The 57,671-nt window shown below is 45.9% G+C and carries 56 protein-coding genes, 1 rRNA gene and 1 riboswitch (1 of these 58 running past the window's edge); of the genes, 33 read left to right on the top strand and 24 right to left on the bottom strand.

What is annotated here, in order from left to right:
* Positions 1 to 305, top strand: the 3' portion of a protein-coding gene (locus LRY47_RS10705) for an EamA family transporter (RefSeq protein ID WP_295225191.1). It extends 535 nt beyond the left edge of the window; the window shows 305 of its 840 coding nt (coding positions 536–840); the start codon falls outside the window, past its left edge; the stop codon is at positions 303 to 305.
* A gap of 155 nt (positions 306 to 460) precedes the next feature.
* On the opposite strand, the gene LRY47_RS10700 is transcribed toward LRY47_RS10705, so the two are convergent.
* The 3 genes from LRY47_RS10700 to LRY47_RS10690 all read right to left on the bottom strand — a co-directional run bounded on the left by LRY47_RS10700 (position 461) and on the right by LRY47_RS10690 (position 4,184).
* Positions 461 to 2,536, bottom strand: a complete 2,076-nt coding sequence (locus tag LRY47_RS10700; protein WP_295225188.1) for a hypothetical protein — start codon at positions 2,534 to 2,536, stop codon at positions 461 to 463.
* 12 nt (positions 2,537 to 2,548) lie between these two features.
* The gene (locus LRY47_RS10695; protein WP_295225186.1) at positions 2,549 to 3,412 is read right to left on the bottom strand and encodes a hypothetical protein; all 864 of its coding nucleotides are present in this window, start codon (positions 3,410 to 3,412) and stop codon (positions 2,549 to 2,551) included.
* 220 nt (positions 3,413 to 3,632) lie between these two features.
* Positions 3,633 to 4,184 carry a DUF2939 domain-containing protein gene (locus tag LRY47_RS10690; RefSeq protein ID WP_295225184.1) on the bottom strand — a complete coding sequence of 184 codons (552 nt, stop codon included), beginning with the start codon at positions 4,182 to 4,184 and terminating at the stop codon, positions 3,633 to 3,635.
* Between the two features lie 165 nt (positions 4,185 to 4,349).
* Between LRY47_RS10690 and ablA the strand changes: the two genes are divergently transcribed.
* From ablA to LRY47_RS10670, 4 genes are all read left to right on the top strand, one after another.
* Positions 4,350 to 5,660 (top strand): lysine 2,3-aminomutase, encoded by a 1,311-nt coding sequence (gene ablA / locus LRY47_RS10685; RefSeq protein WP_295225182.1) that lies wholly within the window; start codon positions 4,350 to 4,352, stop codon positions 5,658 to 5,660.
* Positions 5,653 to 6,468: a putative beta-lysine N-acetyltransferase gene (ablB, locus tag LRY47_RS10680; RefSeq protein ID WP_295225180.1), complete on the top strand. Its 816-nt coding sequence runs from the start codon at positions 5,653 to 5,655 to the stop codon at positions 6,466 to 6,468. Before ablA ends, ablB begins: the two co-directional genes overlap by 8 nt.
* The gene (locus LRY47_RS10675) at positions 6,465 to 7,073 is read left to right on the top strand and encodes a MarC family protein (RefSeq protein WP_295225178.1); all 609 of its coding nucleotides are present in this window, start codon (positions 6,465 to 6,467) and stop codon (positions 7,071 to 7,073) included. Before ablB ends, LRY47_RS10675 begins: the two co-directional genes overlap by 4 nt.
* Positions 7,074 to 7,146: 73 nt before the next feature.
* Entirely contained in the window at positions 7,147 to 7,533 is a 387-nt protein-coding gene (locus LRY47_RS10670; RefSeq protein ID WP_295225176.1) for a hemerythrin domain-containing protein, read from the top strand.
* Positions 7,534 to 7,563: 30 nt separating this feature from the next.
* On the opposite strand, the gene LRY47_RS10665 is transcribed toward LRY47_RS10670, so the two are convergent.
* From LRY47_RS10665 to LRY47_RS10635, 7 genes are read right to left on the bottom strand one after another with little or no spacing between them, the layout of a single operon-like run.
* Positions 7,564 to 8,085, bottom strand: coding sequence for a PH domain-containing protein (locus LRY47_RS10665; RefSeq protein ID WP_295225174.1), 522 nt, complete (start codon positions 8,083 to 8,085; stop codon positions 7,564 to 7,566).
* A gap of 2 nt (positions 8,086 to 8,087) precedes the next feature.
* Positions 8,088 to 9,413 carry a sigma-54 dependent transcriptional regulator gene (locus LRY47_RS10660; protein ID WP_295225171.1) on the bottom strand — a complete coding sequence of 442 codons (1,326 nt, stop codon included), beginning with the start codon at positions 9,411 to 9,413 and terminating at the stop codon, positions 8,088 to 8,090.
* Entirely contained in the window at positions 9,410 to 10,477 is a 1,068-nt protein-coding gene (locus LRY47_RS10655) for an ATP-binding protein (protein ID WP_295225168.1), read from the bottom strand. The genes LRY47_RS10660 and LRY47_RS10655 overlap by 4 nt, the downstream gene beginning before the upstream one ends.
* Positions 10,455 to 11,135 carry an ABC transporter ATP-binding protein gene (locus LRY47_RS10650; RefSeq protein WP_295225166.1) on the bottom strand — a complete coding sequence of 227 codons (681 nt, stop codon included), beginning with the start codon at positions 11,133 to 11,135 and terminating at the stop codon, positions 10,455 to 10,457. The genes LRY47_RS10655 and LRY47_RS10650 overlap by 23 nt, the downstream gene beginning before the upstream one ends.
* Positions 11,136 to 11,144: 9 nt before the next feature.
* Positions 11,145 to 11,357 carry an FtsX-like permease family protein gene (locus LRY47_RS10645; RefSeq protein ID WP_295225164.1) on the bottom strand — a complete coding sequence of 71 codons (213 nt, stop codon included), beginning with the start codon at positions 11,355 to 11,357 and terminating at the stop codon, positions 11,145 to 11,147.
* A gap of 32 nt (positions 11,358 to 11,389) precedes the next feature.
* Positions 11,390 to 12,307, bottom strand: a complete 918-nt coding sequence (locus LRY47_RS10640; RefSeq protein WP_295225162.1) for an ABC transporter permease — start codon at positions 12,305 to 12,307, stop codon at positions 11,390 to 11,392.
* Between the two features lie 8 nt (positions 12,308 to 12,315).
* Positions 12,316 to 12,753, bottom strand: coding sequence for a DUF2318 domain-containing protein (locus LRY47_RS10635; protein ID WP_295225160.1), 438 nt, complete (start codon positions 12,751 to 12,753; stop codon positions 12,316 to 12,318).
* 373 nt (positions 12,754 to 13,126) lie between these two features.
* Here LRY47_RS10635 and LRY47_RS10630 point away from each other — a divergent pair, with 373 nt between their 5' ends.
* The 8 genes from LRY47_RS10630 (at position 13,127) to LRY47_RS10595 (ending at position 23,757) form a co-directional block, all read left to right on the top strand.
* The gene (locus LRY47_RS10630) at positions 13,127 to 13,819 is read left to right on the top strand and encodes a molecular chaperone TorD family protein (protein ID WP_295225157.1); all 693 of its coding nucleotides are present in this window, start codon (positions 13,127 to 13,129) and stop codon (positions 13,817 to 13,819) included.
* Positions 13,820 to 13,955: 136 nt separating this feature from the next.
* Positions 13,956 to 15,893 carry a DUF3373 domain-containing protein gene (locus LRY47_RS10625; RefSeq protein ID WP_295225154.1) on the top strand — a complete coding sequence of 646 codons (1,938 nt, stop codon included), beginning with the start codon at positions 13,956 to 13,958 and terminating at the stop codon, positions 15,891 to 15,893.
* A 364-nt stretch (positions 15,894 to 16,257) separates the two neighbouring features.
* Positions 16,258 to 16,719, top strand: coding sequence for a DUF134 domain-containing protein (locus LRY47_RS10620; RefSeq protein ID WP_295225151.1), 462 nt, complete (start codon positions 16,258 to 16,260; stop codon positions 16,717 to 16,719).
* Positions 16,720 to 17,114: 395 nt separating this feature from the next.
* A complete protein-coding gene (locus LRY47_RS10615; protein WP_295225148.1) occupies positions 17,115 to 19,433 on the top strand; it encodes a molybdopterin-dependent oxidoreductase in 2,319 nt (772 codons plus the stop codon).
* Between the two features lie 11 nt (positions 19,434 to 19,444).
* Positions 19,445 to 20,002: a 4Fe-4S dicluster domain-containing protein gene (locus LRY47_RS10610; protein ID WP_295225146.1), complete on the top strand. Its 558-nt coding sequence runs from the start codon at positions 19,445 to 19,447 to the stop codon at positions 20,000 to 20,002.
* A gap of 14 nt (positions 20,003 to 20,016) precedes the next feature.
* Positions 20,017 to 21,240: an NrfD/PsrC family molybdoenzyme membrane anchor subunit gene (nrfD, locus tag LRY47_RS10605; protein WP_295225142.1), complete on the top strand. Its 1,224-nt coding sequence runs from the start codon at positions 20,017 to 20,019 to the stop codon at positions 21,238 to 21,240.
* A gap of 420 nt (positions 21,241 to 21,660) precedes the next feature.
* A complete protein-coding gene (locus LRY47_RS10600; protein ID WP_295225140.1) occupies positions 21,661 to 22,866 on the top strand; it encodes a rhodanese-like domain-containing protein in 1,206 nt (401 codons plus the stop codon).
* A gap of 114 nt (positions 22,867 to 22,980) precedes the next feature.
* Entirely contained in the window at positions 22,981 to 23,757 is a 777-nt protein-coding gene (locus LRY47_RS10595) for an enoyl-CoA hydratase-related protein (RefSeq protein ID WP_295225139.1), read from the top strand.
* A gap of 201 nt (positions 23,758 to 23,958) precedes the next feature.
* Here LRY47_RS10595 and rmuC read toward each other — a convergent pair whose 3' ends face one another.
* From rmuC to LRY47_RS10575, 4 genes are read right to left on the bottom strand one after another with little or no spacing between them, the layout of a single operon-like run.
* The gene (gene rmuC / locus LRY47_RS10590; protein ID WP_295225137.1) at positions 23,959 to 25,065 is read right to left on the bottom strand and encodes a DNA recombination protein RmuC; all 1,107 of its coding nucleotides are present in this window, start codon (positions 25,063 to 25,065) and stop codon (positions 23,959 to 23,961) included.
* Positions 25,062 to 25,679 carry a precorrin-8X methylmutase gene (locus LRY47_RS10585; RefSeq protein WP_295225134.1) on the bottom strand — a complete coding sequence of 206 codons (618 nt, stop codon included), beginning with the start codon at positions 25,677 to 25,679 and terminating at the stop codon, positions 25,062 to 25,064. The genes rmuC and LRY47_RS10585 overlap by 4 nt, the downstream gene beginning before the upstream one ends.
* Complete coding sequence (gene cobI, locus LRY47_RS10580) at positions 25,676 to 26,365, bottom strand: precorrin-2 C(20)-methyltransferase (protein WP_295225132.1); 690 nt, start codon at positions 26,363 to 26,365, stop codon at positions 25,676 to 25,678. The genes LRY47_RS10585 and cobI overlap by 4 nt, the downstream gene beginning before the upstream one ends.
* 1 nt (position 26,366) lies before the next feature.
* Positions 26,367 to 27,686 (bottom strand): cobyrinate a,c-diamide synthase, encoded by a 1,320-nt coding sequence (locus LRY47_RS10575; protein ID WP_295225130.1) that lies wholly within the window; start codon positions 27,684 to 27,686, stop codon positions 26,367 to 26,369.
* A 64-nt stretch (positions 27,687 to 27,750) separates the two neighbouring features.
* Here LRY47_RS10575 and cbiR point away from each other — a divergent pair, with 64 nt between their 5' ends.
* From cbiR to LRY47_RS10530, 9 genes are read left to right on the top strand one after another with little or no spacing between them, the layout of a single operon-like run.
* On the top strand, positions 27,751 to 28,404 hold the full coding sequence (gene cbiR / locus LRY47_RS10570; protein WP_295225128.1) for a cobamide remodeling phosphodiesterase CbiR: 654 nt from the start codon (positions 27,751 to 27,753) through the stop codon (positions 28,402 to 28,404).
* Complete coding sequence (gene cobU, locus LRY47_RS10565; protein ID WP_295225126.1) at positions 28,401 to 28,910, top strand: bifunctional adenosylcobinamide kinase/adenosylcobinamide-phosphate guanylyltransferase; 510 nt, start codon at positions 28,401 to 28,403, stop codon at positions 28,908 to 28,910. Before cbiR ends, cobU begins: the two co-directional genes overlap by 4 nt.
* Positions 28,907 to 29,980, top strand: coding sequence for a nicotinate-nucleotide--dimethylbenzimidazole phosphoribosyltransferase (cobT, locus tag LRY47_RS10560; RefSeq protein WP_295225124.1), 1,074 nt, complete (start codon positions 28,907 to 28,909; stop codon positions 29,978 to 29,980). Before cobU ends, cobT begins: the two co-directional genes overlap by 4 nt.
* Complete coding sequence (cobS, locus tag LRY47_RS10555) at positions 29,946 to 30,695, top strand: adenosylcobinamide-GDP ribazoletransferase (RefSeq protein WP_295225122.1); 750 nt, start codon at positions 29,946 to 29,948, stop codon at positions 30,693 to 30,695. The genes cobT and cobS overlap by 35 nt, the downstream gene beginning before the upstream one ends.
* A complete protein-coding gene (locus LRY47_RS10550; RefSeq protein WP_295225120.1) occupies positions 30,689 to 31,747 on the top strand; it encodes an aminotransferase class I/II-fold pyridoxal phosphate-dependent enzyme in 1,059 nt (352 codons plus the stop codon). The genes cobS and LRY47_RS10550 overlap by 7 nt, the downstream gene beginning before the upstream one ends.
* Entirely contained in the window at positions 31,747 to 33,186 is a 1,440-nt protein-coding gene (locus LRY47_RS10545) for a cobyric acid synthase (RefSeq protein ID WP_295225117.1), read from the top strand. The genes LRY47_RS10550 and LRY47_RS10545 overlap by 1 nt, the downstream gene beginning before the upstream one ends.
* Positions 33,187 to 33,190: 4 nt before the next feature.
* Positions 33,191 to 34,117: an adenosylcobinamide-phosphate synthase CbiB gene (gene cbiB, locus LRY47_RS10540; RefSeq protein ID WP_295225115.1), complete on the top strand. Its 927-nt coding sequence runs from the start codon at positions 33,191 to 33,193 to the stop codon at positions 34,115 to 34,117.
* Complete coding sequence (locus LRY47_RS10535; protein WP_295225113.1) at positions 34,072 to 34,554, top strand: bifunctional precorrin-2 dehydrogenase/sirohydrochlorin ferrochelatase; 483 nt, start codon at positions 34,072 to 34,074, stop codon at positions 34,552 to 34,554. Before cbiB ends, LRY47_RS10535 begins: the two co-directional genes overlap by 46 nt.
* 52 nt (positions 34,555 to 34,606) lie before the next feature.
* Complete coding sequence (locus tag LRY47_RS10530) at positions 34,607 to 35,146, top strand: YqiA/YcfP family alpha/beta fold hydrolase (RefSeq protein WP_295225111.1); 540 nt, start codon at positions 34,607 to 34,609, stop codon at positions 35,144 to 35,146.
* On the opposite strand, the gene LRY47_RS10525 is transcribed toward LRY47_RS10530, so the two are convergent.
* Positions 35,121 to 36,473, bottom strand: a complete 1,353-nt coding sequence (locus tag LRY47_RS10525) for a glycosyltransferase family 39 protein (RefSeq protein ID WP_295225110.1) — start codon at positions 36,471 to 36,473, stop codon at positions 35,121 to 35,123. The two genes, LRY47_RS10530 and LRY47_RS10525, sit on opposite strands and share 26 nt — an antisense overlap.
* 105 nt (positions 36,474 to 36,578) lie before the next feature.
* Between LRY47_RS10525 and LRY47_RS10520 the strand changes: the two genes are divergently transcribed.
* Genes LRY47_RS10520 through LRY47_RS10485 form a run of 8 tightly spaced genes read left to right on the top strand, consistent with a single transcriptional unit; the run spans position 36,579 to position 44,634 of the window.
* Positions 36,579 to 37,484, top strand: a complete 906-nt coding sequence (locus LRY47_RS10520) for an AEC family transporter (protein ID WP_295225108.1) — start codon at positions 36,579 to 36,581, stop codon at positions 37,482 to 37,484.
* 1 nt (position 37,485) lies between these two features.
* Positions 37,486 to 38,169 carry an ATP-binding cassette domain-containing protein gene (locus LRY47_RS10515; protein ID WP_295225106.1) on the top strand — a complete coding sequence of 228 codons (684 nt, stop codon included), beginning with the start codon at positions 37,486 to 37,488 and terminating at the stop codon, positions 38,167 to 38,169.
* On the top strand, positions 38,162 to 39,052 hold the full coding sequence (locus tag LRY47_RS10510; protein ID WP_295225104.1) for a hypothetical protein: 891 nt from the start codon (positions 38,162 to 38,164) through the stop codon (positions 39,050 to 39,052). Before LRY47_RS10515 ends, LRY47_RS10510 begins: the two co-directional genes overlap by 8 nt.
* Positions 39,042 to 40,178 (top strand): peptidoglycan DD-metalloendopeptidase family protein, encoded by a 1,137-nt coding sequence (locus LRY47_RS10505; RefSeq protein WP_295225102.1) that lies wholly within the window; start codon positions 39,042 to 39,044, stop codon positions 40,176 to 40,178. The genes LRY47_RS10510 and LRY47_RS10505 overlap by 11 nt, the downstream gene beginning before the upstream one ends.
* Positions 40,179 to 40,196: 18 nt before the next feature.
* Complete coding sequence (locus LRY47_RS10500) at positions 40,197 to 41,462, top strand: S41 family peptidase (protein WP_295225099.1); 1,266 nt, start codon at positions 40,197 to 40,199, stop codon at positions 41,460 to 41,462.
* Positions 41,446 to 42,675 carry a divergent polysaccharide deacetylase family protein gene (locus LRY47_RS10495; protein ID WP_295225097.1) on the top strand — a complete coding sequence of 410 codons (1,230 nt, stop codon included), beginning with the start codon at positions 41,446 to 41,448 and terminating at the stop codon, positions 42,673 to 42,675. The genes LRY47_RS10500 and LRY47_RS10495 overlap by 17 nt, the downstream gene beginning before the upstream one ends.
* Positions 42,672 to 43,652, top strand: coding sequence for a tRNA (adenosine(37)-N6)-threonylcarbamoyltransferase complex transferase subunit TsaD (gene tsaD, locus LRY47_RS10490; RefSeq protein ID WP_295225095.1), 981 nt, complete (start codon positions 42,672 to 42,674; stop codon positions 43,650 to 43,652). Before LRY47_RS10495 ends, tsaD begins: the two co-directional genes overlap by 4 nt.
* Before the next feature lie 10 nt (positions 43,653 to 43,662).
* Positions 43,663 to 44,634, top strand: coding sequence for a tRNA-dihydrouridine synthase (locus LRY47_RS10485; RefSeq protein WP_295225093.1), 972 nt, complete (start codon positions 43,663 to 43,665; stop codon positions 44,632 to 44,634).
* Here the strand turns inward: LRY47_RS10485 and LRY47_RS10480 are convergent.
* The 5 genes from LRY47_RS10480 to LRY47_RS10460 form a co-directional block, all read right to left on the bottom strand.
* Positions 44,591 to 45,751, bottom strand: a complete 1,161-nt coding sequence (locus LRY47_RS10480; RefSeq protein WP_295225091.1) for an ATP-grasp domain-containing protein — start codon at positions 45,749 to 45,751, stop codon at positions 44,591 to 44,593. The genes LRY47_RS10485 and LRY47_RS10480 overlap by 44 nt on opposite strands.
* On the bottom strand, positions 45,751 to 47,871 hold the full coding sequence (locus tag LRY47_RS10475) for a Tex family protein (protein ID WP_295225089.1): 2,121 nt from the start codon (positions 47,869 to 47,871) through the stop codon (positions 45,751 to 45,753). Before LRY47_RS10475 ends, LRY47_RS10480 begins: the two co-directional genes overlap by 1 nt.
* A 68-nt stretch (positions 47,872 to 47,939) precedes the next feature.
* Positions 47,940 to 49,163, bottom strand: a complete 1,224-nt coding sequence (locus LRY47_RS10470) for a diguanylate cyclase (protein WP_295225086.1) — start codon at positions 49,161 to 49,163, stop codon at positions 47,940 to 47,942.
* A gap of 54 nt (positions 49,164 to 49,217) precedes the next feature.
* Entirely contained in the window at positions 49,218 to 49,727 is a 510-nt protein-coding gene (locus LRY47_RS10465; protein WP_295225084.1) for a MarR family transcriptional regulator, read from the bottom strand.
* A gap of 60 nt (positions 49,728 to 49,787) precedes the next feature.
* On the bottom strand, positions 49,788 to 50,672 hold the full coding sequence (locus LRY47_RS10460; protein ID WP_295225082.1) for a sensor domain-containing diguanylate cyclase: 885 nt from the start codon (positions 50,670 to 50,672) through the stop codon (positions 49,788 to 49,790).
* A gap of 234 nt (positions 50,673 to 50,906) precedes the next feature.
* On the opposite strand from LRY47_RS10460, the gene LRY47_RS10455 reads away from it, so the two are divergent.
* Both LRY47_RS10455 and ribB read left to right on the top strand, forming a co-directional pair.
* Positions 50,907 to 52,412, top strand: a complete 1,506-nt coding sequence (locus LRY47_RS10455) for an EAL domain-containing protein (protein WP_295225080.1) — start codon at positions 50,907 to 50,909, stop codon at positions 52,410 to 52,412.
* A gap of 31 nt (positions 52,413 to 52,443) precedes the next feature.
* Positions 52,444 to 52,585, top strand: a riboswitch (FMN riboswitch).
* Positions 52,586 to 52,658: 73 nt separating this feature from the next.
* Complete coding sequence (gene ribB / locus LRY47_RS10450) at positions 52,659 to 53,288, top strand: 3,4-dihydroxy-2-butanone-4-phosphate synthase (RefSeq protein ID WP_295225078.1); 630 nt, start codon at positions 52,659 to 52,661, stop codon at positions 53,286 to 53,288.
* A 30-nt stretch (positions 53,289 to 53,318) separates the two neighbouring features.
* Here the strand turns inward: ribB and LRY47_RS10445 are convergent, their stop codons facing one another.
* Both LRY47_RS10445 and LRY47_RS10440 read right to left on the bottom strand, forming a co-directional pair.
* Positions 53,319 to 53,954 (bottom strand): cytochrome c3 family protein, encoded by a 636-nt coding sequence (locus LRY47_RS10445; RefSeq protein ID WP_295225075.1) that lies wholly within the window; start codon positions 53,952 to 53,954, stop codon positions 53,319 to 53,321.
* Between the two features lie 52 nt (positions 53,955 to 54,006).
* Complete coding sequence (locus tag LRY47_RS10440; RefSeq protein WP_295225073.1) at positions 54,007 to 55,539, bottom strand: flavocytochrome c; 1,533 nt, start codon at positions 55,537 to 55,539, stop codon at positions 54,007 to 54,009.
* Between the two features lie 348 nt (positions 55,540 to 55,887).
* Between LRY47_RS10440 and LRY47_RS10435 the strand changes: the two genes are divergently transcribed.
* A complete protein-coding gene (locus tag LRY47_RS10435) occupies positions 55,888 to 56,529 on the top strand; it encodes a flavodoxin family protein (RefSeq protein ID WP_295225071.1) in 642 nt (213 codons plus the stop codon).
* 36 nt (positions 56,530 to 56,565) lie between these two features.
* On the opposite strand, the gene LRY47_RS10430 is transcribed toward LRY47_RS10435, so the two are convergent.
* Positions 56,566 to 57,294 carry a hypothetical protein gene (locus LRY47_RS10430; protein WP_295225069.1) on the bottom strand — a complete coding sequence of 243 codons (729 nt, stop codon included), beginning with the start codon at positions 57,292 to 57,294 and terminating at the stop codon, positions 56,566 to 56,568.
* Between the two features lie 257 nt (positions 57,295 to 57,551).
* A 5S ribosomal RNA gene (gene rrf / locus LRY47_RS10425) occupies positions 57,552 to 57,670 on the bottom strand.
* Position 57,671 lies beyond the last annotated feature (1 nt).

Genomic DNA, 57,671 nt, shown 5'->3' with positions numbered 1-57,671 from the left:
CATTGTTTATGACAATGTTCATATTTGGATATTCTATACGCCGTGGCGAAATTACGTTTAATTATATTAAGAAAGACAGATGGTGGGTTCTTTTTGCAGGACTTGTGGTATTTGCGTCATTTATTTCCTACCGCTACGGTCTGAACATGGTAAACCTTTCCTATGCGTCAGCGATAAGACAGATCAGCACGCTGTTCGGAGTCATTATGGGCATCATGTTTTTCAAGGAAAAGTTCACTCTTTACAAGATCTTAGGCACAATCATCATCATGGCTGGAATAGTTCTTATTAAAATTGGCATGTAACTTGATAATACTCTCATCGGTAGCGGAACAACCGCGCCACTGAGACGGAGCTCACTGTGAGTGCCGGCAGGAGGCCGGCCTTCCTTTTATATATCACAAGATGACGCCGAAGGATATCGGCGCCATCTTATGCCGACAAATCTGAATCGTTCAATTTAACTAGCGATAGCCCTTCTTACCTGACTGCAAAAATCTGCGATGTACTGTTTCACAATATTACGCTGGTCACCTGACATAATACCGTATGTAACTGCCTGATCGAGAAGCTGGTTTGTACTGCTGACGGCAAGCTGTTCCAGTCCGGCGCCAAGTCTGTTCTTCTGATCCTGATCCGGCGCTCTGCCCTGATAAATTGAAGCAAACAGGTCTTCCTTATCCGAAGCAAACTTGATCAGCATACTTTCAAGTTCTTTCGCAGCATGAGGGTATTGAGCCAAAAGAGCATCAAGATTGCTTATCCCGAACACGTTTATAAGTATGTAGCGCCATGCCTGCAATTCATAAGGGAATGGGTTTCTGACAGCCGCCAAAGCCATCTCGTATGTGCTTCTGGATTCGTCATAAACCGAGGAACTCTCCACAAACGCCTTGGTCAGCAGGTCAACGAACGCTTTCTTACCGAAGCCGAATTTTCCGTAGATTATCGCCGCGTGCGCATCTCCGGTTGAACTGACGGAATCCGGAGCCTGTCCGGAGGACGCCAGAAGAAGTCTGTTCGCGGCTGAATGGCTGCATCCGTTGAACTTGTTATATACTCCCGCACAGTAATCGGAAGAAACATTCGGTTGCTGAAGCATGTTCAGAAGGGATTTTGAAACCTGAACGGAAGCAAAAGTTTTCGTCATGCCTGATTTATAATCGGGATTGAAACATGACCAGTAGTTTTCTGAAACAGAATCTTTAAGTCCTACACATTTTACATATGGGATGAAATCATCCTTAACATATTCATATCCGAGTATGTTCATCAGTTCAAAAGACTTAAGAACAGCCGTTGTATTAAGGTACAGCACCATGCACTCCATCAGATCCTTTATGCCGTGTCCGTTGTGGGTTGACTTCGGCAAAGTGATAAGACAGCCGAGCTTTCCTCCGAAAGTCGAAACAGGGTCATAAGCGGTCATAAATATCTCTATATTGTTCTTAGCCTGCCCCATCCTGTCGCTTTTAAGATGGATCATAGATATTTCCGAAAGCCCCGCCGGATTATACCCGAAACCGGACATGCGGCTGATGTTTCCCGATGCGTTTGCCGTCAGAGAAAACTGAGTAAGTCCACCGCCAAGGGAATGTCCCGTGATATAAAAGTTTTTACCCGGATTACTGTCCAGAATGATCTTAAGCAAACCTGCCGATTTCAGATAAAGCAGACTGGGTGCGGAAAGCTGTTCTATGTCCGCATACACCATGTCAAGGCTGTCTGTACCGGAAAAGGACACTACAATATTATTATCCTTTTTACCAAGCCATGCCCTGAGCCCTCTGGAACTGGTGATAAGTCCTTTGGTTTCGTCGTATACAGGCTGGAGATATGAAGGCAGTTCCGCTTTCTTCAGGTTTACATAACCGCCGCTTTTTGAAGCATCTATTCCTGAATAGGCGAAATCTGCGAAAGTAAGCATAAGGGATGCCATAGGTTTATCAATATTCGTACGCTTAACCTGATAGAAAAGAGCCGCCTCAAGCTGCGCAGCCGCTATATTAAGAATTTCCGGTTCAAAAACCCTTGTGAAAAAATCCTGAATGGCGGTAAAACAGCCCTGAATCAGGCTTCTGTACTGCGGCAGCAGAACGTCGCCTGCCTGCGCAAGATACCTCCCCGCTATATCATCATCCGAAGATAGCCCGAACCATTCTTTAAGGTCGTCAACAACGTCCCTTATCCTGCTTATCGAATGGAAAAGAAGCCCCAGAACTCCCTTGAGCATCTGCGGACGGCTCACTTCCCTTCTGCAAAGGTCGAGTATAGCCTGTTCCTCCGGCAGAAGTGAAAAGCCGGAACGTATCTTATCCTCAAACATCTCTATGGCGACGGTATAAGTCTGTTTTATGATAACTGTCGCGTCGTTCTGAGAAACACTGGAAGGATTCTTCAAATACTGCTGTTCCAGATCCTTTATCTTTTTGAGCACATCGTCGATTTCTGACGACGCTTTCACATACATGCTGTCACTCAATACAGGCACAGCCTTGAGCAGACCTCGTTTTATAGGCAAATATAACTTTTCCATCAATAAACTCCGTTAAAGCATATTTCCGCTTTCGACATGCAGAGCCATAGCGCGTACACTCTGTATATATCTGTCGAGAAACGCGGAGATACGATTGATATAGGTGTTTTTATCCGACTCGCTGATATAGTGTATAGTGCTGAGCCAGTTCAGATAATCCGAAGTATGCTGAAGTATTGTAGACTTAATTTTAAGCTGCACTCCGTGCTGATCCAGTCTGCCGGCGAGATAATTAGCATATATCGCCTCTCTTGCCGTCACATAAGCCTGCAAACGCTGTCTGGCTATTTCAAGCCCTGCCTGCGGGCTTTTCGCCAGAATACCGTCCACATCTATCCCTGCCTCATCAATAGCAATTTTACGCCATGCCAGAAGCTCGTCATCAATATAATTGTTAAGCCTGTTCATCACCGTGTTGTAAGCGTTCAGATTATCAGCGTAACCCGCGGTGACAGTATTATAAGCATTTACAAGAAGCTGTCTGAGCTGATCAAGCCCCATTCCGTATTTTCCGAAAAAGAAGACCGCATATTCGTCTTTTGCCGCCTGACGCACATCCGCCGATGCATCGGCAACAAGCAGCTCTCTATTTGCCAGAGTGTGACACACACCGTTCACGCAGAAATGTATCCCGCCTTTGGTTCCTTCCGTGCCGGGCGGAACATAGGTCATGAGCCATTCCTTGTAGGTGTTTACAGTGGCAACCAGTGTTTTCGGATCCGAAGTTCCCCAGCCCCTCCCGAAATTCGTCCACTGGATGCTTCTGTCGTTCTTGCCAACGACAAAAGAGTGGGTGGAGTTTGGAACTACATAGGCAGAATCCAGAGAATACGCCTCCACAGGCAATAAGCTGATCCCGGGTTTGTCACTACCCATATTGAGCCTCCTTTCATAATCAGGATATACAATCATACCCACCTGTTTAATTAATTGTCAAATAGAAAACATTGATCATGAGACAGCACAAAAGTTCACTATATGAGTAATAAAGTATTTTGATTTTTAATGATGGAAAAAAGCCGACTAAACTTCTTTTATGAAAAGAGCTTAAGTCGGCTTTCAATGATGATTTAAGTAAAAATGCTGGATAACTGAATTAAATTTCCATTTCCACCAGTTTCCACGAAAACAGTCCGTTTCTTTCAAATATCATGCTTACCGGATCGTCACCGTCCTGTGTGATTGTGAACGCAAATTTATTCAGGCTTCTGTAACCGCTCGAATAATCCGTAGATTTTGCAGAATCTTTTGCAGACGCAGTGTTTTCCGTTCCCTGATCATCATCAGACTGTCCGGCATCCACATTCTCATCTTTTGCCTTTATTCCGTTTTTCATTACCATAGCAAGAGCTTCCGGAGTAACAAGACTGTCAACCAGCTGATCCACAATACTGGATGCAAAAGCAGACCCAAGAGCACCTAAGGCGCCTGCATCTTCATTTTTTGCAAGCTCTTCGGCAACTTTAGCATTAAAAGTTGCTTTAAGATTTTCTCTTAATTTAGGATAATCGACATATCCTGAAAGCTTCTCGGCATTGCCCTCTTCCCCAGCCGACCTTATTGAATATAACGCATAAAAGGGGGACGCAAAGTACACTGCAAAGAAGATTACAACGAAAGCTGCAATAGAAAAAATTCTCTTTTTCATAAATAACCTCGTAATTTTTAAATGACACTACACCACTATGGAAAGGATTTCAACACAATGTAATGTTAATTATAATTCGCACTTAACTTGACAAAACAGAAATTTTCGCATAATATATTTCATGCATAAATTTTATATGTTGAATTTATTAAACACGGAGATACTATGATTTATACGAAACATCAGCAGGAAATTGCTGAGAGTCTTAACCCGGACTCAAACATTAACGACTGGAAAGACTGGAAATGGCAGCTGCGCCACAGTATCCGCACCATAGAGGATTTCGAGAGTATCATGGACATCCGTTTTGAGCGATCGGAACGGGATATGATGCAGAAAACCCTCGAAAAATTTCCTATGGCAATCACCCCCTACTACGCCTCGCTTATCGACAGAAATAACCTTAAAGATGATCCGGTATTCAGACAATCATTCTGCTCCGTTGAAGAGCTTAATATCGACACATGGGACATGGCAGACCCTTTGAGCGAAGACCATGACAGCCCCGTTCACTCCATTACGCACAGATACCCTGACAGAGTGCTGTTTCATGTGAGCAGTATGTGTGCCATGTACTGCCGACACTGCACACGAAAACGTAAAGTGGGAGACAGAGACACCATCCCGTCCAAAGAGCTTCTGGAAGGCGGGCTGCAGTACATCCGGGAACATACAGAGGTCCGCGACGTTCTGATATCCGGCGGCGATCCGCTGATGCTTTCCGACAGCAAACTAAAATGGCTTCTTGACGAGATAACTTCCATCCCTCACGTCGAGGTGGTGCGCATAGGCACTAGGATGCCTGTCGTGCTTCCGTACAGAATAACCGACAGGCTTGCCGATATTCTGTCCAAGTATGACAATCTCTGGATTAACACACATTTCAACCACCCAAGGGAGATAACAGAATCCGCTGTGGCGGCTCTCAGAAAACTTACAAAATCAGGGATACCGCTGGGCAACCAGACTGTCCTTCTTTCAGGTGTCAACGACTGCCCTGTGATAATGAAATCACTGATGCACAAACTTGTGAAACATCGCGTGCGTCCCTATTATATATATCAGTGTGACCTTTCCGAAGGTCTTTCACACTTCAGAACCCCCGTCAGCAAGGGTATCGAAATAATCGAGCTTCTGCGCGGACATACCAGCGGATTTGCAGTGCCGACATACGTCATAGACGCTCCCGGCGGCGGCGGAAAAATCCCTGTATCACCGAACTACATCGTTTCATGGTCAACCAACAAAGTGATATTGCGAAACTACGAAGGCATAATCTGCACTTACAAAGAACCGGACAGCTACACCCCCGTATACTGCGACCGCAACTGTACCGACTGCAACCTGCAGTTCAACACAGAAGGCTCGGAATATCTTCCGCTGGTAGGTATTGAAAAGCTCATGGCGGACTATGACGAACGGATAGCGCTGATTCCCGAAGACAATGAACGCATCAAAAGGAGGAGCAATGACTGACACATTGGAAAACAGATACAACGCCTCCATGCATCACGGAAAATTCAGCGACAGAGTATACCTGACAGAATTAGGCTCTGCTTTCAGCCTGTCTGATCTCTCAAAAACAGAGGCAATGGCTCTGAAAGCGGACTACTCAAAAATAATCGCAAAGGTTAAGAATAAACATACAGGCATTTTCTCTGATAACGGATACACATGCGAAGCATTTTTCCCCCTTAAATCTGGAAACAGAGTATCTTTTATGGTGAAATATCTTAAAGCGGAGCGCATGGCTGTCAAAAACGGCGTGATAATATCCGATGTGCTGAAAGAGGCGGAAAAAACAGGCATAAGATATCACAGCACAGATATGCATATGCGCAAACTGACCGAGCATGACGCCGATGCACTCGCCGAACTTTACAGACTGGTATTTGAAACCTACCCATTCCCAATATATGAATCAGGATACCTGCGCGAAACTATGGCTGGAAATATGCGCTACTACGGTGTTTTTTCAGGTGAAAAGCTCATAGCGGCAGCCAGCGCGGAAACAGACAGCGAAAGAACATATGCGGAAATGAGCGATTTCGCCACTCTTGAGGAATACCGCAGGCTCGGTCTGGCAGCGGCATTGAATGAAGAACTGGAAAAAAGCCTTTCCGTCGATGGGGTTAAATGTTACTATACCATAGCAAGAAGCGTATCTTACGGGATGAACAAAACATTCGCAGGATGCGGCTACACCTTTACCGGAACACTGTTCAACAACACGAACATCGGCGGAGGCATGGAAAGCATGAACGTATGGTATAAACACGAATGAATAACTTTGTACAGGAAATGCTGTTTCTTGTAACTATCATCAACCCGATCGGTATCTTTATGTATCTTGCGCCGGTGCGCGAGAACCTTTCCGAGCGCGATTTTCTGCGCGTCCTTTTCAAAGCGACCATTATCTCCCTGTCGATCAACCTGATATTCACATTCGGCGGGGAGTGGATGTTCAGAACAATGCTCAAAATAGACTTCAACTCATTCCGCATCTTCGGCGGAATAGTTCTTCTGAGCATCTCCCTGATGTCAATCATGCACGGCGGACGCGCGCTGATAAACATACGCGGAAGTCTGGACGATCTGGCATCCGAAATAGCAATGCCTTTTATGACCGGCGTAGGCACTATATCCGTATGTATCCTGCTGGGCAGTAAAATGAGCGCAGTCGGCGCCACCGCGGTCAACCTGACCGCAGCTACAGTTGCATTCATCGTTATAGGCACTCTGGCTGTGATCCGCTACCATCTGAACGACAAAATAACTGTAGCCTTCGATAAATTTCTGGGAATATTTATCCGTATCAACGCTTTCTTCATGGGGGCGTTCGGAGTTGAAATGATTAAAACAGGGATAATCAACATAATCAGGTCATAATTGATCTGAATCAAAGGAAGCCGTTCAAAAAAATACTATTATAGCCTCAGAAAACAGAAATATGGAGGCTATTATGAACACTCTTATCAACGAACTCAAAAAGGATCACGAACAACTGCTTAAGATACTTCAGGAGACACAGGATCTCGGACTTGTCACTGATGCCGGACGCAGAAAACTGCTGGAAGGTAAAAAACTCCTATCCGACCATCTTCAAAAAGAGGATACAAAGCTATATCCTGTTCTTGCTAAAAGCGGTTCAGCGATTACTGCAAACGAATTCGCAGTGGAAATGAAAGGGCTTACAGGCTCTATTCTGAATTTCATAAACAGGCTTGAAACATCAAAAAACGATATGGAATACGCAAAAGAACTGGGCAGAATAGTCTCTACCCTCAAAATGCGTATCCGCAGAGAGGAGATACAGCTTTATCCGCTTTATGAAAAAATGGGAGCATAAGCAATTACGGGCGCTTTCGGGTGCCCTTTTTTACATAGGAAGACCGTTGAGCAGAATCCTGCTGCCCTTATCCGGACTCTCTTCGTAGTCCTGAAAATCCTGTAACTTTGAAACAAGCGCTTCCGGATCGGCAACGCCTTTAACAACAGCCATCAGACCGCCGGAAGCGAACACGGCTATTGTTCCGTAATTCATAAGCCTGCCGAAAATACCTTTACCCGCCACCAGCAGATTGACTTCTGTCGTATCAAGCTGAACAACGTTTCTTCTGAGTATCCCGCGAGTCACTATAAATCTTTTATCTGTAAAGCCAATTTCGGTATTCTTGTAATGCATGAATGTAAAAAAGAAAGGATACAGCCCGGCAAGCAGGATAACTGCATATATTCCTCTAAAGCCAAGCCCCCATGAAGAAACCACTGCAAATCCGCTGAAAGCCACCAGAACAAGAAACGCTCCGAACATCATGGGCAGAACAAGCGGAAAAACTTTTACCCTGTTTATGCAGATGATCTTTTCATCGGGTTTAACGATATTTTCGATATAGCTCATTGTCATTCCATCCCGTATTTTTCCAGTCTGTAAAGAAGCACGTGGCGCGGTATATTCAGGTATTTAGCTGTGCGGCTTTTGTTGCCGCCGAACTTTGCAAGTGCGCGGGTTATGATGGTCTTCTCCATCTCTTCAAGGTCAAGTCCCTCATCCGGCAGATGAACGTTCATACAGGTAACAATATCCGCACTGTCCGCCTTTATATCGTCTGCCGATACTTCGCCCTGCCCTTTAAGGATACAGAGACGATAGACCGTATTTTCAAGCTCGCGTATGTTGCCTTTCCAGCGGGCATTGGCTAGTTTAGTCAGCGCTTCTTTCGAGAAAGTGACCTTTGAACCGTATTTCTTTGAGAACAGTTCAACAAGCTCACCGATATCCTCTCTTCGCTGTTCCAGCGAAGGAACGTCCACAGGGAACACATCCAGTCTGTAATAAAGGTCTTCCCTGAAAGTTCCGTTTCCGATCATCTCTTTAAGGTCTTTATTGGTGGCTGCAACCACCCGCGTATCTATCTTAACGGGCAGCGTCGCCCCAACAGGTTGAATTTCCGATTCCTGCAGAAATCTCAGAAGTTTCACCTGAACTGAAAGGGGCATCTCCCCTATCTCATCCAGAAACAGCGTACCGCCCTCAGCCTCCGCTATTTTGCCCTTATAGTCCCTGTCCGCTCCTGTAAAAGCACCTTTCTTATGTCCGAAAAGTTCGCTTTCAAAAAGCTGTTCGGGAATAGCCGCGCAGTTCACAGCTATAAACTGTTTATCGGAGCGGGCGCTTTTCGCATGGACATATCTGGCGGCAAGCTCCTTGCCCGTTCCGCTCTCGCCAAGCACCAGAACCGGAGCATCCGTCGGAGCTACCGTCTCGGCGAGTTTCAGCATCGCCTTGAACGCAGGACTGCTTCCAGCCATCCTCGGCATGTTTGTTTCTTTCATATATTGCTTAAGTCTGCTGTTCTCTCTGCGGATACTGCTGACTTCAATGGCTTTCTTAATGGCGTTCAGAAGGTCTTCATTCTCGAACGGCTTTGTTATGTAATCATATGCGCCGTTTCTTATAGCGGCAACCGCATCGGGTATGTTTCCGAAGGCAGTCATTATAATCACAGGCATATCAGGATATAACTGTTTCGATTTTTCAAATATCTCCATACCCGAAATTTTAGGCAGACGGATATCCGTGACAAGAACATCATAACTGCTTTCGGCAAGTTTTGCCATCCCTTCAAATCCGTTGTTCACAACCTCGTTCGCCACGCCCTCACCTGTGAGGAACATGGAAACCAGCGTTGCAAGGGAAACGTTGTCTTCAATTATTAAAACGCTCATTTATGTCTGTCCTGTATATACATTGTAAAGACCGTGCCGTCAGCGCCCGAACTGACGGTTATCTCTCCGCCGTGCGCATTTGCTATGCTCCCTGCGATGGGTAGCCCCAGCCCTGTTCCGTCGTCCTTTGTCGTGAAAAAAGGTTCAAATATCCTGTCTTTATTCTCAACACCGCATCCATTGTCTGTCACGGCAAAAAATGTCCAGCCGTACTCATGTCCGGCAGCGAGGCTCACCCTGCCGTTCTCCACACCTTCAACAGCGTCCACTCCGTTAAGCACAAGGTTAAGAAGCGCCTGTTTCAGTGAGTTTTTATCGCCGAACACAGTGAAACCCTCCGGCAGGGGATTTTCAACCGTTATTTCCACATCCCTGCGTGATGCGGAAAGTTTTGAAAGTTCCTCCACCTCCGCCAGAAGCGAAGAAACCACTATATCGCACGGGTCATTATTGCCAAAACGGGCGTATTGCAGGAACCTGTTGACGAAGCTGTTGAGCCTCTCTATCTCCGATTCCAGAATATCAGTGATCTGCGGGTCTGTCTTGCCGCTCTTTATCATGGCAATGCCCGACTTAATAGCGGCAAGGGGGTTGCGTATCTCGTGGGCTATGCCAGCACTTAACTGACCGAGCGAGCGCAGTCTGTCGTCGTGCGCCATCTTCTTTTCAAGGAGGAGCTTTTCGGCGGACATCTGTTCCACCTTAAGCTTTTCGTCTTTAAGTTTACCTGAAAAATAGCCGGACACTATTCCAACCGCATATATCATGGATATCTCAACAAGTGAAGGGACGTGGTGATGACCGAAGTGTCCGGAAAAAACACCTATGTAGGCATTTGGACTGTATATCACCGTCATTGCAGCGGCAACGATAACACCGCCTTTAAAACCGAATTTAAAGGCGGCGTATATGACAATTATATAAAATATGTAGTAGTGCGCCAGATGCACGGCGCTGAAATGTGACGGCACGCTGTAGTGAAAATATGTCACAACCGCCGTGGACAGTATTATTATGCCGATGGATATCAGTGTGTCTTTGTCAGGCTTTCTTTTCAATTCCACTTACCAGTCCGTCCTCCATACTGACGATCGTATGCCCTGCTTTAGCGTATTCGGGTGAGTGCGTCACCATCACAACGGCAAGTCCGGTGCTGTTCAGCTCCCTCAGTAAATCTATTATAGCATTTCCTGTTTTGCTATCAAGACTTCCGGTGGGTTCGTCCGCAAACAGAACGGAAGGTTTCTTTATGAGAGCCCGCGCAATGGCGACTCTCTGCTGTTCGCCGCCGGAAAGTTTTCCTGGAAGGCGGTTTTCTTTGCCCTCAAGTCCGACACTGGAAAGAATCTTAAAAGCCTCTTCGCGCAGTGCTTTTCCGATGGGTCTCAGCCCATGCATATAGGGCAGAAGAACGTTCTCTGCCGCCGTCAGATACGGAAACAGGTGGTATGCCTGAAATATCACCGAGATATCGTTGCGTCTTACACTGTTTATCTCAGAGGCGGATGCCGTTGTAAGCTCCCTGCCGTTGAACATTATGCTTCCGCTGTCGGGTTCAAGAAGTGTAGACATTATATTCATCATCGTACTTTTTCCGGAACCGGATTTACCGACGATACTGACAAACTCCCCTTCCGCAACGTCTATGCTTACGCCTTTCAGCACCTTCGCCGAAACACCGTCAGCTGTGAATGTCTTGTGTATATCTTTCAGATTAAGCATCATTTCCCCCTAAATCCTGCTGAATGCATCCGTCGGGCGCATCTGTGCGGCTTTAAGCGCCGGAAATGCCGATGCACAGACGGAAAGTGCCGATACGGCGGCAACCGTAACAAGCAGATGGAACCAGTTGAATGTTATGTGAGCATTCTCACCCAGAGAAAGGATCTTCAGAAGCTCACCGCTGCCGAGATAGCCTCCGGCATAGCCGAGTATGCCCGACAACGCACCTATGATAAGAGATTCAAAACTGAAAATTATGAATATCTTACCCCCGAATAACCAAGAGCGCGCAATATACCGATTTCGTTTTTGCGCTCGTTGACAGCAGCAAGCATGAACATCGCAAGCATGAAACACGCCGTAAGCAGTATGACTCCGCCCAGTCCAAGCACAAGGTGCTTAACCGTCTGGATGGTCGCCATCCGCTGTTTAACGATGTTCTGCATGGCGTTTATCTCGGTATCCGGCAGTTTTTTTGATATCTGATGAACAATGTCCTCAATAGGGCAGCCGGCGCAGAGGGCAGCGACATCAGCGTAATTTATCAGGTTGGGCTTGTTTACCGCCGTCTGAAGACCATGAAGATCAGCAAACAGACTGTTGTCGTCCTCGGTTCCGGTGGGCTTGAGAACACCTGAAACCACGAATGATTTGTTTCCTACAGGTATGGTGTCTCCGGTTTTGAGTCCCAGGTGTTCAGCCGCCTTGCTTCCAGCGATAATTTCGTCGGTCTTTGCAGGTACTCCCCCCATGACCGACCAATAACTTTTTATGCGCAACTCCTGCGCAAAAATAACTCCGACCACCGCCACCGGTTTGTTTTTATAGTGTATAAGCTCAAGAAGTTTCGGGGCGACGGTACTTATATTTTTATTCAGCTCAATGCCATGTATAGCTTCGACGGTCTCTTTTTCAGGGAGATATTTCACCTGATATGCGAGATTTCCCATGGAAAATCCGCCGTAGCTTATCTTAAGAGATTCAGTTTTAGGATATATGACCACATTCGCGCCGAACGCTGTCATCTTCTCTTCAAGAGAGTGTCCGATGGAGCGGGAAACATTATAAAGCAGCACCACGGAAAGGATACCCAGCGTAAACACCGCAACAAGTATTCCCGTACGCAAAAGCTTCCGTTTAAGATTTCTGAAAGGCAGCGTGAATATGTTCATGCGTCACCCTAGAAGTACATGCCGCCGGAGCGGATATCGTCAACTTTGATAGTTATCTGTTTGCCGTCAAGTTCTCTGTGCAGAGGTGAAGGGTTGCATCCGCCTTTGACTTCGTTGATCTTGCTGGTGTCAAATTTCTGACCGCAGTTGTTGCAAACCATAACGTCGCCTTCCTGCCTGTACCCTTTCTTTTCGGGATAGCAGACGTCGCAAGCGTCAAACGCCGCGCGGACTATTCCGTCCTCAGCACGTACAAGGAAAAATTTGATCTCTTTCCCGTCAACAACTGTTGAGTAGTAGTGTGCCTGAGTGTCGCTCACTTCGGATTCGGGTATTGTTATTAAGCCGTTCTGAGCCTTAAGCTCTTTGTATTTGCCTGTTTGCCCGCAAGCAGACAGCACGAGAGCAAGTGTCAGTGCAGAAAGAAAATATACAAGTTTACGCATCAATTCCTCCGTTATATTTTTCGGGATATTTTAAAGCAACCTGTATGCCTGAAAAAGAAGTTGTAAAATGTCAGATACTTATAAAAACAGCCCAAAAATAACGCAGAATATTCTACATTTTATTTACATGCTCCCGAAGATTATTCTCCATAAAAAATTCAGTAACAGGTCATTTTTTGACTGTTTTAGATATGTCAAATCCCAGAGATATATAGAGATTTCCATGCATTAAAATAACCCTATATCTCCATATCAAAGTATGCATGTATGCGGAAAATATATATATTTGGCTTTACAAATATAAAAAAGAAAATAGAATTATGAAGACAGAAACACATGTCAAAAAGAACTCACGTTTAAAAGGTTTATTTATATGCTTGCATATATGGATTTTAAAAAGAATATTACTGACGGTGACTTTGATGCTGCCAAAGAGATGCTTAAAGACGCAGACATCGACACAACCCCCTTCACAGCACTTGCTAACTCATCCATGTTTCTGTCGCTGCTTTTCCGTTATCCCGACGATAATGTTTACGACCTTTTAAAAGACAACTGGAGTTCATTCAGCGATTTCATAAGTGAATATACAGAGGATTTTCCTCATCTTTACGATCAGACAGAAATGCAGAGCGACTTTATCAAACTCTTCAAGCAGGACTTCAAAGGGAGCAAAGTAGTTCCCTATATTTCATATTACACAGAGGAAAACAAAACCCTCTACGGTGAAAGCACTTTCAAAATAAGAGAGTGGATGGCATCCGAAGGATTCGTTCTGGATGCCGAAACATCCGACCTCGAAGACAACATATTCATAGTTCTTGAATTTCTTTCAGCAATATTCGGAAGACTGGCTCAGCCCGAAAACATAGAAAAATGGTACGCGACACTGCAGATTCTTTACAAACTTACAGGCACATACGGCGCCGTTATGACAGATGAATTTGCAAAACTTGTGCAGCAGAGAAAGGAAATGCCCTTCTATGCCGCCGCTGCCGCGCTGCTTGAAAACTTCATGAATGATGTTGACGGAATTCTTGAAGAGGTTCTCGCCGTTACCGAATAACGCCTGAAATAGATGTCACGATTCCATGAATGGAATCCGTGGAATGATGAAGGAATTAAAAGGGTAAATCTTTCTTATGCCCTTTTATATATGGCGGTTCCATACAGACCGTTCGTAATACTATAGGGAGTATTGTATGAGGAAAGTATTGTCATTTATTCTCCTTACGATGTTCGCTGCTTCTGCCTATGCAGCGGATGTCACCCTTGAGGAGCTGAAAGGTCAGATTTCAGATCTTCAAAACCAGATCAACACAATGTCTCAGCGTGTTGACAAAAACGAAGTTCACCGTATCAAAGATAAAGTTGATATCGGCATAGAACTGAGAACAAAAGTTGACAGCATCAGCTATGAAGACATGAGAGCCATGGATGCTATGACCAACGATATGATGGGGCTTTGGCTGCAAGGCTATATGATCAACGGCGATGCAATGGATGATACCGGTGCCTTCACAGGCGTAACAACTGACTGGGATACAAACGGCGACGGTTTCAACGATGCATGGATGAACACATACGGTGCGGATTTCATGAATTTCGCTTACGGTTATGTAACATCAGCAGAAGGTCAGGCGGCTTTCAGCTCTCCCGAAATGCAGTCATGGCAGGCAAGCAACGCCACCGCTATCGGTAACGTATACTCTGCCAGCACAGACCTTCAGGCTATGGGAACAACAGGTCAGTACATAGCCGCACTTATGGTTTACATGTCACAGGTTATGGACAGCAACACCATATCTGCTTCTGAAGCAAACATGATGAAATCAATGTTTTCCGCTATGTCACCCCGTAAATACGACCACAACAACGACACCATATTCACTAACAAGCTGCGTATACGTCTTAACAGCTCCGTTAATGAAAACCTTTCTTTCACCGGTCGTCTGGTTATGTACAAAACATGGGGCGACGCAACTGACGCGCGCTGGTTCAACGGAACATACAACTCCATGAACATGGACGGAAACTCCGGCGCTATCCCCACTGACGACAAAATCCACGTTGAAAGAGCTTACTTCGTTTACAAAAATGATATGGGACCCATCCCCTATCACTTCTCTTTCGGTAGAAGACCTTCCGACTACGGTCCCGGCGAAGAACTCCGCAACAATGCAACACAGGGCGGTTCTCCCCTTGCGCATATAATCCAGTGGCAGTTCGACGGCGGTTCACTCCAGTTCGACTTTGAAAACGTTATCGAAGCACTGCCCGGCTCATTCATCAAGTTCTGCTACGGTAAAGGCTATGAATCCGGATGGGGTTCAAGCAACGCCACAAGCGCGAACAACGGACTTATTGCAACTCCCTCTGTGGATGACGTTGAGTTCTTCGGAACCATCGTTAAGTTCTATGACGACGAAACTTACAAATTCTGGTACAACTACGCCAGAGGATTCGGTGTCACAGACGGTTTCACAGGTTCAACTGTTATGCCTTACAGCATCACAGGTACAGATTATAATCTTGATGGAAGCTATGATGCTTTCACATTTGATATGAATACTTCAGGTTCATCTTCCAGAACTGAAGCAACTGCCGACCTCGGTGACATGGAATGGCATTCATTCCTTGCACAGGGCAAGTCTTTCGGATTTGACTGGTTTGCATCATACTCCATGAGCAAATCTCACCCCAACGGCAACACATCAAACAGTGCAATGTACCAGTTCATGAATCAGGACACACTGCTTGGTTCAGACAGCAGCAAAAACGGTCAGAGCTACTGGGTTGGCGTCTCTACTCCTGAACTGCCCCTTACAGGCGGTAAACTCGGATTCGAGTACAACCACGGTTCTAAATACTGGGTTGCTATGACAGGTGCGGAAGATGACCTCGTAGGTTCAAAACTTGCCGTACGCGGTGATGTTTACGAACTTTACTATCACCAGCCCATCGTTGGCGACAAACTGTTCGCAACACTCGGCTACCAGTACTATGACTACGAATACACCAACTCAGGCAGCTACCTTGGCGCGCCTGTTAAAATTTCCGATGCAACTGCTTTCAACACTATGACTGCAGTAGCTGACAAAGTTGAGAAATTCTACGCTTCCTTCACTTACAGATATTAATCCCCTGTAGGTTTTTTGTGAGAAGGGCAGCCCGTTTTGGGCTGCCTTTTCTTTTTTATTCATAACAAATAGTTTTTAGTATTAAATCAAATTTTGCAAATTTAATTCTTGAATATCTATAGAAATCAGGTATTGATGATAGTATATTAGTTTATGCGCGTTTATACATATGCGTACATTATGAGTAAACATGAGTTTATTACAAATTACACATAACTGTTTTCAAGACGCAAAGATGCTGACGCTTCATTTGGTGCGGAAATCAGTTTTTTGTATTGTTTGTTGATAAACCTGAATAAATCAGCGCATTAAGGTATTAACTTTATTTTCAACTATTTTATTACGATGCGCGAAAGGAAGAAATATGGCACGTCCTGTAAAAAAGAGACTTGTCAAGCACAGGCTGACATACAAGGCTTTTGGTCCTGTGAACATTGACGAGACAAGAGATTCAAAAGTTATAGCAATTCCGGCTGACCAGCTTGAGGCTATGCGCCTCGCAGATCTGGAGGGTTTGTCCCAAAACGACGCCGCCGATCAGATGGGTGTTTCGAGACAGACCTTCGGACGCATTATCGAACAGGCAAGACAATCGGTAACCTACGCTCTCATCAACGGCTTTATCCTCAGCATCGCATATGACAGCAATATAGAAATATGCGAACGCGACCTGAAATGTATTGAGTGCGGGCATGAATGGTGTCAGGGATTCTGCCAGTCAGAGGAAGACACTGTGTGCGAAAAATGCGGTTCTCATGAGGTTATCAAAATGAAACGATGCGGCAAATACTGCGAATGTCCCTTAAAAGTTAATAAGGTTCTCTGAAAAAAATTTGAGCCGTGTCTGATTTTTTTGCAGGCACGGCGTTCATACTTTTTTCTGAAATTCCCATCCCAAATATACATTAATAAATCAATACGTTCAAATAAACCCATACATGTCCTAATTTAAGTAAATTATAACAAAAGAGAATACACGTGCGTCCGTTTTAAACGGAGCATACTTAAACACAAGGCGATAATACATCTGATTTTAGCCTTTTCATATGAACCATTTAAAACGTTATATAAAAATCTAACAACGTTTAAAAATCAATAAAAAATACCAGAAATCACTTGCTTAAATGTATGAAAATCTGTATATTGTATACCGTATACATAGAGATGTACGAATAGTATTTTTAAGATACTGATGTTGTTACACAATTAGGAGGTCCCCCTATGACGCTTTCCGGTATGAATGTTAGCCGTAGAAAGTTCCTCGCAGCCTCGGGCGGTGTTGTTGCAGCCGGCCTCGTTGCTGCAAACCTCTCCACTCTCAAAGCTGTGGCAAGCGGACATTCGCCCGCTCCCACCGGTGAGATAGGAGAAAAGCACATAGCGTCAAGCTGCGAAATGTGCGTTAACAAATGCGGTTTCTTCGCTCATGTCGTGGACGGCAGACTTAAAAAACTTAACCCCAATCCTAAGTTTTTCAAGAGCCGTGCCATGCTTTGCGCAAGAGGAAACGCAGGCGCTGAAGAACCATATAACCCCGAAAGACTCACCAAACCTCTGCTTCGCGTGGGCGAAAGAGGCGAGGGAAAATGGAAAGAAATTTCCTATGAAGAGGCGTTTAAACTTGTTGCAGAAAAACTGAAAGAGTTCAAAGTTAAAAACGAGAACAGAAGCTCCGTTGCCTTCGCATCATCAGAAGGTTTTCAGGAAGAAATGTTCCAATACCTTGTTCAGTCTTACGGTTCAACAAATACCGTACGCCACCCCACTCTCTGTCTGTCCTCTGTTATTCAGGGATGGTCATCAGTGTACGGCGTATACCCTGATGCTGACCTTAAAAATTCAAAGTTCGTTATCATGTTCGGAGCAAACAGAGCGGAAGCTATCGTTACTCCCGACTCAATCGACTTTGTTAAATATAAACCCGAAGGCGCGAAGCTCATCTATCTCGACCCCCGCTTCACAAACACAGCGACAAAGGCGGATAAATGGTATCCCGTCAAACCCGGAACCGACCTTGCGTTCGTTCTCGGCGTTATCAACGTTATCATAACAGAAAAACTTTACGACGCGGCGTTTGTTGAACAGTTCTGCGACGGTTTTGCAGACCTTGAAACAATGATCGCACCCCACACTCCCGAATGGGCGGAAAAAGAGTGCGAAATTCCCGCTGTTGAAATCCGCTGGGTTGCAAGAGAATTTGCAAAGGCTGCACCTGCTGCAGTTGCATACCCCGGCAGAAGAACAAGCTGGTATGTCAACGACGTCTACTTCCGCAGAGCCTGCGCCATCCTCACAGCCATATGCGGCTGCTGGGATGCACCCGGCGGTATCTGCCCCAAAGCGTCTGTACCGCTTAAAAACCTCGACCCGCTCTTCCCTTATTTTGAAATGACCGACGACCGTATCGACGTTGCATCATCTGTCAAAAACAGACTGCCTCAGGATAAAAGGTCTGACAATATGCCCACTGACAGTGTCGCATATCTCGGTGAAAAAGATGGTAGCTGGCTGAGATTCAGAGACGCCATCATCGCACAGGATCCCTATCCTGTTGAGGCAATGATCGTTTACAAACAGAACTTCATAGAAGCAGTGCCTAACCGTGCAAAAACAATGGAGATGCTGAAAAAGATCAAGTTCATGGCTGTAATTGATATCCAGATGACAGAGGTTGCATACTTCGCAGACCTTGTTATTCCGGAATCAACCTACCTTGAGCGTTGGGATTCTGTTCACAACCTTGCCAGCATATGGCCCATCGCAACATTCCGTCAGCCGGTCGTCGAACCTGTTTTCGGCACAAAATCCATGTTCGAGATAGCAGGCGGCATCATCAATGAAATGCTGAAACTGCCTGAACTCTGGGACGATGCTGACGAAATGGAAGTTGAAGACTTCAAAATGGACGTTGCCGAAGACATCTTCGGTCAGCCTCTGGAAGAATACATCAAACATCAGCTCGCAGATCACCCTGGCGCATACGAGCAGATGATGAAAGAGGGAGTTTTCTACCTCACAGACGAAGCATCATACGGCAAAACACGCAACCCCGAATTCCGCTTTAAAACCAGAACCGGAAAGATAGAGCTTGCAAACGTTAAATACGCCGACAAAGGTCTGAGCCCCCTGCCCATCTATGCGGCACCCCGCCAGCCCGAGCCCGGCAAATACCGTATGATCCTCGGACGTCACGGTTTCAATACACACACAGGCACACAGAACAACGAATATCTGTGGGAAATCCAGAAAGAGAACGTTATCTGGATAAACACTGCCGAAGCCAGGAAGATAGGCGTTATTTCCGGCGACTATGTCACCGTTAAAAGCTCTGTCGGTGAGCAGACCGTAAAGGTCTTCTCAACAGAGAAGATACGCAAAGACTGCGTGTTCTTCGCCCACGGCTTCGGACGACTTTCACCCCAACTCAGCCTTGTATACAAAAAAGGCGCATCACAGGCGGCTATACTTGAGGATTACCTCGAGCCTATTTCCGGCAACGCCGCAATGCACGAAACTTTTGTATCAATCGCTAAGGCTTAAGGGAGGCTGAAATGAGTCAGAAAAAATACGGAATCGTATTAGATGCTAAAAAATGCCTTAACTGCAAGGCATGTACAGTCGCCTGCAAGTTTGAGAACGGCGTTGAGGTTGGCGACGAACAATACAGAATATGGGTTGCGGAAAAAGAGCTTAAAGGCACATTCCCCAATCTCCGTCTGGATTTTGAACCTTCACAGTGCCAGCACTGTGAAAACACCCCCTGTGCAAGCGTATGCCCCACAAGCGCAACGTACAAAACAGACGAGGGTGTGGTTCTCATCGACTATAAAAAATGTATCATCTGCAAAGCATGTATGACAGCTTGCCCCTATGATGCAAGGTTCGTAAGCGAGGTTCACAACGCTATTGAAAAATGTACTTTCTGCTATCACAGACTTCCCGAAGGCAGAGAGCCCGCGTGTGTGGAAACATGCCCCACAAAGGTAAGAGTTTTCGGCGACCTGAACGACCCGAACTCTAAAGCTGCGAAGCTGCTGGCAAAGCATGATACATATCAGCTTAAGCCAGAAAAAAATACCAGACCCAGACTGTTCTACATCATCAAGTAAGGACGGAGGAAAGAATGTCAGCTCACGATACTGAAACAAAACAAGGAATGGTAGCGGCTCTTAAAAGCCTGATTACCTTCAACAAAGATATCCCTGTCATGCCCCTGATCCTTATAGGTCTGGTTCTGGCGGGCATAGGCGCTGTAACAGCAGTTATTGTGCTTGTGAAAGGTCACGAACAAATGTATGCGGTCAACCGCGAGGTGCCGTGGGGTATGCTCATCGGAACATACGCATATTTTGTTATCACATCAACAGGTCTCGCCTTCATAGGCGGTCTCGGACACGCATTCGGATTTGAGAACTTCGCAAAAATCGGCAGACGCATAGTTGTCCTTGCGACACTGGTTCTGCTTGCAGGTTTCACTCAGATCCTTATGGAACTCGGGCACCCCGTCCGCATGATCATCTGGATGATGCTTTCTCCCAACTTCACAGCACCTATCCTCTGGATGGGCGTGTTCTATTCAATAGAACTTGTGATACTCGCTCTTGAGCTTTACTATGCTTTCAAAGCGCACCCCACTGAAAAAGACCACAGAACTGCCGCCATGCTCGGCTTTGCGGCAATGGTAGTCGGTACGCTTGCGACAAGCAACCTCGGTTTCGTGTTCGGTTCACTCACCGCACGTCCCTGGCTGTACGGCGTACACTTCCCTCTGTTCCTCGTGGTTTCCGGCATAACAGCGGGTGCGGCTCTGCTTATGCTTGTGCATAACATCGCATACAGATTCAGCATCCCCGAAGAGTTCAAGCCTTCCATGAATGCGCTTGCAAAACTCATGGGCGGCGGTATCGGCATAATGATGCTTATGTATGTCTGGAAGTTCCTCACATCCATCTTCACACAGCCCGCAGGTTCATATGAGTCCGCAATGGCTCTCATAGCAGGACCTCTGGCGGCTAACTTCTGGATTGGCGAGATGCTTCTGGCAGTGATAATTCCCCTTCTTCTGCTTGTAACAGCAAAAGGAAACACAACAAGATACGGAATCGCAGGACTTGTGTTCATGATAGGTCTCTATTTCACAAGGGTTAACTACATAGTGGCAGGTCAGATGCCCGTTATGCGCGCGGCAACTGACGGTTCCGGTGTACATGCAAACGTTAACGGTCTCGCGATATATTCACCGTCCATAGCCGAATGGGGAATTTTCCTCCTCGGTATAGGTGCGGCGATGTTTATGTATTTCAGCGCTGAAAAATTCCTCGACCTGAAAACGCCTGAACATCACTAAGATATTCACAGACAAATATAAAAGGCAGCCTTCGGGCTGCCTTTTCTTTTTCCAGTTCAACAGATTTTTTCTCAAATCCGACGAATGATAAACCGAATAACCTTTCAAAAAAATCCGTTTTTTTTAAATTTCAGAAAGCTGATAAGAAATCCCGTCGATTTTTTACGTATTATTTTATAATACATGTAATATGCATTGAAAAATATATACAGATGTGTATAATCAAAACATCAGTTGATACTCACAAACCAGTTCCTCATTTTTTTATTTCATTGTAAGTAAAGCTAAATACGATTGCATACTGTATTCAGTATACAGAATATATGAATTTCTGTATATTAATATACATCATAAACAAACTTTGTTTGAGTTTATGGACAACAGTGCATTAAAAACGTTGGAGGTTGTTTTATGCGTTTTATGAGCAGACTGTTTATTGTTCTCTCGCTGATTGCGGCTCTTTTTGTTATGGGCTGTGGAGAAGCTGCAAAAGCTCCCGCCGCACCAGCCAAAGCCGCCGAGGCAGCTAGTGTTGCTGACATGGCAAAAGCTGCCAAAGTTGAACTGGTTAAGTTTGACGAAGTCAACAAGATAGTCGGTAACGGCGTCTACGACAAGACCAGAGGCACACTCATTGATGCGCGCCCCGCAAAGGTTTTTGCCGCATCTCATATTCCCACAGCTTTCCTTCTGTCAGACACAGCAATAGCTGAATACTGGCCTGCATTTGAAAAACTCGGTCTCGCAAAAGATGCCTACATAGTGACATACTGCGGCGGCGTTAAATGCGAAAAATCGCTCATCGTAGCAAAACATCTGAAAGAACAGGGATATACAAACGTTAAGATGTATCTTGACGGTATGCCCGACTGGCAGACAAAAAACTACGGCGAAATAACTATCGACACAGCCAAAAAATTCTTTGACAACGGCAAAGCAGTCTTCATAGACGCACGCCCCGCAAAGATTTTTGCCAAAGGCTCCATTCCCGGTTCTATAAGCATTCCCGACACTGAGTGGGCAACTGCAAAGGTCAATCTTCCCGCTGACAAAGAGGCTCTTTATATCCCCTATTGCGGCGGATTCAAATGTGAAAAATCTCACTTTGTAGCAGAGCAGATGTTCAAACTCGGATACAAAAACGTTCAGGTTTATGCAGGCGGCGTTCCTGAGTGGCAGGCGGCAGGATATCCCCTTGCGCCCGCAGGCAAAGTTGCAGCTCCCGCTGAAGCACCCAAAGCTGCTGCTCCCGCAGCAACAGGCGGACTGCCTCAGGGCGATGAACCCGGCATCATAAGCACAGCTTACTTTATGTCAACTGTTGCTGACCCGGCAAAAAGACCCGCTGACGTGACAATCGTTGACGTGCGCAACGCAAACGAACTTACCGACGGCGTTTTCCCCGGCTCCATCAACATCTCTTCCAAAGAGACTGCAAACGGATGCCCCGCTTTTACAGCGAAACTCCCCAAAACAGGCTATGTTATATTCCACTGTGCTTCCGGCGGACGCGCAATGGAAGTTTATGACTTCCTAAAAGACACATGTAAACTGCCCGACATGTCAAGATTCTATTTCCTTGACGCATATGTCAACTGTTCAGGCGGTAAATGTACTGCTAAGTAATCACGACGAAATTTCGTCTTTAAAAGGCGGGGCTTACGCTCCGCCTTTTTTTTATGCTTGTTACTCCCGAAAAAACAACTATAATATAACATAGTTTTAGCAGAAGGTAAAAATATGAGCGATTCTGTAATAATCACTGAAAAATCAGGTCACAAAGGCTACATCATTCTGAACCGTCCCGACGCATACAATACATTTTCGGAAGAATTCGCACTCCTGCTTAACAAGGCACTGGAAGATTTTGACAAAGACGACGAGGTTCGTGTCGTAATCGTTAAGAACAACGGAAAGCATTTTTCCACGGGAATAGACCTGCACGAACTGGAAAAGGTCGAAGATTCAAAACTGCTTGAATTCATCTCACTTATGGACAGGCACAACCATACCATAGCAAACATGAGAACCCCAGTTATCTCATCGGTGAAAGGTTATTGTGTAGCAAACGGAGCCAGCCTCAGTTTCGGGTGCGACATGACGATATCTGCGGAATCGGCGCGGTTCGGCACAACTGCTGTCAATATAGGACTGATATGCACAGGTCCCGGCGTTCCGCTTTCAAAGCTTGTGAGCAAAAAGAAGGCTATGGAGATGATACTTCTGGGCGATCAGCTCACGGCACAGCAGGCGCTTGAGCTTGGGCTTGTGAATTGGGTGGTACCTGATGATGAGCTTGAGGCGAAAACAGAAGAAATAGCCGACAAACTGGCATCCAAAAGCCCTCTGGCTGTTGCGGCAGGAAAGATAGGACTTAGCGCCACATACGACATGGGATTCCATGCATCCATAGACAACGGATCAAAAGTCTTCGCAGGTCTCTGCAAAACTGAAGACGCCGCGGAAGGCATCCGAGCTTTCTTTGAAAAACGCAAAGCCGAATGGAAACTTAGGTAAAATACCAACAAATTACATAACTCTCTTATTTCCCCCTTTAACAAAGGGGGATTAAGGGGGATTTTCATTAAGTATCAATCAAACCCACCCTAGCCCTTCTTTCCGGCTAGTCCAGTTCAGAAACATTCGCACAAAATACGACGAATGTTTTATCTAAAGGAGGGTAAAATACAGAAGACTTGAGTTTGTCAACAACCGACCTTACTCTATCTCCAATCCTTTTTCTTTGCGTAACGTCTCTATCTTCTCCAAAGGTCGTTCAAGCTGTTTCGTACGAGTGGTGGTCAGCGCCTCGAACTCTTTCTTAACGTCGTCAATACGCTTGCCCAACGTATCGAATTTGTCGGTGAACATGCGCCATTGTTTATAGAACTCGCTGAACAGTTTCAGCATATCCGCAGAGGTGCTTTCAAATGCGAAATTCTCCACCGACTGCCTGATAACAGCCAGCACGGCAAACAGCGACATGGGTGATGTCAGCACGACGTTATTCGACAGTGCAAAATCCATCACAGTATCGTCGTTCTCGTATATGAACTCGTAGACGCTTTCGTTGGGAATAAACAGAAGAACAACATCCAGCGTATCCTCGCCTCTGTCAACGTAGCCTCTGTCCTTAACGTCCTTAATCTTCGTTTTAACGTCTTTTATGAACAATTTAAGGCATGTATCCTTTTCGGCTCCCTCTGTCTGGTAGAACCTGACATAGTTGTCCAGCGGGAACTTCACATCCATATTCAGCATCAGCCCCTTGGGGAGCATGAACGTGAAATCCGGACGGCTTCCGTTCTTCATGGTCGTCTGTTCTTTATAGTTCACGTTCTCTATCAGCCCTGCGGCGCGTATTATGTCCAGCGCCATCCGCTCGCCCCACCTGCCCCTTTCGGCTGATGAAGACAGCGCACGATTAAGATCGTTCGCAACGTCCGTAAGACGTTCTGTCTGGCGCACGGTTCCTTTTATCTGTTCGGATATCTCCGCAAACTTTGACTCACGCTCTTTTTCCATGGAATTCATGAACAGTTGCAGTTTCTCAAGGCTGTCCTTCATATGCACAAGCTGCGCGTCGATAAGCTCTTTTTTGCCCTCAAGCTGTCTCTCGCCCTCGCCTGTTTTCGCATCCAGTGTGAGTTTCGCCAGCTTTATAAACTCCTCGGAGTTGCGGGAAAGGCTGTCCATGGAGACCTGCGCAAAAACATTCTTAAGCCCGTTCTCCATCTCCTGTTCCCTGCGGCGCAAAAGATAAGACGCTCCGAATCCGCAGAGGCAACCTGCGATAAAAACCATGATAACTATGATGTAGCTCATATCCCTGCCTTAATCTTTATGAGAGCGTTGACAACCGCCCCCGCACAGGGACTGCCGCCCTTTGTGCCGATATTCGTGATGTACTCCATGCCGCTTTCAGCAAGCGTTGCTTTGCTCTCCGCCGCCATGACAAACCCAACAGGCAGGCCTATCACCAGAGCGGGGTTAATAAGCCCCTCTTTGTGCAATTCCATTATCTTAAGCAGTGCCGTGGGTGCGTTGCCGACTGCATATATCGCGTCAGGGTAATGCCTTGCGGCGTATTCCATGCTGTATTCCGCGCGTGTTTTTCCCTGTGCCGCCGCTTCCACAGCCACGTTCTCGTTTGTAATAAAGCAATGCCGCTCTATACCCACAGCCTCCGTATATTTCGCTGTGATGGCGGTCTTCACCATATTCACGTCGCAAATGACAGGTAGTCTGCGTTCAAGTGCGTCCATGGCTCTTTCTATGGCATTGGGGCTGAAAAGTGTCATTTTCGCAAATTCAAAATCGCCTGTGGTGTGTATCAGGCGCATGACAACGCGTTTCTGCCTCTCGTCGTATGCCGAAAGGTCGCACCCTGCCTCTATTATCTCGAATGATTCCTTCTCTATCCTGTCGCCCTTGTTCACGATGCACCTTTTTTAAGTATTGCTGTTGAAAGATAATTTATCTGTTTAGTCTCATCGCTGTTCAGGTCTAAAATTATCTCGTCCTCAAGGGTTGCGCGGGAAATGACATAAGCGGTCTTTATCCCGTTGTCTTTCACGAATTTTTTCAGCACATCCAGTTTGTTATGCACCTTCATAACGAACACGGTGGCAAATTTCTCCGTACATTCTTTAAGCAACGCCGTATCCTCTTTCATCTCAACCGTGCAGAAGCTTTCGTCTTTTTCTGTTACAGACAGGCAAAGGATGTTCGGCACAGCGGAAATGGCGGATATGCCCGGCACAAACTCCATCTTAACACCGTGATTTTCCAGTTTATGTGCCAGATAGTTCAGGGTTGAGTATATGGGTGCGTCGCCAATGGTGACGTAGGTGACTTTTTTGCCGTCCTTCACCATGCCGAAAATATCGGCGGCGAGTGCGGCATATTTCGTATCAAGATCAGCTTTGTCCCCCGTCATGGGGAAATAATACATATATATTTTCTCTTCGGGGACAATGCCTTTAATGATGTCCTTTGCGAGGCTTCTGCCAGTTTTATCCGACTGCGGAACGACCACAACGTCGCTCTCATTCATAAGGCGAACTGCCTTAACTGTCAGAAGTTCAGGGTCGCCGGGTCCTATTCCTATTCCGTAGATTTTCATTTCAACTCCGTATCATGTTCTTTATCAGTGGGTTATCGCACAGAAAATGCAGGTGCGTGTAAGCCGCGAAAGTATTTTTATATATCAGCCCGTCACTGGATTTTTTACCGTCAGTGATCCGTGTCAGTTCGTATGCGTATTCGCCGGAATATCCTTCCATGGCGGAATAGTGGAACTCATGCCCTATATTGCTCTGCCCTCTGTTACCCATTATGCAGTCTTTCACAAGCTCCGCGCTGACATAGCCCAGCGCCTGCCGTCTGGCACACATTCTGGTTTCGCAGTCGAAAACACCCGACATCTGGAAAAAACCGCTGTCGGTGTGTATTCCCCGCGAAAGGAACATCAGCCCGCCGCACTCAGCGTAGAGCTTTCCGCCGCTTTCCGCATAGTCCTTTATGATTTTCGCAGTCCTGCTTTCCGAAAGCTCTTTTGCATACAGTTCAGGATATCCGCCACCGATATAAACAAAATCCGCACCATCTATGCCATCGCCAGCCAAAGGACTGAAAAATTTCACGTCAAAACCCTGCGAAGTAAGGAATTCCATGTTTGAATTATAGTAAAACTGAAAAGCTTTATCGTATGCAACATAAGCCACCCGATCAGGCTTAACCGCAGGTTCCTGCACACAGGCAGGTCTTTCGGCACTACACAGCGACAGAAGCCCGTCGATGTCCACGTTTGCCGATGCGAAATCAGCGCACGCATCAAGATAGCTCTCGTCTATCTCCATTGCGGTCTTTATGCCGAGATGTCTTGAACCCAGCAGGTTTTCGCTATTTTTCGGCAATGTTCCAAGCACTTTGCAGTCGGTATGAGTTTCAACTGCCGATCGCACCAGAAGTGCGTGGCGTTCGGAAGCTATATTGTTCAGCACAACACCGGCAATACGCATCCTGCCTAGCTCGGTGATACCGCGAACCACAGCCGCCGCAGTGTATGAACTGCCGGAGCAGTCCACAACCAGCACACACGGGACATTCGTCACAGCGGCAATGTCTGCGCTGCTCCCTTTAAAATCCGTGTGGGATACGCCGTCCAGAACACCCATAACGCCCTCTATAACAGCGGCATCGGCACCGTCACAGCCATGAGCGTACACATTGCACACTGTTCCCCGCGACAGCATAACGCTGTCAAGGTTATAGGCTTTTCTGCCGGATGCCCGCTCCAGATGCAGAGTGTCAATATAATCAGGTCCGCATTTAAAAGGAGCAACAGTGCGCCCAGTGCGGGTCAGATATCTGATAATGCCCGTTGTAAGAGTGGTTTTGCCGGAGCCGCTTTTGTCGGCCGCTATCATGAATGAACTGAACATACATTGAGATTATTGCATTATCTATAATCTTGCAAGGGAAGAAAAAAAAGGCTACCCTGACCCCATGAAAATATCTGCGCCGTCATTTGTCATACCCGACAGCAGGGTAAACAACGTGCTGTATCTGAAAGCCTACACAGACGAGGTAGAGCTTCTGTTCTTCGACAGCAGGCATGATTTCGACATGCCGTCGGATGCTGAAATTGCAGAACTTGCGGCACTGGGCATGGGATACAGCATCCATCTACCCACCGACAACGACCTGAACACAGTGGAAGGCTGGCGGGTGATAGACGCGTATATTGAAAAGCTCAGACCTCTGAAACCTCTGCGCATGGTGATACATCCGGCGGAAAGCGCTTTTTTCCTGAAAGAAACGCTCAAACGGCAGGAACACAATCTTATCATTGAGAATACCGATTTTTACGGTTCTTTTTTCGACGATGCGGTTGGAATGGGGCTTAAACTGTGTTTTGACAACCCACATGCTGGCGAAAAGGCATATGAATTTCACGAAAGGCACAAAAAATATATAAGCGAATATCACCTTCAGGGCGAAACAAACGGAAAACACCATAAAAGTCTTGAGCATATTGAACCCAATCTGCTAGAATCCATCCTTGCTAATGCAAAAAGCAACGGGGCGACCGTCTGTCTTGAAATGTTCAGCAAAGACGATTTCCTCACATCATACGAAATAATCAGGAAACACTTATGATAACACTTGTTACAGGCGGTATTAAAAGCGGGAAAACGGCATACGCCCTGAAACTTTGCGGGGAATATTCTTCAAAAACATACGTCGCCACAGCGGAAGCGTTCGACGACGCCATGCAGGACAAAATAGACCTGCACAAAGCGGAACGGGACGGAAGCTGGGTGACGATTGAGGAACCTGTCAGCCTCCACAGCGTTTTCGACAATGCCGAAAATCAGGACGTTGTGCTTATCGACTGCATTACAATGTGGCTTAACAATCTTATCTACAAGCAACTTAATACCGAAAAACACATAGAGCATTTTATGGAGAGGCTGGCGGAATGTAAAAAGCCGGTTGTCATTGTGACCAACGAAACAGGGCTGGGCGTTATGCCTGCAAACCCCGAAGGCTGTAAATTCGCCGACGAACTGGGCAAGCTGAACACAAGACTTGCGGCGGCATCCGACAGCGTGGTCATTATGATATCTTCAATACCGCTCGCCATTAAGGGAGGAAAAAAGTGAAACTCACTGAGATTATTGCATCCGTTAAGCCCGCAGACAAAGAAATTTTCAAACAGGCACAGGACAGAACTGCAAACCTGATCATGCCCCCCAGAGCGCTGGGAAGACTGAACGACATCGGCGAAAAGATATGCTCCATTCAGGGGACGATGAAACCCAAAGTGGACAAACGCATGGTGTTTGTAATGGCTGGAGACCACGGCATAACGGAAGAGCGCGTAGCCGCATTTCCACAGGAGGTCACAGGTCAGATGATGGGCGCTTTCGTGGCAGGTATGGCATCCATTAATATCCTTTCCAAACAGGCAAAATCAAAAGTTCTCGTGGCGGATATCGGCGCTGTATGCGACGTTAACGCTGTTCCGGCTGATCCCGACAACACATTCATAATAAGAAAGATACGCAGAGGCACGGCAAACTTCACCAAAGGTGCGGCAATGACCCGCGAAGAGGCGGAAGCATGCGTCATGGCGGGTTTTGAAATAGCCTCCGAGATGATACAGAAACACGGACTGAACCTTATAGCCACAGGCGACATGGGGATAGGCAACACAACCCCTTCAAGCGCTATCGGTGCTGTTTTCACAGGTGAAACAGCTGAAGTTATGACAGGGTTCGGCTCCGGTATAGACAACGAAGCACTGCAACGTAAAATAAACACCATCAAACGCGGCATAGAGCTGAACAAACCCGACAAAAATGACGCACTGGACGTGCTTTCAAAGGTCGGCGGACTTGAAATAGGTGCCATAGCAGGTGTTATCCTCGCAGGCGCATACCATAAAATACCCGTGATGATAGACGGAATAATCTCCTCCGCAGGCGCACTTATCGCCTTCGGTCTCTGCCCTCTCTCTGTTGAATACATGATAAGCGGACACAAATCAGTTGAACCCGGACAGATAAAAATGCTGCAATACATGAACCTCGAACCGCTGGTAGACCTCGGTCTCAGACTCGGCGAGGGAACGGGAGCCGTCATGGCAATGCACTCCGTTGAAGCGGGTGTAAGGGTCATAACAGAGATCGCCACTTTTGCCGAAGCTGGTGTTTCCGGCAAGGAGATGTAACATCTTTAAAAGTTATCTCGACGCACTCAGCTTTCTGACCGTCATAAGGTTCAAAACCAAAGATTTTGATGGGCGCAGGGCTGTATACAGCTTCGTTCCGGTGGGTTTAACGGTGGGACTGCCGCTATGGCTGTTCTACACTTATGCACAGGCATATCTGCCGCAAACTGCAATGGCTGTTATAACAGTGCTTTACCTCGTTCTGATAACGGGAGCGCTTCACCTTGACGGGCTGGCGGATACGGCGGACGGCATTTTCTCCTTCCGCGACCGCGAAAAGATGCTTGAGATAATGAAAGACAGCCGTATCGGCACGATGGGTGCCGTGGCTATCGTAATGACACTTATAGTAAAGGCTTTTTCAGCCTATTCAATATCAAACCCGCTCTACCTGCTGGTCATCCCCGCCTATTCGCGGTTCAGCATGGTGTTCGGGTTTTATATGTTTAAATATGCGCGGGAAACAGGCACAGCGGCGGCGTTCTTCGGAAATTTTTCACCGCTGGTGTTTGCTCAGGGTATATTACTGCTGTGCATCAGCTATTTCTTCGGCGCATACCAGTTCGCTATTTTCAATATCGCTTTTCTGATTTTTGTTTATCTTATTACAAGACTGTATAAAAGCAGAATTGGCGGCATTACGGGCGATATGCTCGGCGCGATGTGCGAATCGTCCGAAGCATTTCTGTTCCTTGTGGCGGTGTGCTTATGGTGATGTTTCAGCACGGCGGGAACGTATACTCGGCAGCGGAAGCGGCGGGATGTCATGTGGACGAGATAATCGACCTCAGCAGTAACGTTTCCCCTTTCACATCGGATGCGCTTTTGAAAGGACTGAACGTTAAAAATATCGTTTCGCGTCTGCCAGAACCATACAGCAGAACCATGACAGACGATATCGCGAAATATCACGATCTGCCTGTGGAAAACTTTCTGGCTGGAAGCGGCACAACGGAATTTATCCACCGCATATGTGAGCTTTATGCGGGAAAACGCGCAGTGATATTACAGCCCACCTACGTTGACTACATGAAACACGCACAGCTTGCGGGAATGTCGGTCACAAACTGCACAATGAACGCGGAAAAAAAATTTGCGTTCGACGATAATGAGCTTATCGAATATCTGCCGGAAGCGGACGTCTGCTTCATCTGCAACCCTAACAACCCGACGGGAACACTTATCAGCAAAGACGAACTGCGTTTCATAGCCGACATGTTCAAAAAGACAATGTTCGTCATCGACGAATCATACATTGATTTCTGCGTGGACAAGAACCCCACACTCATAGGCTGTACGCTGAACAATATGATCGTTCTGCGCTCCTTTTCAAAGTCATACGGTATCCCCGGACTTCGCTCAGGCTATGCATTTTCCCAGAACAAAAACCTTCTGGCGGAGATGAAAAGCTCCATGTCTCCGTGGAGCATAAACAGCCTTGCGCAGGAAGTATGCAAAAAGGCACTCAAGCTGGATATCACAAGCTATATGAGACATGTACGTCAGATAAAAGCCAATACATTGAGCAGACTGGTTCATAACCAAAACCTGCAGATAACACCCGGCGAAGCAAACTACATCCTCATTAAACTCAAAAGATCGGACGCTTCGTCATTCAGTGAATATATGCTGAACCACAGGATACTTATCCGCAACTGTTCCAACTTCGTCGGTCTTTCGGACAAATATATCCGCGTGGCAGTTAAGGAACAGGTTCATATGGACACCTTCTGCCATCTGGCGGAAACCTATTTCAGGATATTCTGATGAAAGCAAAACCCATTATGTTTCAGGGTACCGGAAGCGGAGTAGGTAAATCCGTCATATGCGCTGGTTTCTGTCGTCTGCTTGCGCGCAAAGGTATAAAGGTTGCACCGTTCAAATCGCAGAATATGGCGCTGAATAGCGGCGTTGCGCAGGGCGGAGAAATGGGCAGAGCGCAGATTTTACAGGCACAGGCGGCTGGCATAGAACCCGACGTGCGTATGAACCCCGTACTGCTGAAACCCATAGGCAATTCAACAAGTCAGGTGATACGCCTCGGCAAACCCGTGGGCAATTTCACCGCCAGACAGTATTACAAAATGTCGCAGGACAACCTTAAAACCGCAATGGAGGCATATGAAAGCCTCGCCGCTGAATATGATGCCATAATAATCGAAGGGGCAGGAAGCCCAGCCGAGATAAATTTGCACAAAACAGACATTGTGAACATGAGAACGGCGGAGTTTGCCGACGCTCCTGTGTACATAATAGGCGATATAGATCGCGGCGGCGTTTTCGCATGGATGAAAGGTACCTATGACCTTCTGCCGGACTACGGCAAACCGCGGGTGAAAGGGTTCATAATTAACCGTTTCAGAGGCGACATATCCCTTTTACAGCCCGGCATTGACATGTTTAAAGAAATAGTCCCCGTACCTATTGTCGGCACTGTTCCGATGCTGAACCTCACCCTTGAGGAGGAGGACAGCCAGAGCATAAACGACAGCACAAAGGGCGGTTTCGTTACGGTTGCCGTCGTCAGGCTCGCGCGTATGTCAAACTTTACTGACTTCGCACCACTCGCCTCATGCCCCGACATAAACCTTATATACGCAAAATCACCCAATGAACTGACCGGAGCTGACATAATAATCATTCCGGGAAGTAAAAGCACCATAGCCGATATGAAAGATATGCGGATGCGCGGGTTTGACCGCAAGATACTCTCCATGGCAGGTAAAACTCCCGTGGTGGGCATATGCGGCGGATTCCAGATGCTCGGTCGGACAATAAAAGACCCCGAAGGCATCGAAGGTGACGACAATGAATGTTCAGGACTTGGACTTCTGGACATGGAAACGGTAATCACACCCGAAAAAACGCTTCTGAACAGGACATATCAGGGCATCGGTCAATTTGACGGTCTTAACTTTACCGGATACGAGATACACATGGGTGTATCATCCACAACACGCGCCTACAAACAGCTATGCACAGAAAAAGACATCTGCATAACCGACACCGAGAACAAAGTCGTTGGAACATACATACACGGGCTTTTTGACAGCGCAGACGTAACATCACGCATAATAGCCATGTCAGGCAAAGCCATAAACCCTGATTACTCGTACCACGAAAATAAACAGGCACAGCTCGATCTGCTTGCCGATACACTGGAACAGAACCTTGACACTGACATTATCCTCTCTTCTTTATATTGACTTTATGGCTCTGATAGCCGCTTTCTGGCTGGACTGGTTTCTGGGCGAACCGGATATTCCGTTCCATCCCGTGCGTATTGCCGGAAGCGCCGTAAGCTACTGCGAAAAGTCACTGCGCCGCAAAGGAACTATATTTGAAGGCGTTCTATCTGCTGTTATAACTCTGACCTTTACTCTGTCAACGGCAGGAGTTTCACTCTATTACGCCGCGAAGGCGGGAAGCTTCTGGTATTTTGTAGTAAGCACCATAATCATCTACTTTTCCATAAGCGTCCGATCCCTCGCCGAACATGCGCAAAACGTGCAGAGTGGACTGGAAATATCTGAAGAAGAAGGCAGAAAAGAGCTTGCAAAAATAGTTTCACGGGATACTGACAATATGCCAAAAGAAAAAATAGTGACATCCGCCGTTGAATCCGTCTCAGAAAATTACGTTGACGCGGTGGTTTCTCCCCTCCTGTTTGCCGCTGTTCTGGGTCCCATGGGCGCAGTTTTGTTCAAGACCGTCTCCACTATGGACTCCATGATAGGCTATAAGAACGAAAAATTTCTTTATTACGGAAGGTTTGCCGCCCGTTTTGACGACGTGCTGAATTTCATACCTGCAAGATTGTCGATTATCCCTATTTTTATAGCATCCATCTTGCTCCGTCTGAACACGAAAAATGCCATAAGATGCTTTATGAGATACAGGCTTTCACACGCAAGTCCCAACTCCGCACACCCCATGAGCGCTTTCGCAGGGGCGTTGAACATCCGGCTGGGCGGTGCCGTCAGCTATTTCGGACAGCTCACTGATAAACCATACATAGGCGATAGCGAGCGTACACCGGAAACAGCCGACATAGCAAAATCCATAAATCTGATGGAGACGTCATCCCTGATATGGGCTATCATATGCTGCCTTATTACACTGTGGAAGGTGATATGATGCAGCCGTTCAGCTTTAATCTAAAAGACAGGTATGTGCTGTTCATAGGCGGGGGGAAGGTTGCACAGCGCAAAATTACGGCATTGCTGAACGAAAACTGCCGCATAACAGTTATCGCGCCGGAAGTGACAAAAGAGATATCCGAAAGCGGTATGAATGTTATCCTCCGCGGATTTGAAGAATCAGATATAACGGAAAAATACGCTCTGGTCTTTTGCTGTACAAACGACAGGCAGATAAACAGTAAGGCGGCTGATCTTTCAAAAAAACTGCGCATTCCTGTCAACATTGCCGACAACCCTGAGGCTTCCGATTTCCATACAACGTCTGTGATTCGATCCGGTGATTTCGTCATTTCTATATCAACCGAAGGAAAAGATCCGTCAAAAACAAAAAAAATGCGCGAAAAACTCGAAAACCTCCTAAAAAACATATAATCATTTGACAATATTATCTTTGAAATAATAGTTTTAAATGGTAATATGTCTCATGAAACTGTTATATTTTCCAGGCGTACAATCTATTCTGGCAGACGACTATGAATATGCTCAAAGCTATAAGCTTGTGCATCTGATGCAGATATGTGACTGCGACATCTTCGATTACCGCAATTTTGACGCTCAGAAGAGCATCAAGCTGGTGAAAGAATACGATGTGCTTTTCGGTTCGTCATTCGGCGGCTATTTTGCATTTAACATGGCTGTCATCACCGGACAAAAATGCATAAGCGTTAACCCGTCCCTCTATCTGGACAAACGATTCGCAATGCTTATGGAAAAATATCCGAACAAACTCAGCTTCATAAAACCGGCTCAGCTTGAGGCAATCAAGGCGGAACCGCTGAAAAATACCCATCCGAACATTCACATTCTCATAAACACAGACGACGAAGTTCTGGATGCCGAAAAGATAATAGGTATAGCTGAAAAATTCGGATGTAACATCTACAGATACGAAAAAGGCGGACACGAAAGCAGCAACTTCATCGGTGAGATGCTGCCCACTATAAAGCAGATTCTTTCCGAGTGACCAGATAAACCGCTAAATCCCTAAACTTATACAGTCTTTCTGCGTCATAAATTCCTGTTTTCTTATTAACTATCTCAATATAATCCCCATCCGCAGGACGCTTATCCAGATAGCTGTCGAAATAGAAATGCATCGCGGCGACATCGTTCTGGTTGGTTATCTCGCTCTTTGCCGCAACAACAGGTATTCCCCTCTCTGCAGCTACTTTTTTTGCAAACAGAAGCGCGTCATAGGTGGTCGGTTTCGTCACAGGCGGCATAAAAGCATAGAGCGCCAGCAGAAAAACCACGGTAGCGCGCACCCATTGGGATATTCTGCGTCTGAAAAGCACAGTGAACCCGTACGCCGCAAAAACACTGGCGAACAGATAGAATTCGTAAAGATATCTGTGCTCTTTTGTCCTTGCAAAGTGAATTATTACAAAGAAAACGCCTGTTGTAACAAGCATATATTTTATCTGTTCAGTTATTTTTCCGTCTCTGAAAAGTCTGTATATGCCGTATATCAGAAAGGGGGTAAAATAGATGCCGTGCAGGAACATATATTTCAGATATTGCCAAATAGGACGGTCAATATAGTATCTTTTCTGCGAACCCTCTATACCGAATCTTGCAAAATTCTGATCAAGGAAATAATGCTCGTAGAAATAAGGATTTTTTATCAGAACGTAGGCATACCACCACGCATATACCGGAATGGAAACAACCAACATAACAAGCAGATCCAGCAGATATCTTTTTCTGTTTATGCCTTTACCGAAAAAGATGAAAGCAAACGCAGTAATAAGGGGAGTATAGCCAATCGGACCTTTGGTGAAGACGGCAAGTCCCATAAAAAGACCCGCCGCAACGGCATAAAGCCTGTTTTGCTGTCTTATGTAAAATACCATGAACATAACGGAGGCTATGATGAAGAAAGAAACAAGCGCCTCCATCTTAAGCATCTGCGTATTCTTATAAACCACATATGAAAAGAAGAACATCATAGGAGCCGCAACGGCTATGTCGTCGTCGTCAAAAAGCTTTTTAGCAATAGTGTAAAGCACCCACGCGATTCCGGCAACAGCGATGACAACTGCTATCTTTACACCGAAAACGGTTGCACCGAAAATTTTTATGAAAAGCGCGTTAAGCCAGAAAAAGAGCGGCGGTTTGTTCATATACAGGTCGCCGTTCAGGGTGAGGATGAGCGGGTTGTCGCCTGTCAGGACATTTTTTGATATAGAAGCATAATTAATGCTGTCGCCGCGCAAATCTCCGTCACCTATCCTGCCTGCAAAGAGAACCACAAAGAAAAGAACGGTCCAGTTTCTTACGCTGTTAAACATTTACATCTCCGCTTGTGACTATAAAATTTATAAATTGAGAAAGCTGAAATGACAAGTCAATTTATTATTTTGCATCCGGCTGTAAATCTGTTATTGTTGTTTCCTATGGACTCATTAGTATTACTTATTTTCTGCTTCTTGTTCGGCATGATTGCGAGGAAGCTGGAGCTTCTGCCCTCTTCCACGCCCATAGTGCTGAACAACTTCATAATCAATCTTTCCATGCCTGCGATAACCTTTCTTTTCATCCACAGGATGGAGTTCGACACATCGCTTCTGTTTCCGGTGTTCATGCCGTGGATACATTTTGCGCTGGCGTTCGGCATTTTTTACATGATCGCGAAATGGAAAAAATATGACCGTAAAATGACAGGAACAATGATACTTACAGCGGGTCTTGGCAACACTTCGTTCGTTGGGTTTCCGCTGATAACGGCATACTACGGAGCGGAATATCTTGGCGTGGGTGTTCTCTGTGACCAGCCCGGCAGCTTCCTTGTTCTTTCGACTCTGGGCATAGCCACAGCGGCATATTATTCGTCCGGTTCCGTAAGTCCTTTGGGACTGATTAAAAAAGTCTTTACTTTTCCGCCGTTTCAGGCGATGCTCCTCGCCGTTCTTCTGCGTTCGTTTGAAATTCCGTGGTGGGCGGAATCCTCAATGAAAACGCTTGGACTGACCATAACCCCGCTTGCAATGGTATCCGTGGGTTATCAGCTTAAGCTGGTGAAATCCGGCGGAATAATAAATAAATTATTTTTTGGTCTCGGCTATAAACTTTTTCTCGCTCCGGCTTTCTTCTATGTGCTGTATGTTTTGATACTTGGCGGCGCGGGCAAAAATATGCAGGTGACATTGTTTGAATCGGCAATGGCTCCTATGATAACGGCAGGAATAGTATCCATCCAATACGGACTTGACGAAGATCTGGCGGTGATGATGCTTGGGGTTGGGATACCCCTTTCGCTTCTGACAACGCCGATATGGTATTATTTGTTTTCAGGGGTATAAGATGATCGACATCCGCAAGGTCGATGTGACCTATGAGGACGGAAACAAGGGACTTTCCAACATTGAACTTCAAATCGACAAGGGCGAGCTGGTCTATGTCACAGGCAGCAGCGGTGCCGGTAAATCCACACTGCTGAGGCTTATGTATGCCGACATCATGCCCTCACGCGGCATAGTAAAGCTTGAGGGACAGGACATCGGCGGAATGAACCACAACAGCAAGGCGTTTCTGCGACGTAACGTAGGCGTTATCTTTCAGGATTTCAAACTGCTGGAAGACACAACGGTTTACGAAAACCTTGTTCTCCCGCTTGAAATATTCTATCTCAGCAAAAGCGTAATAGAACCGAAGATACATCATATCCTTAAAGCACTGGATATTTTTCAGCACAGGAATTCCGAAGTCAAAAAACTATCCGGCGGCGAGAAGCAGCGTGTGGCAGTTGCCCGCGCTCTGTTAAACGATCCGCTCATCGTGGTTGCGGATGAACCTACCGGAAGCCTCGACCCGAAAAACGCCGACAAAATAATGGATATGCTTCTGCATAAATCCGCCAAAGGTACCACAATCCTTATCGCAACCCATGACCAGAGGATAATCAGCGAATATCCGGGGCGCGTTATACATCTTGACGGCGGAAAACTCGCTTTCGACAGTAAAACACAAGGACAAGCCGATGTATGAACAATATAAATTCGCATTCATAAAAGGCTGGGGGATGTTCCGCAAAGACCTGAAACACAGCGTCCCGTCCATACTGACACTCGGTACACTGCTGTTTCTCTATTTTGCAGTGTTCACAGTTAACTCTTCCGTTTCAAAAGCGATCGGAAGCGTCACCGACAGCAGACTTGTGCGCGTTTTCATACAGGATGATGCTGAACCGAAAGAGGTCAAGGCAAAGCTGAACGAGCTTAAAATCGACGGCGACGTGGTCTATTTCAACAGAAGCGATGCAAAAGAACGTGTGCTGGAGATAGCTCCCAATGCGGATAACCTCAAAGAACTCCCCGAAGAACTTTTTCCCCGTTTTTTCGAGGTAAAAACAGTTAACGCGGAGGACAACGATGCGGAGGTCGTCTCTCTTTCAGACAATATAGCAAAGATAGACGGCGTTCAGTCGGTGGAATCCGGCAAAAAGCAGAACGAAAAGATGCAGAGAATAAAAAGCATTTCAGGAGTATTCGTGCTGACGCTCACCCTGCTGACAGGCATCTCCTGCGCTTTCATAGTGTTCAACAACATCAGGCTCAGTCTTTACAGGCACCACAGATCCATCATGGTATACACACTTGTAGGAGCCACCAGAAGATTCATCACCCTGCCCTACGTCGTTTCATCAAAGTTTGAGGCAACGTGTGCCTTCGCTCTGGCATGGTTTCTCAATAAAATATTCGTAGGATTTGCCGGAAATCACATTTTACAGGACTCTTTCTTTGTGCTGACCACCCCTACGTTGTGGCACAACATTATATTATATGTCGTTCTGATGTCCCTTTCTGGCATTTCAGCTATATACAGCGTCGTGACATTCCTTATGAAACAGAAGAGTATAAATGAAATATAGCGTCCTTCTGATATCGCTTTTTGTATGTTTCAGCGCTTTCGCGGCAAAGCAGGATAAACTGTCTACCATAAGGCAGCAGATATCCAAACAGAACCAGTCTGTCAAACAGGCGGCGGAAGAGAAAAAGAAGATGGCAGAAAAGCTGGAACAGGCGCAGGAAGACCTGCAAAAGCAGCAGAGCGCCGTGCGGCAGATGAATCTTAAATACTCTTCAGTCAAGTCTGAGCATCTTAAACTGGTTGCAAAAAGCAAAAAACTTGAACGCAAACACGCCGAGCTTATAAAGACCATAAAAGCGGCGAACAAATATATGGTTTCTTCCGGCGAATACGACATGCTGGAAGCTGTAATAATGTCAGACAGTGCAAAAGATGCGGCTGCAATGAGCCAGATAATCGGTGCGGTGAATTCAAAACTTTATGATTCCGTACAGGAACTTAAGCGTACCAACGAAGAGATTAAAGATACCGCCGCTGAACTTGAGATAAAAAGAAAAAATATGGCAAAGGCGGTTGCAGAGAAAAAATCCGCCCTTGACGAATATAAAAAGAAAAAACAGAATACAGACAAGATGTACCGCGATGCCGTGAAGGACGAGAAGGTTCGCAAAGAATACCTCGCACGTCTCCGTCAGCGCGAAAAGGCATTGCAGGCACAGCTTGCCAAAATAAAGAGAGATTTCGCAAAATCGGCACCTGTAAGTTTCAAGGGACTGTCGTCGGAGTTCGGCAGACAAAAAGGAAAGCTCATCTGGCCTGTACACGGACACGTTATTGAGAAATTCGGCGTGAAGACCGTTGAAGGCTTTAAAGGTGTGATACTTAAAAAAGGAATAAAGATCGTTCCCACTTCAAACTCTGTCAAGGCGGTGTACGACGGAGTTGTTATACACAGAGACAATGCGTGGGGACTCGGCAATTTCCTCATCGTTGCCCACCCGTCCGGTTTCTACAGTTTGTACGCAAATATGGACGCAATAAACGTATCAAAGAATGAAAAAGTGAAAACAGGACAAAATCTGGGAACAATAGATATTGACCATGAAACGAATACACCGTATCTTTACTTTGAAATACGCATACATGACAAGGCGGTCGATCCTTTGGAATGGCTTGCCTCTTCTTGATACATTTAGGAGTTACAAATGAGATTCAAATTCAGATTTCTTCCGTTTCTGACACTTCTGCTGACAATCGCTCTGATCGTTACCTCTGTGGCGCTCTTCCGCTCCCAGAATGTGTACGCTGCGAAACAGGACAAGTATCAGAACCTTGACATATTCACACAGGCTCTCTATCTGATAGAGAACAACTATGTCGAACCTGTTGACGACAAGAAGATAATCTACGGCGCTATAAAAGGTATGACACAGGAGCTTGACCCCCACTCCGCTTTCATGGATCCGAAAACACTGAATGAGTTTGAAGTGGAAACACAGGGCGAGTTCGGAGGACTTGGTATCACCATAGGTATGAAGGACAAAATACTTACGGTAATAGCACCCCTTGAAGACACACCAGCATTCAAAAAAGGTATCAAAGCAGGCGACCAGATAATTAAAATTGACGGCAAAAGCACTATGGATATCACCATTGACGACGCGGTAAGCAAACTGCGCGGCAAAGAGGGTACCGAAGTCACAATCACCGTTATGCGCAAGAACGTTGATAAACCTTTTGACGTTAAACTAAAAAGAGCCATCATAAAAATAAAATCCGTCAAATACGCTATGATAGACAAGAACATCGGATACATAAGACTTATCCAGTTCAGCAACGACATCTCCGGTCAGCTTGAGGAAGCACTTCGCGCTGTAGACAAAGAGGGCGCGAAATCATATATACTCGATCTGAGGAACAACCCCGGCGGACTTCTTACCGAGGCGATCAAAGTTTCCAGCGTGTTCCTGCCCAACGATCAGATTGTGGTATACACAATGGACAGAGCGCAGAAAAGACAGGATTACAAATCCACCTCATATTTCAATAAAGAGCTTAAAAAGCCTATCGTCCTGCTTGTTAACGAAGGCAGCGCATCAGCTGCAGAGATACTTACGGGTGCGCTTCAGGACTATAACAGAGCAGTTGTCGTCGGTGCGAAGACTTACGGAAAAGCTTCCGTACAGAATGTAATCCATCTTTCCGACGGTTCAGGAATCAAACTCACTACTGCGAAATACTTTACGCCCAAAGGACGCTCAATCCACGGTATCGGTATTGAACCCGATGTTAAGGTTGAAGCCAAACATGAAGACCCCGCAGAACATCAGGACAAAAAAGAGGATGAAGAACTGGATAAAGACTTCACCACAAACTCTGCCAAGGCTGATTTTGACCTTGTTAAAGACGTTCAGCTGAAAACGGCTCTGGACAAGATCAAGGAAATGTCAGGAAATGCAGCAGCTAAATAATTTCAGCCGCAAACCTGAAGACAACAACAAAAAAACGGATATAAAAAAGCTCCTCATTGTAGGAGCTTTTGCCGTGGTTGCGGCAATATTTGCTTCCATGGGGATACTGCACTTTCTGCTGAAAGACGACGCCCCGACGCCCAAACAGAAAGAAACAGTACAGGCGACCGTTAACGCGCCCAAAGACATAGCAAAAGACGACAACCCACATGCCATAGGGCTGGACAAGCGCGCTGTCATGGATGCTGTGGCTCTTTCCCTGTTTGACAACGGAATGGACAACAGCAGCATAAAAGAAACTACGGAAACTCAGGACGGCGACGTTCTGAAACTGCACATAATAATTGATCAGGGCGAAGCCGATATCAAAGAGCTTAAGAACAGCATAGCCGACCGCATCAGAGCCATGAACGTTGAACCTGAAGTTGGGAAATCCATCTCTTTTGAGAGCGGGAATCTCTCAACCATAATAGATTTCATAGAAAGAAAAGCAGAAAAACCGGCTGCACCGGTTAAAAAACCTACGGTTCAGCGCAATTACGGCGGCGTGAAAATTGCATTCGTCATAGACGACTGCGGATACAGCGTCCCGCTGGCAGAGAAACTTGGCAAGGTAAAATATCCCCTCGCCATGGCTATCATACCTTATACTCCTCACAGCAAAGAATCAGCTGATATCTTCCGCAGACTCGGCAAATCCGTGTTTCTGCATCAGCCGATGGAACCTAAATCATACCCGCAAAACGACCCCGGCAAAGGAGCGATACTCCTTAATATGCCGGAAAGCCTGATAGAAATATCTCTTCGCAAAAACGTTGAAGACCTTGGCGGAAAAATAGACGGTTTCAACAACCACATGGGTTCGGGACTCACAGAAAGCCGCGAAAAAATGCAGCAGGTATTCAGTGTTATGAAGCATTACACCGATTTTTATGTGGACAGCTACACATCGCCCAAAACAGTTGCATACGATGAATGCCAAAAAGAGGGCATGACTTGTGCCATAAACAATAAATTCATCGACAACGAATCAGACCCTGAATATATCAAAGGCAAAATAATGGACGGAGTGAACCTTGCAAAGGCAAACGGCTCCATCATCATGATAGGTCACCTGCGCGAAGCGACAGTGAACGTCCTGATAGAGATGCTTCCGGAGCTGGAGGCAATGGGCGTGGATATTGTACCTGTTAAGGAGCTTGCGGCAAGGTGATAATCTTAGGGATAGAAACCTCCTGCGATGAGACTTCGCTTGCGGTGTTTGACACGGAAAAAGGGATTCTGGCGAGTTTCACAAACTCCCAGATAGATCTGCACAATAAATTCGGCGGAGTTGTACCCGAAGTTGCATCGCGCAACCACATACTGAAAGTTGAAGAACTCTTCTCTCAATGTATGGAAAAGGCAGAACTTACGCCCAAAGATCTCGACATGATAGCGGTAACAACCGCCCCCGGGCTTATCGGTGCGCTCTTTGTCGGTGTATCATTCGGAAAGGCTCTGGGCTACGCTCTTAAGATTCCCGTTGTACCGGTTAACCACCTGTCCGCACATATCCTCGCGGCGGAACTGGAAAACCCTGAATTGAAACCGCCCTACACTGCCCTTATCATCTCCGGCGGACATACCCATATCTATGACGTTGACGCGGCATACAATTTCGATCTCCTTGCGAAGACTGTTGACGACGCGGCAGGAGAATCTTTCGATAAGGTCGCAAAGATGATGGAACTCGGATATCCCGGCGGTCCGCTCATCGAGGCACTGGCAAAAGAAGGCGACGAAAAGGCTGTCAATTTCCCCATAGCCATGCGCAAAGAGAACAATTATTCGTTCAGCGGGCTTAAGACCGCCGTAATGAACAAGATAAACGAAAACAGCGTGTCACTCGCTGACATAGCGGCATCTTTCCAGAGAACGGTCGCAGATACACTCATATTGAAGACCCTTCGCGTTGCGAAAGAAACAGGCAGAAAGAACGTTGTGGTCGCCGGCGGCGTTGCATGCAACGGATACATCCGTCAGACATTCGCACAGCAGAAAGGCTTTAACGTCTATTTCCCGTCGAAAAAACTCTGTACCGACAACGGCGATATGATAGCCTTTGCCGCTTACAGATTTTTCAAACTCAGGAAGTTTTCATCACTCTTAGAAACGGCACATGACAGAGCACAGCACATCAACAAATAGCTACCTCGAAATGCTTAAAAACAGCCCCATGTTCGGCGCACCTCTGGCGGGGGTATCTACACCCTCTTTCAGGAAGGTAGTGCGTCTGTTCTTCAACGGGCTTATCTTCACAGAAATGGTCAGCGTTGAGGGACTGATACGCAAAGGCTCCGGCACGATGGTCTTTCTGCGCACGAACGACAGCGACGATCCGCTCGGCGTTCAGTTATTTGGAAGCAAACACGAAAGCTATCCGGACGCTGTAAAAGTTGTGCTTGATACCATCACCCCTGCGGTAATCGACATTAATATGGGCTGCCCTGTTAAAAAAGTGATAAAGACCAACAGCGGTGCGGCAATGCTTCGCGACGAAGCAAACATCGCAAAAGTGGTGCGGGCGGCAAAATCAGCATGTGGTAATGTTCCTCTATCCATAAAAATACGCCTCGGCTGGGATGCCGATTCAATAAACTATAATGAGATAATCAAGATAGCATACGAAGAGGGCGCATCCGCAGTGACGCTCCACGGGCGCACAAAGGCGGAAGGATTCGGCGGACAGGTACATTACGACATGATAGCCGACGCAAAATCCCGCGCAAAGCTCCCCATAATAGGCAACGGCGACATCATCGACATGGAAACTTATAACAACATGCTGAACACAGGCATAGACGGCGTTATGATCGGTCGCGGGATGATGAAACAACCGTGGATATTCAAGGCACTTGCCGACTGTAAAGACCCAGACGGCTATCTTGACACAAGAAATCTGAAAGACCTTATATTCACCATCATGGATTACGAAATGCAGAACGCACGCGGAAGCAGATATCTTGACGTTTCAAAGAAATACATAGTCTGGCTGATGAAAGGACTGCCCGGCGCGGCTTCGCTGCGCAACAGCGTTTACGAATGCGGCGACAGGCAGAAACTTGACGATATGCTTGAAAATTATTTCAGCAGTATAAAAGATATTCCGACAGATCAGAGTTCAGAATAGCCCTGAGTTCAGGCGCGTCTTCCCTGTCTGTTTCCGCAAACAGAAAACAGAACACTCCGTATTTTACAAAATCAGTTTCACGCAGTTCAAGAACATGGGTGAAACTGCTCTTAAGCTTTTCATAATTGAACCCCAAAAGCAGACTGTCATCTATCTTCGGGCTTTTTTCGACGACCACCATTGCATATACCCTGTCGCCGCAAATATCTTCTACCTCATTCCAGTGGGGAACCCTGCTCTCTGCGAAATATTCGTAAGTATTTATTCCATATGCAAAAACAGAGATATCCGTACAGCACCATCCGGCAAACCGCAACGGATTAAGCTCAACAGGAACAACCCTGCCTCTGTCGTCTATCCGCACTTCGATGTGAAAAGGGAAATTAGAGACCACTGCCAGTCTGCCAAGTGACACAAGGAATTTCTTAACCTTTTCCGATATCTCTTTAACTATCGGCACGGAGGTGACATACACTCTGTCGGAAACGTCAGCCGCACCGGAGAAATAATGTTTAAGAACGTTCAGAATGACCGGTTCACCCTCTGCGTTGTAATATCCGTCGATGGCATATTCCGTTCCCTCTATGACCTCTTCAATGATGAAGCTGTGAGAGTTCAGAACGTCGTCGGGGTAGTAATCGCGGACTTTCTCCATTTCGGAAATTATCTGCGGACGAACCGTTTTCCACGCCTTTTCATCTTCAACATAATGTACGCCGAGGCTGAAAAAACCAACTGCAGGCTTTATTATGAAAGGGAAACGCAGATCTTTCGATTTAAGCGTCTCAATCTCCTGAAATAACACTTCCCTGTAAAAGAACTCAGGAAACATACCGCTCAAAAGGTCGCGGAATTTCACTTTATTCTTGAACAGGTCAACCTTTTCGACAATATCCGAGAACATCAGGTTCTCGTTTATCCACGCAACAGCGTTTTCGGAATTGGTATATATCACGGGCTTGCTACGGAACCTGTCGGCAAATCTTTCAGCGCTTAAGAGGTGGCTTCCCTCTCCCAGAAGTTCCCGTGCGGTCTCATTGTCAAGCACCGGATAATTGTTGCGTCTGATAGTATCCAGAAGCACTTTTGACACATATGGTTTGTCCAGTATAAACATCACATCCTCATGGACAGAGAGAGTCTGCCCCGCTCCTTATCTATGCTCAAAACCTTGGTTTTGACTATCTGTCCGACTTTAACCACTTCGGACGGCATCTTCACGAATTTATCCGCAAGCTGGGAAATATGTACCAGACCGTCGTTTTTCAGCCCTACGTCCACAAACGCGCCGAAATCCACAACATTGCTTATCTTGCCCGTAAGAATATCGCCTACGTTAAGTTCATCTATGCTTATGACACCCGCTTTAAATATTACAGGATCAACGTCGTCCCTGATGTCTCTGTCCGGCTTTTCAAGGTTGTCCAGAATATCCTTTATGGTGTATTCACCTATTCCAAGTTTATTAGCCATAGCGGGTATATCTTTGCCCTTTACGGCAAGCTTGACCATCTCGCATTTATCCACGCTGAGATTCATTGCTGTGAGGAATGAATGTACCGCACTGTAGCTTTCAGGGTGAATGAACATGCTGTCCAGCTTCTCTTCGCCTCCGTATACCTTCAGGAAACCAGCCGCCTGCTTAAAGGTCTGTTCCCCTATCCCGTCAACGTTCATAAGCTGCTGACGTGAGGTGAAACGTCCCATGCGTTCACGGAATTTCACTATCTTCTCTGCAAGCGATGCACTGAGTCCTGAAACATATGAAAGAAGGGACGCGCTGGCGGTATTAAGATCAACACCTACATTATTGACCACATCTTCAACGACTTCCGTTAATGTTTTGTCAAGTTTCTTGCCCTGCACGTCGTGCTGATACATACCGACACCGATTGCCTGCGGTTCTATCTTAACCAGCTCCGCCAGCGGGTCGATAACGCGTCTTGCGATAGACACCGCGCCCCTGATGGACACATCGAGGTCGGGAAATTCTTTTTTCGCCACGTCGCCTGCGGAATACACGCTTGCTCCCGCTTCGCTGACTATGGTGTATCTTATGTCGAGACTGTCTGATTTTATGACGGAGGCGATAAACTCCTCCGTTTCACGACTTGCCGTACCGTTGCCTATGGCGATGGCATTGACGCCGAAATCTTTCACCGCTTTCAGGAATATCCTGCGCGCGCCTTCAACGTCCTCCTGAGGTTTTGTGGGATACATAACCCCATATCCGAGAAGCATACCCGTGGGGTCAACCACGGCGTATTTACAACCTGTACGGAACGCAGGATCGACACCCATAATGGTCTTGCTCTTCACCGTGGGGGTCAGAAGCAAATTTTTCAGGTTGTCCGCAAACACTTCAATGGCCTTAAGTTCGCCCTTCTCTTTCAGTTCACCGCGGAACTCAAGTTCCAGAGAAAGCTCTATCATCTTCTTAAACGCCTGTCTCACGCACTTGACGGTAACGTCATTTTTCACAACGCCCTTATCGGCAGATATTTTCTGAATGGCGTTCAGGCACATCTCTTCATCTATTATAAGTTTCAGTTTAAGTATCTTCTCGCGCTCGCCTCGGAACATGGCAAGCACCCTGTGGGGCGGTATTTCACTGAGTTTCTGCGAAAACTCGTAATAATCCTCATATGGGTTGCGCTCTTTGCTTTCGGTCTTCTGCGAAGATTCCAGAACACCATAAAGCGTATAAAGCTCGCGTATACGGTTTTTCACGTCCACATCGTGACCGATGTCTTCGGTGATGATGTCCGCCGCCATGGTTATAGCTGTCTGTGCATCGGCGACAGCTTCGTTTATGTATTTAGCCGCCTCATCATCAAGTCCGGTGAGATTTTCATTGGATTTGATATAAACCGACAGAGGTTCAAGCCCCGCTTCGCGGGCTATGTCCGCTTTTGTCTTCTTTTTGGATTTGTACGGCTCATAAAGGTCTTCAACCTCTTTCAGCGTTTCTGCTGCTAGGATGCGTTTTTTCAGTTCATCTGTGAGTTTGCCTCTCTCTTCAATGGCCGCAATAACCTCTTCCTTGCGTTTTGCAAGGTTTCCAAGATACTCGTACCGTTCTATAATGTTGCGGATATCCTCCGCGTCCATACTTCCCGTCATTTCTTTGCGATATCTGGCTATGAAGGGAACCGTGTTGCCTTCCAGATAAAGATCAATAACGCTGTCGATGTGGTTCTTTCTGAATTGAAATTCCTGATAAAGCCTGTCTCTCATTAATCACCCGAAGATATTGTTCGTAATGGAATTATCTTACTAGAATACTGAGAACGGGACAAGAGTTTTCAGCTTGCCGAGCAGACCTTGTTTCTCCCTTCGTTCTTTGCCATGTAAAGAAGGTTGTCAGCGGCGGATATCATGTCGTCAAGTCCCTTGCCGTAGCTTGAGCAGACGCCGATGCTCACGGTAACGTTTATCTCGATATTATTGTATGAAACGCCCGATCTTTCTATCATGCTGCGCAGACCTTCAAAATAGTCCTCGTCTGCACCAGGTTCAATGTATATGCAGAATTCCTCACCGCCGAAACGTGAAACCAGCCCGCGTTTGCCGACATATTCCATGATAGCCTGCGAAATGTTTTTCAGCACATAATCGCCTACGTCGTGCCCGAAAGAATCGTTTATCCCCTTGAAGTAGTCGATATCCAGCACAGCAATACTTTTTGATTTCTCAATATCAAAAACCTCGCTCATATAAATGAAGAAATATCTCCGGTTATAAAGTCCTGTCAGATAGTCCTTATAAGACATATCCCTGATATGGTCTATAAGCATGAGTGTTTGCAGATTCTGATTAACCCTGCAATAAAACTGCTCAGGACTGAACGGTTTCAACAGAAAATCGTTTGCTCCGTATTTTATGAATTTTGCGGAAAGCTCCGCAGTCCCCTCTCTGGACATTCCGATGAAAGCCACTCTGTCTTTGGTGAATTTCTTGCGGATAAGGCGCACAAGGTCAAAACCTGAAAGCTCCGGCATCAGGTAGTCGGCAATAACTATTTTCAGATTATCAAGTTTCATAGCGAGGTCGAATGCTTCTTTGCCTGTTTCGCAGGTATGCACGCGGAAAAGATGTGCCGAAAGCAGTGCCTTGATCCTGTTTCGCATAAGGCGTGAATCGTCGGCAACAATAACGTCGATATCTCTGTTAAGCATCATCTGTCTGAGCAGTTTCGCTATATAGATGTCACTGTCCGGATCTTTTTTCAGAACATAATCTACAATGTTCTTTTTCCATATTTTTTCACGGAGAGCATCGTCATAGTCTCCGGTATATACGATTGCGGGGATATTTTTGTTCTGAGCAAAATCCACCATGCCTGCCTGCGCGGCATCCGGCAGATTAAGGTCTACAACCACGGCAAAATAATCGAATACGGATGTATACTCCATCGCTTTTGCATAAGTTACGGCGTGGTCAACCTCCAGACCGGTCTCAAGCTCTATCCTCTTTTTCAGGAGAGTTCCCAGAATATTGCTGTCTTCTACAACCAGTATCTTGTCCATATGAACCTATCCTTAAAACAGAATAGTGAAAACTAGCAGAAAAATAATTCTTTTTTAACTGTTATTTTTGTAATTTTGCACACGTTCACTTATAGTTTTCATTACAATATTAACTGATTTAATGTCTTTTTTATCGTAAGAACCGAAAAGAGAATTCAAAAGTGCATAAAACCTTGAAACAAGAGATGCGTAAATCGCCAATCCTTCCTTTGTGGCAGTAATCTTTTTCATTCGTCTGTCGTCGCCGGATTTCACAGTGCCAACATACCCCGCCGTTTCCAACCCCTTTATAATTGAGGATGCGGTTGCGCGTGAAATTCCCATATAATCAGCCAGTTCATATGGAAAAAGTCCTTCGGGATGAGAGGAAAGAAGGGACAAAGCCGTATATCTGCTCAGAGACAGATTGTTTTCTGAAAAGAATTTCTCTATTTCAACAAGCATATCGCTGGAAGCTTTCAGTATTCCCAGAACGGATGACACGGACGAAGCGTCCACGTTTTTATCATCGCCTGCGGCAGCCTTGATGGCTTTTTTATCAGGGATCTCTTTCAGCAGAAACATAAGCTCACCGTTTTTTAATTTAATTTTACCACGAAATCAGTAAAACAGTGAGAAATGATGTTAAAGAATGGAGCGAACTGTGTTTTTACCAGCCAGTTTTGCCATACTCACCGCGATTTCAGCTCTTGAAACCGAGTTTTCATAAGCCTCATCCTGCGCGGATACCTGAGAACAGCCAAAACTTGCAGTGAGTTTAAGCTTACCCGAAGGGGTAGTTATATCACTGGACTCAAGAACTTTTCTGAGTCTTTCTGCAAGTATTTCCGCACCCTTAACGTCTGTATCAGGCAAAAGTACCGAAAACTTGTCTCCGCCAAGCCTCGCGACAACATCGGATTGGCGCAGAACACGCTGCAAAACTCTGGCAATATGTACTAAAATGGAATCGCAGACCTTCTGTCCGTATACTTCCATCATTTCGCGGAACCCGTCCATATCTACAGATATCACGGAATAAGTTCTGAAAGTGCGCAGAAATCGGTGATAAAAGCTGTTAAGCTCCGTTATAAAAAAACTGCGGGAGTAAACACCGGTAAGCGGGTCAGAAAAAGATGTTTCTTTCAGCTTGCTCTCAATGTTCTTCTGTTCCGTTATGTCCCTTGTGAGCCATAATACGCATCTTTTATCCATGAAGCTGAAAGGGGCAACCCGCGCTTCAAACCAGATCTTCCCCGGTTCCGCCGCACCTATGCTGCAGGTTTGATCATCAAAATCATATTCGTAAATATTGGGTTCGTCATTCGTGATGGTTTCGCGTATTATCGCAATGAATCTGTCGGCGAGATGTTTATCTATCACTTCATAAATATTTCTGCCAATGAGGTTTTTTCCATCACCAGCACTGCGGCCGATAACGTCGATATAGTCTCCGTTTTCAGAAAAAACATATACGGGGTCTGGTAATGCATTCACCGCAGCAAATATAAAATCGTGACTGTTTTTCATGCTCTGTCAACACCTCAGGATTATATACCCGAGCTTAATTTAATATTCCGTATTTCGCAACGGATATATTGTAATTCCAATACATACAGGTTAAGATTCACAAAGTTGTCAAGTCTACGTTTCATGTTTAAATTTATATGGTATTATGAATAAAATTGATTCTGCGGTAGGTACATGAATTTTATTTTTAAATTTCTCAATAGAAATTACTCCATCAGACTGCTGATTTTTTTCATGTCAGTTTTTCTTTTTCTGTTTTTTGTCGGCGGTGCGGTACCGATTATGCTGGAGGATTACACCGAAAAGAACGAAAATTATGCCCATAAATATATAAGCGAAATGGACAGAATATCTTCTGACATAAGAATCACCCTCACCAGACTGAACAAACTAAACCTGAAAGAATGTGACGATGAAATGATAAAACAGCTTCGTTTTGCTCAGTTTGAGTCTAAATATATTAAAGATATAGGCTACAGTCTTAACAGCAAACTGATATGCACTTCGGGACTGGGAAAACTTGAAACTCCTTTCGACGAACTGCCGCCTGACCTTGTTACACCGCAGGGCGCTCTTGTATGGCTCAAAGTGCCAATCAAGCTGTTCGATTTCGAGAAAATGGCACACGTTGTGCGCATAGGGAACTTCAATGCTGTTTTCAACACAAGTGAAATAGATAAAAAAGACATATCGGCGTCAAACCTTGCCGTATATGTTGTACAAAAGGATAAACCGCCATATTTTTACGGCGGGAACAAAGCGCTGACCATCGACAGATACATCCGCAAATCATCGATTTACGACATGCACGGCATGAAGACCATAAGATGTTCGGAAACATCAAACATCTGCGCGGCAGTATACGTTTCGTATTCGGAGATAATTCAGGAAGAAGCGCCAATGATCTTCGGCATCGTCATGCTGTCGGCAATCAGTACGATATTCTTTATGAAGTTCCTCTATGACCAGCTTACAAAATTCAAGGGATTCAGCAACAGATTCAGATACGGACTCACAGCCGAAAGAGTACTCTGCTATTATCAGCCCATTGTCGAACTCGAAACTGAAAAACTGATAGGCTGCGAGGTACTCTGCCGCTGGATTGATTTTGACGGACGGGTGGCATCTCCCGACGAATTCCTGCACATAGTCAAAGAACTGCACAAAACAAAGGAATTCACGCAAATAATCATAGATAAGAGCTTTGAAGAGCTGACTCCTATCATTAGCCGGATTCCTGAATTCAAAATATCCTTTAACATCTTCCCTTCGGACTTCCAGACGGAGACCATTGTTGATATGATTGGAGGATACAGAAAAAAACATCCCGAACTCTCCATCAACCTTGAACTTACGGAAGATGAACTTATTGAACTTGCACAGGTTTCGGTCGCTATAGACGAATTAAGGGCGCAGGGATATGTCATCTCTATCGACGATTTCGGAACCGGATATTCAAGTCTTTCGTATCTGAGGGAGATAAACGCTGACTACATAAAGATAGACCGCTCATTCGTGCGGGAGATAGAACACGGCTCTATCAAATCTAACCTTATACCTAATATCGTGAATATTGCAAACAGCATAGGTTCGCAGGTCATCGCGGAAGGGATAGAAAAACGGGAACAAATTGAGTACCTTATGTCTTTCAATGTGGCATACGGTCAGGGGTATCTGTTCGGCAAGCCATGCAGCGCCAACGATTTTTCAAATCTTATATGCGGTGATAAACTTTGCTGAGTTGCTTTTTTCTGTAAAATAAGTATATTAGTTTTATTCTCAGGGCGGGGTGCAAGTCCCCACCGGCGGTAATCCCTTCTGGGTAGCCCGCGAGCGTCTGCCTCACAGCAGAGACAGCAGATACGGTTAGATTCCGTAGCCGACGGTCACAGTCCGGATGGAAGAGATTTTCAAATGTGTCACGTTTACACGTAACCAATCAACTCTCCCAACACGCCCTGATTCATGTAATGAAGGAGATACATCATGAATCAGACAGGTCTTAAAATTTTCGGCAACTCACAGGAAAGAATGGAAAAAGCTCTGGCTTCGCTGAGATCAGGCGAAGGCATCATCGTTGTTGACGATGAAAACAGAGAGAACGAAGGGGACATCATCTATCCCGCAGAAACTCTTACAGCGGCTCAGACAGCAAGACTAATCCGCGATTGCAGCGGTATCGTCTGCGTCTGCATCACAGAAGAACAACGGGCAAAACTCGGACTTGAAATGATGACCCGCAACAACAGAAGCCAGTTCGGCACAGCATTCACAGTATCTGTGGAGGCTGCGGAAGGCGTCACAACAGGCGTTTCCGCCAAAGACAGGCTCACAACTATTCAGGCTGTCATGAACGGCGCAAAAATCGCTTCACCCGGTCACGTTTTTCCCCTCGTAGCCCGCGAAGGCGGTGTTTTTGAAAGGGACGGACACACAGAGGCAACCATTGATATGGTTAAACTCGCCGGATACAAACCATGCGGCGTTCTCTGCGAACTGACAAATCCCGACGGAACAATGATGAAACTGCCGCAGATAACGGAATACGCCGTTCAGCACGGATTCACGGTTATAAGTATTGAAGATATCAAGGAATATATAGGCGCACACGTCTAAAAAAAGCCGGAGCGAAAACTCCGGCTTTTTTCATTTAGGCATAGTCATTTCAAACTTCTGGTGACAGCTTATGCAATAAGCCGTCTGCTCACTGTGGATGTGGTGGCACATGGAACACGCAACGTCGCCAAGATGGGATTTATGCGGATTCCTGTCCTTAAATTCCATAGGTTCTGTCTTCTTCTGAAGCTCTTCCATCGAACCGTGGCATGCCAGACAAACGTCGTTGCTCACCTCAGCGGCGAATACCGGCAATTCTTTTCCATGACAGCCCGTGCAGAAAACTTCCGCTTTAGCGTGCTTATTATCCATAAACGCAGATGTCTGCCAGCTTACTGTCATGTCTTTGATAAGGTCGGTCTCCTCTGTAACCTTACCTTTTTTACCGCCCTTCACTGTGAAAGGCGTGTTGCCTTTCATCTCGTGGCAGACGCTACACTCCACACCGTCGTTGTGTTTCAGGTGAATACCGGAAGCGAACGGATCTGTTTTACCAATATCCACGCCTTTATGACATGCAGGGCAGGTCACAGGCAAAAATTTGACCTTTTCATGGTCTTTCGGCAATACATCCGCAGCCTGATGGCATTCAAGGCAGGCAGGCTTTTCAGCCGCAATAACAATGCCGGAGAAGCACAGCATAATGATAAATATCAAAGTTTTCACGACGTCACCTTAATAAGATCGGACGGGGCAATACACCCCGCCCGTTAATAATTTATTTTGCTGCACTGCGTCCGGCTATCCTGCCGAAAACAACACAGTCTGCAATTGCGTTTCCTCCCAGCCTGTTGTCACCGTGGATACCGCCTGTTGATTCGCCACATGCGAAGAAATTAGGTATCACATTACCCCAGATGTCTATAACCTGAGCGGTGTCATTTATACGCAGACCGCCCATAGTATGGTGGACTGCAGGCCACTGGGCGATTCCGTAAAACGGTCCTTTTTCAATAGGTATCATTCTCGCAGTTATAGGTTTTCCGAAATCGGGGTCTTTACCGTCTTTCAGATACTGGTTGTGCTGATTAACTGTCGCAACCAGAGTGTCTGCCGGCAGACCAAGTTTTCCAGCCAGTTCTGCTATGGAATCGGCTTTAAAGAACCTGCCTTTGGAAATGCCTTTATCCACCTCTTCCTGAGTTCCCATAAGCGGGATCATTTCCTGACAGAAGATAGAATATGTGGGCTTCATGCCTGTGTTTATCTCTGCATGAGACACAACGTCCCTTCTTTCAAGGTCGTTGACAAACCTTTTACCTTTTTTATCCACATAGATAAGCCCGTAACCGGGACCTCTGAACGGATAAACAGCAGGGCTGTCCAGCGTACCGGTTTCAGGTTCAGCATACGGGTAAAGCTGGATAAAACACATTTGCAGGCTGTCTGCGCCTATCGCCTGTGCATATCTCAGCATTTCGCCTGTTGCCCCGGGCTGGTTGGTACAGTTGAATTCAGGCACTATCGCAGGGTTAAAGCTCGCACGCATTTTTATATCGCGTGAAAAACCGCCGCTCGCCATTATTACTGCCTGTTTAGCTCTGAAGTTGCGTTTTCTGCCTTTGATGTCAACTTCAACTCCGAGAACAGGTTTGTTGTCACCCTCTTCACGCCATATCCAGCTTACGGGCATATTCAGCATTATTTTTGCACCGCGTTTTTCGGCAATGCGTTTCAAAGCTTCCGTGTATCCGCGCCCGACGCCTTCAACACATGTGTGTGTACGATAGGCGCTGTGGCCACCCGTACGGTTGAGGATAGGACGAAGTTTAAGTCCGCCCTCTGTTACCATCCAGTTTAAAGCATCACTGGAATTGTCTGTAAGTATCTGTACAAGTTCAGGGTTTCCATAGAAGTCGCCGCCTTTAAGCGTATCTGCTTTATGAAGAGCCGCGCTGTCGTCACCGAGTTTCAAAGTTTCTCTCAAATGGAGAAGATCGGTCCAGCTGTTGTACTCACCACCGTTTATAATGGAGTTACCGCCATACATGGGCATTTTTTCAAGGATAACAACATCCTTACCTGCCGCAGCCGCTTCAGCCGCAGCAGCCAATCCTGCGAAACCCGAACCTATCACTATGATGTCATAGGTTTTATCCCATTTTGTCGGTATCTTTTTCGGAACCATTGCTTCCGCTTCGGAGGGTGACAAAAGGTTCATCGCCATACCGCTTGCCGCTACAGCAGCAACTGTCATTCCGGACTGCAAGAAACGACGTCTTGACAGCCCGCTTTCACTTTTACTTTTCATAGCAACCTCCTGAAATGCAAAACATAGACTTATAGTGAATTATACACCTGCTTAACAGTATTTAAGTATGCGTTGATTTATTAAACTCATCATAATCCTGTATAATAATTATTCATTTGTTTAACCATGGATTTGCCATTGTTGTAAATTTTGTTAAGAAGCATAAGTGTAATATTTGGTAAAAGATTTTTATAAACAGATAGTACACTGATGATAATATTTCTCTGTTATCACAGGACGTTTATTATATGTCTGAAAAACAAAACAATTTATTCCTGTATCAAAAAGAAGTTTACATAATATTTCAGTGGGTTTAGAAGTGTATATTAACTAAGCTTGGGAGGAAAAATGAAACTCATCGCAATTAACGGAAGTCCCAGAAAGAAATGGAACACTGCTCTGTTGCTTGAAAGTGCTGTTGAAGGGGCTAAATCTAAAGGTGCCGAGACAGAAACAGTACATCTGTACGATATTGATTTTAAAGGATGCCACAGCTGTTTCGCCTGCAAACTCATCAGCGGCAAGAGCTACGGGAAATGTGCCGTTAAAGACGGTCTGACACCCCTTCTGGAGAAAATAAGCGAGGCTGATGCCTTCGTTATCGGTTCACCTGTTTATTACGCTGACGTGACCGGAGAGACCCGCTCATTCATGGAACGTCTTTTCTACCCATTCATGATGTACGACAAGAACTATTCCAGCCTGTTCCCCAAAAAGATAAAAACCGGATTCATATATGATATGAATCAGAAAGAAGAGATGATGAAGGCACGCGGTTACGAGTATTTCTTTGAAATGAACAAGACGTACATGGGCAAAATATTCGGTTCCTGCGAATATATCACCGCCTGCAATACATACCAGTTCACAGATTACTCTAAATACGAGTGTTCCGCATTCGATCCTGAGGCAAAGAAAGAAAGCCGTGAAACCCAGTTTCCCATAGACCGCCAGAAGGCTTTTGAATTGGGTGCGTCACTCGTAAGCTAACAAATTACAAAGGCGACCTATCGGGGTCGCCTTTATCTATTTTATTGTTGCAAGCTGTTTAACCGCCTCTATAGCTGCCAACCCTGCCGCAGGTTCAACAGGACTTTTAGCATCTCTGTCAATATCATAGTCAATGAATCCATTCTTAACAACTCCAAACATACTGCCATTGATGGCGGCTGTCGCCATCTTTGCCGAAAGTATAATGGCATCAAGAAAAGACCCAGGACTTATCGGTGCATGCTTAAGCTGACCTTTACCAATAACGGTATTCAGAACATACTCAGTGCCGTTTTTATATACCTTAAGATTGAAATCAGTCTCTGCTTCCCAAAAATCACCTGCGGAACCGTAACCGCCCCATCCGTTATCATAAATGCCTATCTTAATCTTAGAGATATTACACATCAGAACTATACTGTCAGCTTCAGGCACTGTGTCTTCAGAGTATAATCGAACTACTGCACCGGAATCCTCTAATTGTTTAAAGAATGCGAATGCGGCAATCTGTACAGACATCCTAAGCATTGAGTCACGTTCATCCTGAGGAAAACCAGCAAAGAAAGCGGGAGTGGGTATCCTGAGAATACCTTGATAGTGCAATACTTTAAGATATGCACCGTCGCTTGTACAGCCTTTAGAGTAGACAACTTTATTGTTAAAGCCGTCTCTTAGAACTGCATCTGTAGGGGGAACAACAGTATCCTTAATATTTGCACACGATGTAAGGATAATAAGAAGAAAAAGCATAAGAAGTCGTTTCATAAAACGCTCCGATTGTGTATTTTCATAATTATACACCTAAAACAGATAATTATTGAAATAGATATTGACTAGATTGCGTCGTCACGTTGTTCCTCGCAATGACGAATAGAGGTTTTATACTTAGTCTTTAGATGCAAGCAGAACAAGGCGGACGATAAAAAAGCGACGAGTGTATATAGATATACATGAGGAAGGTTTTTTTGAGGACAACGAAGTTATGCGAAGTAGATAAAGGCTAATTTTAAACGTAAAAAAATCCCTGGCGGCGACCTACTCTCCCATGTGTTAATCTTCACACAGTATCCTCGGCGCTGGAGAGCTTAACTGCTGTGTTCGAAATGGGAACAGGTGTAGTATCTCCGCTAAAGCCACCAGGG

Source organism: Seleniivibrio sp. (assembly GCF_021209385.1).
Classification (GTDB): domain Bacteria; phylum Chrysiogenota; class Deferribacteres; order Deferribacterales; family Geovibrionaceae; genus Seleniivibrio.
Note: the sequence above shows the minus strand (reverse complement) of the source record. Positions and strands in the feature narration are given on the sequence as shown.

Excerpts from the sequence above, each read along its gene's own strand:
- LRY47_RS10625 (WP_295225154.1), top strand. The coding sequence starts at position 13,956 with ATGAGGAAAGTATTGTCATTTATTCTCCTTACGATGTTCGCTGCTTCT.
- rmuC (WP_295225137.1), bottom strand. The coding sequence starts at position 25,065 with ATGAGCTACATCATAGTTATCATGGTTTTTATCGCAGGTTGCCTCTGC.
- LRY47_RS10480 (WP_295225091.1), bottom strand. The coding sequence starts at position 45,751 with ATGTTTATACTGGACAAACCATATGTGTCAAAAGTGCTTCTGGATACT.
- LRY47_RS10430 (WP_295225069.1), bottom strand. The coding sequence starts at position 57,294 with ATGAAACGACTTCTTATGCTTTTTCTTCTTATTATCCTTACATCGTGT.
- cobU (WP_295225126.1), top strand. The coding sequence starts at position 28,401 with ATGATAACACTTGTTACAGGCGGTATTAAAAGCGGGAAAACGGCATAC.
- LRY47_RS10515 (WP_295225106.1), top strand. The coding sequence starts at position 37,486 with ATGATCGACATCCGCAAGGTCGATGTGACCTATGAGGACGGAAACAAG.
- LRY47_RS10665 (WP_295225174.1), bottom strand. The coding sequence starts at position 8,085 with ATGAGCTATATCGAAAATATCGTTAAACCCGATGAAAAGATCATCTGC.
- nrfD (WP_295225142.1), top strand. The coding sequence starts at position 20,017 with ATGTCAGCTCACGATACTGAAACAAAACAAGGAATGGTAGCGGCTCTT.
- LRY47_RS10470 (WP_295225086.1), bottom strand. The coding sequence starts at position 49,163 with ATGGACAAGATACTGGTTGTAGAAGACAGCAATATTCTGGGAACTCTC.
- cobI (WP_295225132.1), bottom strand. The coding sequence starts at position 26,365 with ATGAAAATCTACGGAATAGGAATAGGACCCGGCGACCCTGAACTTCTG.
- LRY47_RS10690 (WP_295225184.1), bottom strand. The coding sequence starts at position 4,184 with ATGAAAAAGAGAATTTTTTCTATTGCAGCTTTCGTTGTAATCTTCTTT.
- ablB (WP_295225180.1), top strand. The coding sequence starts at position 5,653 with ATGACTGACACATTGGAAAACAGATACAACGCCTCCATGCATCACGGA.
- LRY47_RS10535 (WP_295225113.1), top strand. The coding sequence starts at position 34,072 with ATGGGCTATCATATGCTGCCTTATTACACTGTGGAAGGTGATATGATG.
- ribB (WP_295225078.1), top strand. The coding sequence starts at position 52,659 with ATGAATCAGACAGGTCTTAAAATTTTCGGCAACTCACAGGAAAGAATG.
- LRY47_RS10600 (WP_295225140.1), top strand. The coding sequence starts at position 21,661 with ATGAGCAGACTGTTTATTGTTCTCTCGCTGATTGCGGCTCTTTTTGTT.
- LRY47_RS10640 (WP_295225162.1), bottom strand. The coding sequence starts at position 12,307 with ATGAACATATTCACGCTGCCTTTCAGAAATCTTAAACGGAAGCTTTTG.
- cbiR (WP_295225128.1), top strand. The coding sequence starts at position 27,751 with ATGAAAATATCTGCGCCGTCATTTGTCATACCCGACAGCAGGGTAAAC.
- LRY47_RS10520 (WP_295225108.1), top strand. The coding sequence starts at position 36,579 with ATGGACTCATTAGTATTACTTATTTTCTGCTTCTTGTTCGGCATGATT.
- LRY47_RS10550 (WP_295225120.1), top strand. The coding sequence starts at position 30,689 with ATGGTGATGTTTCAGCACGGCGGGAACGTATACTCGGCAGCGGAAGCG.
- LRY47_RS10610 (WP_295225146.1), top strand. The coding sequence starts at position 19,445 with ATGAGTCAGAAAAAATACGGAATCGTATTAGATGCTAAAAAATGCCTT.
- LRY47_RS10675 (WP_295225178.1), top strand. The coding sequence starts at position 6,465 with ATGAATAACTTTGTACAGGAAATGCTGTTTCTTGTAACTATCATCAAC.
- LRY47_RS10545 (WP_295225117.1), top strand. The coding sequence starts at position 31,747 with ATGAAAGCAAAACCCATTATGTTTCAGGGTACCGGAAGCGGAGTAGGT.
- LRY47_RS10525 (WP_295225110.1), bottom strand. The coding sequence starts at position 36,473 with ATGTTTAACAGCGTAAGAAACTGGACCGTTCTTTTCTTTGTGGTTCTC.
- LRY47_RS10460 (WP_295225082.1), bottom strand. The coding sequence starts at position 50,672 with ATGAAAAACAGTCACGATTTTATATTTGCTGCGGTGAATGCATTACCA.
- LRY47_RS10700 (WP_295225188.1), bottom strand. The coding sequence starts at position 2,536 with ATGGAAAAGTTATATTTGCCTATAAAACGAGGTCTGCTCAAGGCTGTG.
- ablA (WP_295225182.1), top strand. The coding sequence starts at position 4,350 with ATGATTTATACGAAACATCAGCAGGAAATTGCTGAGAGTCTTAACCCG.
- LRY47_RS10630 (WP_295225157.1), top strand. The coding sequence starts at position 13,127 with ATGCTTGCATATATGGATTTTAAAAAGAATATTACTGACGGTGACTTT.
- LRY47_RS10620 (WP_295225151.1), top strand. The coding sequence starts at position 16,258 with ATGGCACGTCCTGTAAAAAAGAGACTTGTCAAGCACAGGCTGACATAC.
- LRY47_RS10595 (WP_295225139.1), top strand. The coding sequence starts at position 22,981 with ATGAGCGATTCTGTAATAATCACTGAAAAATCAGGTCACAAAGGCTAC.
- LRY47_RS10695 (WP_295225186.1), bottom strand. The coding sequence starts at position 3,412 with ATGGGTAGTGACAAACCCGGGATCAGCTTATTGCCTGTGGAGGCGTAT.
- LRY47_RS10510 (WP_295225104.1), top strand. The coding sequence starts at position 38,162 with ATGTATGAACAATATAAATTCGCATTCATAAAAGGCTGGGGGATGTTC.
- cbiB (WP_295225115.1), top strand. The coding sequence starts at position 33,191 with ATGGCTCTGATAGCCGCTTTCTGGCTGGACTGGTTTCTGGGCGAACCG.
- LRY47_RS10615 (WP_295225148.1), top strand. The coding sequence starts at position 17,115 with ATGACGCTTTCCGGTATGAATGTTAGCCGTAGAAAGTTCCTCGCAGCC.
- LRY47_RS10650 (WP_295225166.1), bottom strand. The coding sequence starts at position 11,135 with ATGCTTAATCTGAAAGATATACACAAGACATTCACAGCTGACGGTGTT.
- LRY47_RS10635 (WP_295225160.1), bottom strand. The coding sequence starts at position 12,753 with ATGCGTAAACTTGTATATTTTCTTTCTGCACTGACACTTGCTCTCGTG.
- LRY47_RS10485 (WP_295225093.1), top strand. The coding sequence starts at position 43,663 with ATGCTTAAAAACAGCCCCATGTTCGGCGCACCTCTGGCGGGGGTATCT.
- LRY47_RS10500 (WP_295225099.1), top strand. The coding sequence starts at position 40,197 with ATGAGATTCAAATTCAGATTTCTTCCGTTTCTGACACTTCTGCTGACA.
- LRY47_RS10435 (WP_295225071.1), top strand. The coding sequence starts at position 55,888 with ATGAAACTCATCGCAATTAACGGAAGTCCCAGAAAGAAATGGAACACT.
- LRY47_RS10530 (WP_295225111.1), top strand. The coding sequence starts at position 34,607 with ATGAAACTGTTATATTTTCCAGGCGTACAATCTATTCTGGCAGACGAC.
- LRY47_RS10660 (WP_295225171.1), bottom strand. The coding sequence starts at position 9,413 with ATGAGCGTTTTAATAATTGAAGACAACGTTTCCCTTGCAACGCTGGTT.
- LRY47_RS10670 (WP_295225176.1), top strand. The coding sequence starts at position 7,147 with ATGAACACTCTTATCAACGAACTCAAAAAGGATCACGAACAACTGCTT.
- LRY47_RS10465 (WP_295225084.1), bottom strand. The coding sequence starts at position 49,727 with ATGTTTCTGCTGAAAGAGATCCCTGATAAAAAAGCCATCAAGGCTGCC.
- LRY47_RS10575 (WP_295225130.1), bottom strand. The coding sequence starts at position 27,686 with ATGTTCAGTTCATTCATGATAGCGGCCGACAAAAGCGGCTCCGGCAAA.
- LRY47_RS10475 (WP_295225089.1), bottom strand. The coding sequence starts at position 47,871 with ATGAGAGACAGGCTTTATCAGGAATTTCAATTCAGAAAGAACCACATC.
- LRY47_RS10505 (WP_295225102.1), top strand. The coding sequence starts at position 39,042 with ATGAAATATAGCGTCCTTCTGATATCGCTTTTTGTATGTTTCAGCGCT.
- LRY47_RS10495 (WP_295225097.1), top strand. The coding sequence starts at position 41,446 with ATGCAGCAGCTAAATAATTTCAGCCGCAAACCTGAAGACAACAACAAA.
- LRY47_RS10440 (WP_295225073.1), bottom strand. The coding sequence starts at position 55,539 with ATGAAAAGTAAAAGTGAAAGCGGGCTGTCAAGACGTCGTTTCTTGCAG.
- LRY47_RS10455 (WP_295225080.1), top strand. The coding sequence starts at position 50,907 with ATGTCAGTTTTTCTTTTTCTGTTTTTTGTCGGCGGTGCGGTACCGATT.